Genomic DNA, 57671 nt, shown 5'->3' with positions numbered 1-57671 from the left:
CACGTTTGCGGTTCTCCTCCGCCTGCCTCATATCTTGTTCTGTAGCCTTGCGGATAACATTTTTCAAAGGCAGAACCAGCCTGCCTTCGTCTACTTCTCGGCGGCCGATAACCACTTCCCCAAACTCTATTCCCCTAGCCGTTTCTACTATTACCTTGTCTCCTACCTTGAGTTCCACGTCCTCTCCGTTAAAGTAGTATATCTTCCCCGCCGGTTTAAACCTAACTCCAACCACGACCGGCATCTCTACTCCTCCTTAACTGCCCGTCTAATTTGAAACAGAATATTCAAGTTTATCAACAAAGGATTGATATTGCGCCCGAGCAGGACGAGCAAACCGCTCATTTCCTGCAGAACCCTTTTTACCCGCTCAACCTTGACCGGTAACTCGGTAGCCAGGTTCATATTTTCGGGAAAGACCAGCATCCTCTGATCCTTTGTTTCGTGGTATACGGCGATATCTCTCAGCAATACCTCCATGATGCTGAAAAACAATACGCGTTTAATCTCGTCTTTTTCCAGTTCTTGCGCTTTTCTTAAAAGTATCAACTCCCCGCCACGAGCCATTTCTAATAAAAAGTCCCGTCCGTGGAACAAGGATTCCCCTAATTCGGGAAAGTCTGCGAAAAGGCGAGCTCTCTTCAGGCTGCCGCGAGCCAGACGAGCTGCCAAACCCGCTCTGACCAGGTCGGTTCCCTCCTGTAAAAGGGTTTGCTCCAGAAGAGGAACCGGCAAAGGATTAAACTTCACCTCTTGACAGCGAGATCTCACCGTCGGCAGTACGTCCGCTTCGTCGCTTATCAAAACGATAACCGCATAGGCCGGGGGTTCTTCCAAGGTTTTCAGCAGCGCGTTTGCGGCTTCCATGGACAGCAAATGCGCATCGGGAAAGAGCGCCACGCGGTAAGAGGATAGGTACGGGTGGTAAGCCAGCCATTCTTCTAGACGCCTTACCTCGGTAATGCTCACCTTAGAGCCAGTCTTTCCCGCCACAAACAGATCAGGATGGTTCTCTCTTTCCCAAGTTCTGCCGCCTGCAGCGGCACCAGCTTCCAGAAGAGAGCAGGCAAAGGCCGTCGCCGCTCGCGTCTTACCTATACCCGGAGGACCTACGAACAAGTAAGCGTGAACAGGTGAACCTTGCTGTAAAACAGTCTGCAAAAAAGACACCGCTTTTTGTTGCCCCACAATACCTGCGAATGCATCCATTCTTCCTAATGTCCCTCGAAACACACTTCTCTCTCAACCTAAGAGATCTACCAGAAGCCCCCGTATCTTGTCCAGAGTAGCGAGAATCTCATCCGGGGTTGTCTTGCGAGATACGAAACTTTTCAACAGTTCTTCTGTCTCGGTATCTACCGTGCGAACAGTCACCAAAAGCGAACTGCCTCCCCGCCGAGACATCCCCTTCTCTTCTCGCAGGAGGTAAGCCCGTTTGGTGGCTTCTTTTAAAAATTCCTTTACCATTTGCCGGTAACGCATCAGATTGGAAAGATCCAGGCTTTTGGCTAGCTTGTCAGCCATTTTATCAATTTCTTCCAGCAGTTCTTGCATCCTTTGATAGCAGTAAGACTCTTCTCTTTCCTTAAGGCTTTGCCCGAATTTGCTGTTAGCCCCTTCGACTCCCTTAGCAGAGACAGGTTCTCCGCTTCGGGTATAATCAGCCGTTTTTCGCCCGTGTCCCTCAATCCTAACCACCATATCATCCTTCTCAGTCTTTAGATTTCTCTTTCTCAACGTCGGTCGAGGCGGTGCAATTCGAACGACGCAAGCGTTCTAAAACCCGTTTCAGTATCTGCTCGTGAACATCTTCTACCTGAAGTCTGGCGTCCACGACCATTATCCGATCCGGTTCGGACCTGCTCAGAGTCAAGTAACCCTCTCTCACTGCCCTGTGAAAACCAATCCCTTCTCTCTCTAGGCGGTCGAGCGGCAGTTCCCCCCTTCGTGCTATACCCTCTTCTGGGGGAAGGTCGAGAAGTATTGTAAGGCACGGCATCAATCCCCCGGTAGCAAGAAGATTCAGCCGCTTCAAAAATTCTATGTCCATTCCCCGCCCGTACCCTTGATAAGCTATCGTAGAGTCCACGTAGCGGTCGGCTATGACTACCTTCCCCGCATCCAAAGCCGGTTTGATAATCTCGGCTACTAATTGGCTTCTGGCAGCCGCGTACAAAAAAGACTCTGCTGAGGAACTGATATCTTGGTTTCGCACGTCGAGCAGCAGCTCCCGGATTTTCTCCGACAAGGGAGTACTTCCTGGCTCCCTAACCGCTACGACTGAAAATCCGACATCCATCAGTTTCCTATATAAAAGTTCTACTTGGGTAGTCTTGCCTGCTCCGTCGATTCCTTCAAAGCTTATAAAACATTTTCTATGCATGATCGATTCCTTTCCGGGCCACAGACCTTCATGACTCTCATCCGAGTCACCACTAGAGAATGAAAATGAGACTTCTGAAGGTTAACGTTTGTCCAAGTCATCCACTACGTACAGGCAGTTAAGCTCTGGGTCTTCCGGCCCTTGAATGCGAGCCCCGCTGTTCTTGAGAAACACCAGGTAATCATAGGCCTCAGGCGTTACCTGTTCCCCTGGTACGAGACACGGTATACCAGGCGGATAACCGGCCACCATTTCAGCGGCGACTTCTCCCACCAGCTCGGACAGCTTAACCTTTCTCTTGCGCGCAAAAAATGCCTGCCGGGGCGTCAGTACAGGTTGAGAAACAGGAGGAACCGGTACCCGGGGTCTTTCCCCTTTGCCGTCCATCCTGTAATTCGCGCTGATACTCACAAGAGCTTTATACAGGTGTCTCCAATCATCCTCATCGTGAAACATCGAAAACATGGCCAGAATGTAGTCTCTACCTGCCATTTCCACTTGAATCCGAAACCGCTCCCGGAGTATCTCCTCTAGCTGGTATCCGGTCAAAGGGAACCGGTCTATAACGACTAAAACCTTTAACCCGTCGTAAGCTTTCACTCCCGGAACAGATAGAAACTCTTCCCCGGGGCAGTCCATTCCTGGTATGGATCTGATCGCCGCCCGGTATTTCTCTGCCCAGCCCAAGGCCCGCTCCAACGCATCTTGCCCCTGTTGTTCCATGAACAAACGGGCCAGGTCCAAAGAAGCGAGCAAAGGATAAGACGGGCTTGTAGTGGTCAAATAATCAAAAGCCTGTCTCAACTCCCGTCTTCGTGTATAGCCAGCTCCCAGATGCAAGGCTGCCCCCTGGGTCAAAGCAGGCAAAACCTTGTGCATGCCGTGCACTGCTGCCGCGCACCCCAAAGACAATGCAGGAGCCGGTAGCTTTGGATGAAAACGGAAGTGGGCTCCGTGAGCCTCGTCCACTAATACCATCTTATCATATGTACCTGCTATCTGTACGATAAGTCCTACATCGGTAACAGTACCGTAAAAGGTAGGCGCCACCACGAACACACCAGAAGCGTCGGGGTGGTTCTCTAGCAGGCGGGCTATCTCTTGTATCCGTGGTCCTACCTCGATCCCCCAGGGTTCCATGACCTCGGACTGGTAATAAACCGGCACTGCTCCGGACAAGACTAGTCCGGCCAGGAACGAACGGTGCCCGTTCCTAGGCACCAAAACCGGCTTTCCCTCTTCGCAGGTTGCAAGGAACAAAGCCTGAATACCGGAAGTCGCACCATTAACCAGAAAGAAACTTTCCTCCGCCCCAAAAGCTGAAGCTAAAAGCTCTCTTGCCTCTTTTATACAGCCAGTAGGTTCATGCAAATCGTCTAATCCAGGAATCTCCGTAAAGTCGAGAGAACCGATATCCTTGAATTCTTTCGACCAAAAGCCGCATCCCCCTGCATGTCCCGGCATGTGTAATAAAACGTTACGTTCTTGCCGGTACCGAACCAGGGCTTCATAGATGGGTGCACGGCCCTCCAACATAAGCCTTCCCTCCACCACTAACCGCAAAGTTGCATTTCCCTCCCGGTCCTTATTAAATATTACTCAACTGGCACGCACATGTAAAAAATTAGCGCAAACACCGTTGCGCTATTCCCAAAGTTTTTTTATGCGATTCAACATTTCCTCGTAATCCGGGGTCCCCACCTGCAATCTCATTATCACCGCCTCACATCCACGGCAGATGAATATCCCGTTTATCAAGTAGCCTCCTCGCAGCCCCTCTTCCGGTACCTCATCACAAAGCTTGCAACGAGGCAACACTTGCCCTTTCCTGGCACAATTTTTCGCGAATACCGATTTTGCCTGCATCTTTTCAACATCCTTACTCAAGGTTTTTTTTAGTGTAACCCCTCGTTTTCTTTAGCATACTTCAATCAGGCCGTATCCTACAATATGCCGTTCGGCCCCGAAATGTACACAGTCCTTTTTCTTCCCCTCGCAAATCAAAAACCCAGCATTAAAGCTGGGTTTTAGAAAATAGATCCTGGCAGCGACCTACTCTCCCGCGTTAGCAGTACCATCGGCGCTGGAGGGCTTAACTTCCGTGTTCGGTATGGGAACGGGTGTTTCCCCTCCGCTATGGCCACCAGGAATTTTTATTTCAATTTTCAGAGCCACAGATACACACTGATTAGCACTGATTTACACTGATTATCTTGAAAATTACGACTGACCCTTCTTCTAGCAGGCCAATCTTTATGTTCCACCAATCTCGACTCTGTGTAGACCGTCAGATTAACACTGATTAACACTGATATTTTTATTTGTATTTTTTATTTATCTGTGCTCATCTGTGTAAATCTGTGTTCATCTGTGGCTTATTCTAGGCTCTCTCAAAACTGCACAAGAGATTTTAAAGCGCTTAGGTCAAGCCCTCGACCTATTAGTACCGGTCGGCTCAACACATTGCTGTGCTTACACCCCCGGCCTATCTACCAGCTAGTCTTGCTGGGGTCTTACCCCGGCACTCAGTCAGATACCTGCTTCCTTTCGCCATTGCCCGTTTCTTCTCCTTCGTTTCCTAACTCTCTCTTAACAAGTACCTCACTGAGTGCCGGGTGGGAGAACTCATCTTGGGGTCGGCTTCGCGCTTAGATGCTTTCAGCGCTTATCCGTTCCAGACATAGCTACCCAGCTGTGCCCCTGGCGGAACAACTGGTACACCAGCGGTCTGTCCATCCCGGTCCTCTCGTACTAGGGACAGCTCCCCTCAATTCTCCTGCGCCTGCGACGGATAGGGACCGAACTGTCTCACGACGTTCTGAACCCAGCTCACGTACCGCTTTAATGGGCGAACAGCCCAACCCTTGGGACCTTCTCCAGCCCCAGGATGCGATGAGCCGACATCGAGGTGCCAAACCTCCCCGTCGATGTGGACTCTTGGGGGAGATAAGCCTGTTATCCCCGGGGTAGCTTTTGTCCGTTGAGCGACGGCCCTTCCACTCGGTACCGCCGGATCACTAAGCCCGACTTTCGTCCCTGCTCGAAGCGTCCCTCTCGCAGTCAAGCTCCCTTCTGCCTTTGCACTCTACGCGCGATTTCCATCCGCGCTGAGGAAACCTTTGGGCGCCTCCGTTACCCTTTAGGAGGCGACCGCCCCAGTCAAACTGCCCACCTGACACTGTCCCTCCCCCGGCTCACGGGGGCAGGTTAGAACTCCAGCAAGCCAAGAGTGGTATCCCACCAACGGCTCCACAGAACCTGGCGGCCCTGCTTCCCAGCCTCCCACCTATCCTGTACATGACCTGCCAAAATCCAATATCAGGCTACAGTAAAGCTCCACGGGGTCTTGCTGTCCTGTCGCAGGTAACCGGCATCTTCACCGGTATTACAATTTCACCGAGCCCCTCGTCGAGACAGCGCCCAGATCGTTACGCCTTTCGTGCGGGTCGGAACTTACCCGACAAGGAATTTCGCTACCTTAGGACCGTTATAGTTACGGCCGCCGTTCACCGGGGCTTCGGTTCAGAGCTTCTCCGGCACTCAATGGTCTCTACTTCACGCTCTCCCGTATGCGCTCCCTAAGCCATCTTCTGGCCTGTCCCGAACGCTTGAGATTCCTTTCCCTTCTCCTTGCGTCCGCATCGCTCGCATACGCTTCATAGTATGCTAATCTCCTTCTGTGCCCACGTGTCCACTTGTTCCTGCCTTCATTGTGCTCCTGTATCCGCCGCTTGAGGTCTGACGTGTATCCTAGATACGTCTTTCCCTCTTCGCTTACTAATACATACACGTAGTACACTTTATCTCCTCCTGGTAAAGACCATTGAGTGCCGGATAACCCTTCCCCTTAACCTTCCGGCACCGGGCAGGCGTCAGCCTCTATACTTCATCTTTCGATTTTGCAGAGACCTGTGTTTTTGGTAAACAGTCGCCTGGGCCTGGTCACTGCGACCCCCTCGTGCCACCATAAGTATATTACGGCTACACTATCGGGGTACCCCTTCTCCCGAAGTTACGGGGCCATTTTGCCGAGTTCCTTAACGAGGGTTCTCTCGCGCGCCTTAGGATTCTCTCCTCGCCTACCTGTGTCGGTTTGCGGTACGGGCACCCCAAACCTCGCTAGAGGCTTTTCTTGGCAGTTTGGGTTCAGCGACTTCGCTACTAATATTCGCTCCCCGTCACCCCTCAGGCTCTCCGCAAGGCGGATTTGCCTGCCTTGCACCCTACGGGCTTGGACGCACTTTTCCATCCGTGCGCTTCGCCTACCCTCCTGCGTCACCCCTTCGCTCAATCGGTCTGAAGGTGGCATCGGATTCTCAACCGATTCTCCATCACCTACGCCTTTCGGCCTCGGCTTAGGTCCCGGCTTACCCTGGGTGGACGAGCCTTCCCCAGGAAACCTTAGGCTTTCGGCGGACAGGATTCTCACCTGCCTTCTCGCTTACTCATGCCGGCATTCTCTCTTCTTACCAGTCCACCATTCCTTACGGTATGGCTTCTGCCCAGTAAGAACGCTCCCCTACCACATGGAAGTTGGAGGCCGGAAGTCGGAAGTCGGATCATTCATCTCTGTTCCAACTCTTTATCAAATGGTATAGTTTCTTCCCTAACAGAGCATACCCACTCCTTAGTTCCTCATGGGCCCTTCCATCTACATATCCCAGGTCCTTCATCATGTCTATATAAACCTGTACCTCGTTTACTGAACCCATAGCGTTCCTAAGAAAGTGCTTGAACTCTTTTGCAGAATCCTTGCGACCATATCCTTCCGCTATATTGGCCGGTACTGATATCGCCGCCTTCCGAATCTGTCGACCTAGTTCGTATCTCTCACTCGCTGGCATCTCCTGGCTCTTCCGATGTACCATCATTGCCAGTTGGTACCCAAGTTGGTATACCTCTAGGTCTTCATATCCTCTAATAGCCATATGCTCTGTCCTCCAGGTCTCTTTAGCCCCTCTTCCTACTTCCTACCTCTGGCCTCCAACCTCCATATCCGCAGCTTCGGTTCCAGACTTGAGCCCCGTTACATTTTCGGCGCAGGGTCACTTGACCAGTGAGCTATTACGCACTCTTTGAATGATGGCTGCTTCTAAGCCAACATCCTGGCTGTCTTCGCAACCCCACTTCCTTTCCCACTTAGCCTGGATTTGGGACCTTAACTGGCGGTCTGGGCTGTTTCCCTCTCGACTATGAACCTTATCACCCATAGTCTGACTCCCAGGGTTCACTTAACGGCATTCGCAGTTTGGGAAGGTTCGGTAACCGGGTAAGGCCCCTAGCCCAACCAGTGCTCTACCTCCGCTAAGAAACCCCTGAGGCTAGCCCTAAAGCTATTTCGGGGAGAACCAGCTATCTCCGGGTTCGATTGGCATTTCACCCCTACCCACACCTCATCCACTGGCTTTTCAACGCCATCTGGTTCGGGCCTCCACGATGCTTTACCACCGCTTCACCCTGGACATGGGTAGATCACCCGGTTTCGGGTCTACAGCAGCAAACTATTCGCCCTCTTCAGACTCGCTTTCGCTTCGGCTCCACCCTTAATCAGGCTTAACCTCGCTTGCTACCGTAACTCGCCGGCCCGTTCTACAAAAAGTACGCCATCATCCGGCACTCAACTCAATGCACACCTCACTCTTTTCCGTTACTCCCCCTCCCGGGTCAATAACTCCTTCTTAATCCATAAATGAGCACTGAGTTGAGTGCCGGACTCTGACTGCTTGTAGGCATACGGTTTCAGGTTCTATTTCACTCCCCTCCCGGGGTGCTTTTCACCTTTCCCTCACGGTACTATGCGCTATCGGTCGCTAGGTAGTATTTAGCCTTAGGAGGTGGTCCTCCCTGATTCCCACCGGATACCACGTGTCCAGCGGTACTCGGGGTATGCTCTAGAACCTACAACTGCTTTCCGAATACGGGACTTTCACCCTCTGCGGTCAGGCTTTCCAGCCTCGTTCTCCTAAACAGCCTTCGGCTCCGGTAAATCTGCAGCTCTACCTCGAACATCCCCTCTACCCCGTACAGGCAACGACTGCAGCCTTTAACACCTGCACGGTTTAGGCTCTTCCCCTTTCGCTCGCCGCTACTAAGGGAATCGCTCTTGCTTTCTTCTCCTCCGGCTACTAAGATGTTTCAGTTCGCCGGGTCTCGCCTCTCCTACCCTATGTGTTCAGGTAGGGATGATACCTGTTCCCAGGTACCGGGTTCCCCCATTCGGGTATCCACGGATCTTCGCTCGCTTGCAGCTCCCCGTGGCTTTTCGCAGCTTGCCACGCCCTTCTTCGCCTCTTGGCGCCTAGGCATCCACCGTACGCCCTTACTACGCTTGACCTAAAACGCGCTAATTCTCTCTTGTGCAGTTTTCAAAGAACCAACATCATTGTTGTTTTTATAAACCAAAACAGCGGAAGCCTAGCGATCGACCTAGGAGAATGGAAGTGGGAGGCGGGAAGTTGGAAGTTAGACAATTCTTTTGGAATTGTCTCCGACAATTCCCTCCACTTTCTTGCTCCTTAGAAAGGAGGTGATCCATCCGCACCTTCCGGTACGGATACCTTGTTACGACTTCACCCCAATCACCAGCCCCACCTTCGACGGCTGCCTCCCGGCACTCAACTGGCGAGAACTCGCTCCGAAGATGCTTCCTCTGTCCTTCAGCAACCATCTCCTAAAGTCTTTTCCCACCACTTGAGTGCCGGGTTGGCTCACCGGCTTCGGGTGTTGCCAGCTTTCGTGGTGTGACGGGCGGTGTGTACAAGGCCCGGGAACGCATTCACCGCGACGTTCTGATTCGCGATTACTAGCGATTCCGACTTCATGCAGGCGAGTTGCAGCCTGCAATCCGAACTGAGACCGGCTTTTGAGATTTGCTCCACCTCGCGGCTTCGCTTCTCTCTGTACCGGCCATTGTAGCACGTGTGTAGCCCAGGGCATAAAGGGCATGATGATTTGACGTCATCCCCACCTTCCTCCGGCTTGTCACCGGCAGTCCCGTTAGAGTGCTCGGCTTCACCCGTTAGCAACTAACAGCAAGGGTTGCGCTCGTTGCGGGACTTAACCCAACATCTCACGACACGAGCTGACGACAACCATGCACCACCTGTCTCTGCGTTCCTTAAGTTTCCCTAAGGCACCCCAGTGTTTCCACCAGGTCCGCAGGATGTCAAGCCCTGGTAAGGTTCTTCGCGTTGCATCGAATTAAACCACATGCTCCACCGCTTGTGCGGGCCCCCGTCAATTCCTTTGAGTTTCAGCCTTGCGACCGTACTCCCCAGGCGGGGCACTTATTGCGTTAGCTGCGGCACAGAAGGGGTCGATACCTCCTACACCTAGTGCCCATCGTTTACAGCGTGGACTACCAGGGTATCTAATCCTGTTTGCTCCCCACGCTTTCGCGTCTCAGCGTCAGGGCCAGTCCAGGAAGCCGCCTTCGCCACTGGTGTTCCTCCTGATATCTACGCATTTCACCGCTACACCAGGAATTCCACTTCCCTCTCCTGCCCTCAAGACTGCCAGTATCAGATGCCACCCCGCAGTTGAGCTGCGGTATTTCACACCTGACTTAACAGCCCGCCTACACGCTCTTTACGCCCAGTAATTCCGGACAACGCTCGCCCCCTACGTCTTACCGCGGCTGCTGGCACGTAGTTAGCCGGGGCTTATTCATTAGGTACCGTCATCCCCACACACTATTCGCATGCGGGATTTCGTCCCTAATAAAAGAGCTTTACAACCCGAAGGCCTTCGTCGCTCACGCGGCGTCGCTGCGTCAGGGTTCCCCCCATTGCGCAATATTCCCCACTGCTGCCTCCCGTAGGAGTCTGGGCCGTGTCTCAGTCCCAGTGTGGCCGTCCACCCTCTCAGGCCGGCTACTGATCGTCGCCTTGGTAGGCCGTTACCCCACCAACTAGCTAATCAGACGCGGGCTCATCCATAAGCGGTAGCTTGCTCCAGAGGCCACCTTTACTATCCAGTACATGCATACCGAATAGCTTATGCGGTATTAGCACCGGTTTCCCAGTGTTATCCCCCTCTTATGGGTAGATTACCCACGCGTTACTCACCCGTCCGCCGCTATCCGGCACTCAGCTCACTGCTCACTCATCCCCTAATTACCTGCTCCAATCGCCTCTCCCTCTACTTCCTACATCCCCCGAATGAGCACTGTGCTGAGTGCCGGACCGCTCGACTTGCATGTGTTAGGCACGCCGCCAGCGTTCGTCCTGAGCCAGGATCAAACTCTCCATCTAATCCTTGCTTATCTTTGCCCCAGAATTACTCTGGCCATCCTCGTATTCATAAGCACTAGGCTCCGCTGTTCAGTTTTCTAAGATCTCTTTCCCCGCGCGCCTTGCCGCGCGCAAGATTTATATTAGCATGCGGTACTCCACCCAGTCAAGTAACAAAATTATTTTTTTGTATTTTGTGTTCCTCTTTGCGTCCCCAACGCTTCAAGAGGCTTTTACCGCATTATGATTATACTTCTTGAACAGACAACCTTTCAATACAATTTTTCTGCAATCCACGCTCATCTATGCTCAAAACAAGGGTTCTGCAGGCTATTTCTTCTTAATATACAGGCTAGTTCGTGCCCTTCTTTTCTTTCTTCTTCCTATCTATTCTGATAGCACAGTCAGGACAGACCTGTTCGCAGATCATACAAGCGATGCAGCTCTCGATATCCTTGGGCTCAACTGCTGGCGTACCATACACTCCTAAGGTATCAGACCATACAATCGTACCAGTCGGGCATTTTTCCCGGCAGAGCCCGCACCCCTTGCACAGGGCTGGGAATAAATGAAACACCGCTTTTTCCATGTCCGTCGTAATGGGTTCAAGGCTAATTCCTTTAGGCATAGCGTACTTCCTCCCCTTTTGAAGCCTCTCTTGCTAACTCGATCCCGGCGTCGAGAGCGCGGTAATTCAGGTCTCTCAATCCGGGATCTTTTTGGAATTTGTAGCCTAACTGTTTTTCCAACGCTTCCTTAGCAGCTTCATACGAGACGATGTCAGTAAATCCTAGGACCGCCCCCATTACTACTATGTTAAACACCCGCGGGTGCAGTTCCTTGGCTTTTTCCAACGCTGGAATGCTGAGGATCCTACGCGCTTCAGGGGGAAGATCGTCGTGTTCTAGCTTGAACGACGAGTCATAAACATAAATCGTGTTCGGTCCAGAATACTGGTGCGTTCTGAGAACCGCCCGCCCGCTGAGAGCTACCACTACATCTCCTTTAGGAAACTTCGGTGCTCCGATGCGTTTATCTCCCACCTGGATAAAAGCTACCGACACGCCTCCCCGCTGTTCGAGCCCAAAGTTTGGAATATAGAGGGCCTGTTTGCCTTCGTTGTAAGCTGCCTCAGCCAGTATTTCCGCTACCGCCTGTACCCCCTGACCTCCTTCTCCGGCTAAAACTACTCTAGTGAGCGGTCTCATTTACTTTTCCCCCTTTCCAAACGGGCTTTTCAGTTCTCCGACCTTGAAATAAGCTTCCATCTCGTCCTCCAGAAAATCCCACGTCTGTCTAGCGTTTGTTCTCCAGTTGGTAGGGCAAGTCGAGAGACATTCCACAAACGAAAAGCCATTACCCTCCATCTGGTTCTGCACGGCCCGTTTAATGAAATTCTTCATCTGGCGGAACTTTGCCACTGTACCCCGGGCAATGTAAGCACCGTCTGTGGTAATGGCCGCCAGCATTTCCGGCCCCCGCGTGGGGTATCCTGTCTTGGCAACGTCCCGCCCGTAAGGAGTCGTTTCAGTTATTTGCCCAGGCAGGGTGGTGGGAGCTAACTGTCCTCCGGTCATGGCATAATTGGTGTTGTTCACCAGAATTAAAGTGACTTTTTCGTTGCGAACCGCTGAATTGAGAACGTGTTGGGAACCAATAGAATATCCTCCTCCATCCCCCATATAACCCACGCATATCAAGTCTGGATTAGCCCTTTTCATTCCAACCATTACCGGGGTAGTTCTTCCGTGATGGGTCTGGGTGCTGTCGACCGCAAAAAAGTTCCACGATAAGAGAGAGCAACCGATATCACACCCGAATACCACCCGGTTTTGGATATCCAGTTCATCGATCACTTCCCCTAAAGCCTTCAGCACGATGCCGTGCCCACAACCCGGGCAGAACTTGTGCGGTTTACTCGGCAAATACCACGATTTCGGCATTGCTGGTTGCACGCTTGCCATGCTGTACCTCCTCCCTATAGCAAACTCTTGGCCTTGGCCACGATATCCGAATCCACGATACCGAGCCCCGGCATCAAAAGCCCATGAATTTCTATGGTTTCACCGTAAATTTCTTGCCGGACCAACCTCATCAGCTGCCCATAAGAAGACTCGGCTATGAGCATCTTTTTAGCCCCGCTCCTTTTAATGGCTTCTCTCAGTTGCTTTTCTGGGAACGGCCTCAAAGTGATGGGCCTAAAATACCCGACCTTGATTCCCTCGTCCCTCAGGATACCGACCGCATCATATGCCGCCCGGGAAACTACTCCATGGGAGACAACAATGATTTCCGCATCATCGCACATCTTTTCATCCCATTCAACTATCTCGGGCGCCACCGCTTCATACGCCTGGGCCAGCTTCAGTACGACTTCATAAAGCTCTTCTTCCAGGCTGTATATGTTACAGAGATGGGCAGGCTCGCGCTCGTCCCCAATACTTCCAGGGAGTCCAACCAGCGGTTTCGCCGGCACCAGTTCTATTCCCTTTTCTTCTGGATCGTATATCTCCAACGGTTCTCTCATCTTCGCCTGGTATCCATCCCCCAGCACAAAAGTCGGGAAACGATATTTCCAGGCAGTGTTGAAAGCCTTGATAACGTAGTCAAACAACTCTTGATGCGTAGAAGTAGAGTACACTATGCGGTGGCCTTCTCCGTTTCCCCCATATGTAGTTAAAGTAACTTCTTGCTGCGAATACACGACCGTGCCCGACGAAGGCCCTCCTCTTTGCTGGATAATGGCTACTGTAGGCAAACGCATTCCCTCCGCCATTCCGAAAGGTTCTTGCATCAAGACATTGCCCGGCCCTGCCGTAGCAGTAAACGCTTTCTTACCAGCCTGTACCGCTCCACACACCGTAAAACCAGCGGAGATTTCGTCCTCTGTTTGTAGAAATTCCCGGTTGAACTTAGGAGCCAAGCGGGTCCAGTAGTGCATTATCTCGTTTTGCGGAGTGATAGGGTAGCCGAACATTATATCAGCTTTGGCCGCCAAAGCCGCCCAAGCAACCACTTCATTTCCAGTCATGAACGCTTTCTTAGTTCCGGTAATCGGTTTTTCCACCAATCAAGCACCTCCTGTCGATCATGTTTAGTTTGGTATTTTCCTAGCGATAAAATGCCTACCATATGGCACCAGGCATATATCTCTTGATATACCTAACCGGTACCCCTGCGAAGTCTATTTTGGCCACTTCTTCCCGCAGCCTCTCATCGACCGCGGCGCAAACCACCGGTATACCCAAGGACTCCGCGGCTTCGAGCACCACGCGATGACCCTGTTCCACGAACTCGACGGTGGTGTCATTCCCCAAATGGTTATTGCTGACTAACCCGTCCACCCGTCCCAAGTGTTTCACGTAATCGATGATGTCGCCCACAGTCGCGGTCATAGGCCGAGCGACGTTTACAACCGCCAATACCTTTAGATGTGGGTCATCATAAGCTCCTTCCACTAGGTTCAAGGTATGAGCCCCGTGAACCCCATAACCTATGTCCATTATGATGCACCCCGAACGTTTGAGCACCCACCTTACCGCTGGCTTTATCAGGCCTCCGGTCTCTCCCAATCCAAAGGTCTCTTTTGCTTCCCACCCCACGACCGTTATTCCTTTTTTCTCTAGCAGGGCCTTAAGCGGCCGAAGAGTATAAAACGGTTCCACTGTATCGAGGTCAACCAGGGTTACCTCCCAGCTTTGTTCCTTCAGTTCGAGAGCACGGTTGATGGCCACTTCGCTCTTGCCGCTGGCATATTCGCCTACATAAGCTTCGACTACTCTTTCCATAATAATATTGCTGGAACTCACACCCCCCAAAATGCCAAGCACGGATGCATTGTAGTTTTTGTATACAAAGTACATAAATGTTATTTCATGCTATTTGTTTAGTATAAGATAATCTCACATTGACGTCAATGATATATCTCATTTGCTAAATATTACGCATATTTATCCACCCAAAAGGTTTTCAGTCTATGCTTTCCCTTTCTGCGAGCTCTGGCCATAAAAAAATCGCCCTGCTGGCGATTGAGCTTCTGGTTGTGCTGTTTGTCTTCAAACTGGCTCGATTAAATGATAAGCTTAAAACAGGCTAAAAGAATAAGTCCTGGGATCCCCAAGAATCCGGCAATCAAAACAGTTATGATGTTAACCGGTATACTGAAATCGAAGTAGCCCCCAAAATAATTGAATGCCATTAACATCGCCAGACCAATAGCAGAATTCAGTAGAAGTTTCCATACCAGTTTGATAGGCTGTAAAAGAACTTGAGCCAGTATCAGTAAGATTACGGCCAGGAAAAAGGCCCCCATCACAATGTTTACCGTCTCCAAACCCGCTCACCTCCGTCAGCTAAAGGAAAAGACCTGCTTCAAAAGAGTTCGTGGGCTGTCTATGGTAAGCGCAATCGATATTGTATTCCTGTCTGGCTTTTTTCAACAGATAACAGTAGCGATGTTCTGCTGCTTTGAGGTTGTATATAGTAAAGTCAATCATGTCCGGATCCTGGTTCTCGTCAAAAAGCAACCGGGCCACAACCCAGTCTTGGTATGCCTGGGCCAACAAATCCTCTAAAGGTACGGGCTTATTCATTGCCAGCTCTTCCTCAGGAAAAAGAAAGACTTTGATGCGTTCCACAATGTATTTGAGATTTATCAATCTCCTTCGCCTCCGGGCCATCAAGCATGTCATCCCTGGTCCATGTTTATGCCCGGAATCTGACTTTCATACTCCCATATCCCGATCTTCTGTTTCGTTACCCCATCATGCAAGATAGGAACCGTCCCCATTTTTGCACATTTTGCATTTTGCACCCGATTTGCACGATTCACATTATATCTCTTGCCGGCCTTCCAAAGCCTTACGCAAGGTCAAAGCATCGCTGTACTCTATATCCCCTCCTACCGGCAGGCCGTGAGCAGGCCTGGTTATTTTTACCCCCTTGGCTTTTACCATGCCTGCTATGTAGCGGGCCACTAATTCTCCATCCACCGTAGGGTTAGTGGCAAGAATTATCTCCTTCACCCGCCCTTTGTCAACCATATCGAGTAGTCCTGCCAACTTAAGTTTTTCCAAAGCACCTTCTTCCATGAGGTGAGGCTCTTGGTTGAGAACATAGTAAAGCCCCCGGTAACCTGTTCGTTCAATCGACATCACGTCGCCCGCCTCTTCCACCACGCAGATCACGGATTCATCTCTTTTTTCATCTGCACACACCCAGCAGGGATCTTGGTCCGTCAGGTTACCACAACGCGAACAGGGAAACACCTTTTCCCTGGCTTCTATCATCGCCGCAGCCAAACGGCGCACTTCTGATGGCTCCATTTTTAAGATAAAAAGGGCTAGCCTCTGGGCGCTTTTAGGCCCTATTCCCGGCAGTTTTAAAAGTTCATCTATGAGCTTTTCCAAAGGTCTGGCCAGGCGCATTCTCTTTCCTCCGCGTTTTTAAAAACCACTGGCGTTCATCACATCTGCAGGTCCTCATGAGTGAGCCACAGATTAACACAGATGTTTAAGGATGCACACAGACAACTTAGAATTGAGATGAGTGTAAGCCGATGTGTTATAGGTACAGATGAAACTCTCGATGCTGACGCACTCCCTATTAGTGCATGCTCCAAGTCCTGATATGCCGCCAAAGCACAAGGACTCCCCCAATAAACAAGCGTCTGCGTCAATCTGCGTCTGATAAAAATATCAGTATTCATCAGTGTCAATTCGGCGTCCATCTGTGGCCTGGCGTCGGGCCGGGTCAGAACCCAGGAAGGGTAACCCCTCCTGTAATCTTAGCCATCTCAGATTTTGCCATTTCCCGAGCCTTATTCAATCCCTCGTTGACAGCTGCCAGAACAAGATCCTGTAACATCTCCACGTCGTCCGGATCTACTACCTCCGGCGCAATTGAAATCGAAACCAGTTCCTGACTGCCGGTTACTGTTACCTTGACCGCTCCGCCGCCTGCCGATGCTTCGACTGTCCTCTCCTTCAACTCTTCCTGCAGTTTCATCATCTCTTGCTGCATTTTTTGCGCTTGCTTCATCATCTTGTTCAGGTTCCCGAAACTACCAAAACCCATTTCCTTTCCTCCTCTAGTCTTTGATTTCCACCATTTCCTGACCGAACATTTCGATGGCCTTCCTTACCAAAGGGTCGTCTTCTGGGTTATCTCCCAGCATTACGAACTGAACTTCAACTTTTTGTTTCAGGGTTTCTTCCAATGCATTTGATAGTATATCTTTGTTTTCCTTTTGTTCCATCCTCTCCCGGTGAAACTTAAATCCCTTCTTAAAGCCTACCAGCACAAGCCCGTCCTTAAGACCAAGGCATCGAGCTTCTGCCAACAGAGCATAGGTAGTGACTTTCTTGCTTCTAACCCGCTCGAGAACTTTCGCCCATGGGACTTCTGTGCCCTTGGTCGATGCGATTTTCTCTTTTCCTTTGATTCTAGCCGAATCCTTTTTTACGGGTGCAATCGCCGAACTCGCCGACACCTTTTCTTTGTCTCTACTCCCCAGCAACCCGGCCAATTCCAAGAAAGTAACTTCCATTATAAAGCGTGGGCTTTCACTGAAGCGAAGCTCGCCCGCCAGTTGCATTACCCTTTTCAAGACCTCTAGAATAAGCCCCGTATCTAAGCTCTCAGCCTGGCGCCCGAGCTCCAACAGAGTCTCGTCACCTACCACGCGGCTGAGCTCAGCCCCAGGGCCTACTGCCTTGAGCACTAGCATATCCCGAAGGTAATCAGCTACCTCGCGAACAAACTGCAGGGCTTCTTTGCCCGCGGCCACGGCTTGGTCTATATAAGTCAAGACCAGGCCCGCATCTCCTTCCATTATGCTTCCGAAGAATTCACTGAGAAAACGGTCGTCCACCAGCCCCAGTACATTCAACACATCCTGGTAAGTGATTGAAGACAAACCATACGCCAGGCATTGATCCAGTATGCTGAGCCCGTCCCTCATGCTGCCGGTGGCCCGACGGGCAATGACCTCTAAAGCCTTTTCTTCTGACTCAATCCCCTGGGTCTGGGCCACCGTTTTCAGTCTCTCCAGTATCTCAGTCTGGGATAAGCGGCGAAAATTGTAACGCTGGCAACGGGATAGGATAGTGGCCGGTATTCTCTGAGGCTCCGTGGTAGCGAGAACAAATACGACCGATTCCGGAGGCTCCTCCAAGGTCTTCAAAAGAGCGTTAAACGCCTCCGTGGTTAGCATGTGTACCTCGTCGATTATGTACACCTTGGTCTTGCCCTGCGCTGGCATCATCCTTACTTTTTCCCTCAAGTCCCTGATCTCATCGATGCCGCGGTTGGAAGCAGCATCGATCTCGATTACGTCCATAAAGCTTCCACTCGCGATATCCACGCAGGAAGCACAACGGTTACAAGGCTCTCCATCGACCGGCTCGACACAGTTAACAGCCTTGGCCAGTATCTTAGCGACGCTGGTCTTACCTGTGCCCCGCGGCCCACAAAAGAGATAGGCATGGGAGACCCGGCCTTGTTGCACAGCATTTCTCAAGGCTCTCACCGTTTGCTCCTGTCCCACCACTTCATCGAACCTCTGCGGCCTTAGACTCCTGTACAGGGCTAACTGGGCCATAATCCCACCTCTCGCACAAACGACTTTCGATAAGAAAGTCACGTTTTCCTTCTCGATAGACTCGATGACGAAGAACCAAAGTCAAAACAAGAAAAGGTGAGTCTTGTATAGCCCACCTCGCTTTTTTCAATAATTAATGCCGCGCACCTGGCTTCGAACAGACCTTCCGGGCGTTACCCGGGCAGTTAACTCCATCCAGGCTCCCCTGCGGCACACAAGAAAAATCCCTTAGTGCTGCTTCCTCCCGGACCTGACACGGTTCAGGACCTCCTGTTGCGCAGGACCCAAACTTCTTCGCCACTTACCAAGGCCAGACCCCACAAGGTATGCCCTCAGCTCAGGAATTCAACCCTGCTACAGCGGGTTGCAGGTTACAGGGCACCGCTACCTCCCCGTCTAGCGCGGCATATCTAATTTCGGTACACAAAAAGCCTTTACCCCTACTTTTAAGGTAAAGGCCTCCGCTTACGTACTAGGTTGATTATACTCCAGTTTGTCTCTCTTTTCAATTTTCTTCAGCCATCACCTCTTTTTTAGTCCCACGACCTGTCCGAGCCCTGAGATGCTTCGATTCTTACTCGTCGACAATTCCACGCCAAATTCGATGTTCGCTGCCACCTCTCTTCTATCATCCCAACAGAAGTAATACGGCCTTAGGGTCTTAATATAACATTAAGTTATCAATATCATGCAGGGAAATTTCCATGTGTGACGAATTATGATGAAATGTGATTGTCGTTACAACTATAACAAGGAGGCGGTTTAAGGTTGCAGAGGGAAAAGTTGTTGTTTGCCGTGACCGGAGTTGTAATCGGTGGGCTGGCGGTGTTGTTGGTTTTGTCTGGAAATCCCGCCAACATGGGCATGTGTATCGCCTGTTTCCTGCGGGATATCACCGGCAGTCTGGGCCTGCACCGAGCAGGTGTAGTGCAGTACATGCGTCCGGAGATCCTGGGACTTTCGTTAGGGGCGTTCGTTACGGCTTTAGGAGCCCGCGAGTTTAGAAGCCGCGGGGGATCTGCTCCATTCGTCCGGTTTTTCCTGGGAATGTTCATGATGATCGGGGCACTCATGTTCCTCGGCTGCCCCTTGCGCGACATCCTGCGGATAAGCGGCGGGGATTTGAATGCAGTGGTCGGTTTGTTCGGCTTCGTATCGGGCGTGCTCTGGGGGGTATTCTTCCTGCGCCAAGGATTCAACCTGGGTGCCGCCAGGCTGGAACCAACTACCCAGGCCGGAGGATACCTCTTCGTTGCACTGGTAACGGTGATGCTGTTCCTACTCGTGGCCGGAATCAACTTCAACCCGGAAGCGGGTGGACCCCTATTCTTTAGTAAAGAAGGACCCGGCAGCATGCACGCCCCCATATGGATCGCGTTAGCCGCAGGTCTGGTTATAGGGTTCCTCGCTCAAAGGGCCAGGTTGTGCCTGAGCGGAGGCTTTCGAGATTTCTTCCTTATTAGAGAAACCGGAATGCTTCTCGCCTACGGCGGCATCCTAGTTACAGCTCTGATACTTAACATAGTATTTGGCAAGTTCAACCTCGGCTTCGCGAACCAACCGGTGGCCCATACCAACCACATCTTTAACTTTCTGGGCCTGTTTTTGCTGGGGCAATGCGCGGTGTTTCTGGGCGGATGTCCCCTGCGCCAGATCGTAATGGCCAGTGAAGGAGACATGGATGCCGCTGTCGCGGTAGCAGGCATGGTCGCAGGCGCGGCTGTCGCCCACAATTTCATGCTGGCAGCCAGCCCCAAAGGTCCTACCGGGTTCGGTGAAATAGCCGTCATCGCCGGTATTCTCATCGTAAGCCTTATCGGCTGGGCTTACCGGGAGGAGGTATAAGAAATGGAAATTCTCGATGTCAGGGGACTGAGTTGTCCTTTGCCGGTGTTGAAAGTCAAGAAAAGCCTGGACAAAGGAGCTACCGACTTGCGAGTCATAGGCTCAGCCCAAGTGGCCTTTGAAAACGTAACCAGGTTTGCACGCTCACAAGGTTTAGAAGTTAACGTTCTTTCGCACTCCCCACATGAATGGGAAATCGAGCTAAAGAGGACGGGCCGTTAAGCCCGTTCTCTTTACAGACACCGACTCTAGAGCGTTAGCCATTTAACACGGGCTCAGTCGGTTTAGCCGTTAGAAGGCGACCACACTTCGAGCATGTTTGCCTCTCACGAACTGGAGTCCTTGGCCATCTCCGTTTCAGGACCCTTCCGCACAAACACACACGCCCTTTTACTCGCGCCGGGTTGCCGAATACCAGGGCAAAGTCCGGCACATCCCTGGTTACGACAGATCCTGCCCCAACTACGGCATACTGCCCTATGGTCACGCCGCAGACGATTGTACAGTTGGCCCCAAGGGATGCACCCCGTCTTATTACTGTTGGAACGATTTCCCAGTCTGCGGAGAAAGCGCGTGGATAACGGTCATTGGCAAAAACGCAACCTGGACCTACAAATACGTCATCCTCAATAGTGACACCCCTATAAACCGACACTCCGTTTTGAATCTTTACCCGGTTGCCCACTCGAACCCCTTTATCGATGTAAACATCTTTGCCGATAATACAGTTTTCACCAATGACTGCGTCTTCTCGTATCTGAACTTGGTTCCAGATCAAGCTGCCCTCTCCTATTGTCGCCTGGGGAGACACCTCTGCCGAAGGATGTACTGATGCATTGCTCACTGACCGTCACTCCCTATAGCTGTTCACAGCCAGCACTATCCTTTCCAGTTCCTCTAAACCCAATCCGGGATAAACGGGAAGGGACACCACTTGCCTTGCCGCCTGCCTGGCGATGTCGGTTCCGGTATCTATATAACCTGCGCGTTGGAAGATCGGCTGCTCCGTTAGACAAGACGGGTAGTATATCCCGCAACCGATCCCGTTATTAACAAGATGCTGCACGAAGCGGTTTCTGTCGCCCATAACTCTAACCGTGTACTGGTGGTAAACATGATAGTACCCTTCAGGCTCTTTGGGAAGAAGCACAAGCGGGTTGTCAATGTGTCGGTTGAAATACGCGGCGTTCTCTCTGCGTTTTCGGTTGATGAAGTCGAGCTTTTTCACTTGTTCAAGACCTATTGCAGCATTAACATTGCTCATTCGGAAATTGTACCCTAAAACCTCGTAATGATACCGCTCTCTTTGCCCGTGATTGACGAACATGCGTACCTTCTCTGCCAGCAAGTCATCGTCGGTGACTACCATCCCTCCTTCTCCTGTAGTAATGTTTTTACTTCCGTAAAAGCTGAAAGCCCCAGCTTTGCCAAAGGTTCCCACATGCCTATCTTTTACGCGGGCACCGTGAGCTTGAGCGCAGTCTTCAATAACCAGCATACCTCTTTTTTCAGCCAATTCCGCGATAGTGTTGACATCTGCGGGCAACCCGTAAAGGTGAACGACCATCACGCCCTTCGCTTCCGGATACTCTTCCATTGCTTCAGCTAGTCTCTCAGGATCAAGGTTGTATGTTTCAGCATCTATATCGACAAATACCGGCACCAAGCCGCAGGCTACCAAAACACTCACCGTAGATATAAAGGTAAACGGAGTGGTAAATACCTTGTCACCCCGGACCAGCCCCACACTTTCCACGGCAGCTTGTAAAGCCGCTGTTCCCGACGAAGTTGCAACCGCATGTCTAATGCCTAAGTACTCGGCAAAGCTGTTTTCGAACTGTCTGGTCCAGTACCCAGAAGCAAGTTCACCCGAATCAAGAACTTCTAACACCCTCATTTTTTCTTCTTCCCCGATTAACGGCCTGGTTATCGGAATAATTGTATTCTCCTCCCTCCTTTTACTGTCCTAGCTAGAATTTGAAACTTGCTCCAGGCCTCCTATTCATCCGCACACACTCTTTTCTGTCGTTCGCTCGTTTCAGCTGCGGCATCATTCAATAAACAGCGAATATCCACACCTTGCCCACCCCGAACCAAAGAATAGCGAGCTCCGTCCATAACCGCCTGTACCATCAGAGGCAGTTCAGGGTTATAGGTTTTCCCTGAGTTTATGGCCTGAAGTACATCCAGACACTGCTCCTTCAAGGGCTCTTTCCAATCAACAAAAGGACATATTATGTTTCCACAAGAGTAATAAAACCTTCCGGGCTGTTTTTGAAAGTTCTGAGTTACTTCATAATCGTAGACCCTTACTTTGTGAGTGGGTTCCATGTCATCGAATACTGCCATTTTTTTGTTTCCTACGACCACACACTTGCGAACCTTCAGCGGTTCCAGCCAACTGAAGTACAGGTAGGCATACAACCCTGAACGAAACAACAGCATCATGATAACCGAATCGAGCCCCTTCTGGCCCACAACGCCCATCCCTTTAGCCCAAACCTCATCCGGACATTCTCCGGTCAAATCCAGCAACATGGACAAGTCATGAGGTCCTAAATCATCCAATATATCTACATCTTCTCTAACCACCCCTAGATGAGTTCGTTCAAATCGCAAGTAAGATAAGCACCCTAGATCTCCGGACACCACTACCTCTTTCAACTTCTTGTACGCAGGGTTGTGCAGCATAATATGACCAACTCTCAGGACCACTCCCCGCTCGGCGGCGATATCGAACAATTCTTTCGCTTCTTCGTAGTTGTTGGCAAAAGGTTTTTCCACCAGCACGTGCTTGCGGTTGAGCAAGGCCTCTCGAACCTGCGAGTAATGGAACCTCGCCGGGGTCGCAATAACTACCAAGCTAATTTGGGGATTGTGCCATATATCCCGCAAGCTATTCGATACCTTGACCTTTTTCCACTGACGCTCTAATTCACCTAACCTCATCCTGTTCAAATCGAAGCAGTGTATCTCTGTGACCTCGGGTATTTCCCCAAACACCCTGACATAATTAGCTCCCCAGGCTCCGATGCCTACTATTCCGACCTCCAAGTAATGTCCCTCCCAGGTCTAAGAACACTCGACCTGGTGTACATTACGTGCTGATAAGCAAAAGTGTTACCGCTACCCAACTCGTCATTCTGTAAATTGAAGACCGCCATGAAGAACGCCGCTCAATCGAGTTTATTCCTAGACCCAGCAGCCTTCACTTCACCGACCACAAGCAGACAGTAACAAAACGGTTCTCTACTCGGGTTAACAACTTCAATGTTTAGCGGAGCCCCTTTGCGAGTTAAGCGCAGAGGCGAATCAAGAGCAAACCTTATTTCACTTGCAGGGAACTCCAGCCGAATACAAACATTATCCTCGCCTATAGAAAACTCCAAGATAACTCTGCCCGTGCTTCTCAGGAATACCTCACCGAACTCTACGCTTTGGTCACCCGGATAAAAGGTAATACGTTCTTTTTTTCTCCCCCCAAGGCTAGTTAAGCATCTTCCCAACTCGATCCTTGGATTGCCCGTAATAGGCCGCTCAACCAATACAACAAAGCACTGGTCTTTGCCGCTATCAAATAACCCCTGGCCGCCGGCATGAATAGCATTACAGACATCCTGCTTCTCCCCCAGTTGCTCCGAGTCTGTCTCTTTCCTGACCTTGGCAACCCAGTCTATCCAAAGCGTGTTAGATTCCTCTATTCCAATCTCCAACAAACCCTGCACCGCCAAAGGAGGTACTGAGTATTCGTAACCGTAAACCTCCATGTGCTGGGAAACATCGAATTCCTCTCGTACCTGCGCCACCACATTTCCACTTTCACTGTAGAAATCTATTGCCATGTACACCTTCCCCGCAACTGCTAATCGAATTCGGGCTTCAACTCGCCATCTATCTCCGGGATTCACGGCAATCGTAACAGGAGGAACCTCTCGAACGCCGCACCTTCCCTCGTGCGTCGGATTTGAGATTACCAGGCAGTACCGTCCATCGGAAGACTGTTCGGCTACTCTCCTCCAAGAAGTATCAGCATTTCCTCCCACCGGTTCCCACCCCGGCGGCCAACGTCCTATGGAGTTCGGCGGGTGTTGGAAGTTATGGTTGTAAACGCAGTTCTGTCCGTTCATGGGTTTTCTCCTCAACCAAATCGAATTTGTGCCCATGGGCACTTCTCTCGATACTATTGTATGGCCGCAGCCCCGTAGGTGTCTTCCAAGAAGTCGTGCCTCGAGCAAGCCCCCTTATCACGTTACTAGCACACCTTGAATAAAATGGCAGTAACACGGAGAGGATGTCTCTCCAGGATTTCTTATTCAAGGGAGGTATTTCTCTATGCCCAACAACCTTGTATTCAATCGAGAACCGGACCAACTAAAAATTCAAATCTATGGAAGCGATACCAGTAACCCAATTTCAACTACCAACGGCCGTCTGAATATCGAGAGTATTTCCGATACCGTATCCGTTACTTTTACCGGTTCTGTATCAGTTACGGTTACCGACCTGGACATCCGCGATTTGGCTTATACCCAGGATACTGTCCGCATCTACGGCTCCGAAACCTATCCGATTTCTACTACCCAGGGGCGCCTCAACATCGAGAGCATCTCGGCTGAAGTCTCCATTACCTCGACTGACCTGGACATCCGCGACTTAGCCTATACTCAGGACACGGTCCGCATCTACGGTTCCGAAACTTATCCCTTGGCTACCACAACCGGGTGGCTGAATATCCTCAACCGGTCAAGGTATATGGCAGAAAGTTCTGCCCTCACAGTCACCGGGTCGTCGAGCGCATACAACGGTATACTTGCTTCTGATATTTCGGATAAATCGATGGTCTCGTTTGCTGTTCATAATAAAGGATCTTCCGAAGTCAGTATCCGGGTAGAGGTAAGTCCGGATAACACCCTTTGGATAACCGACTCTTCCGCTTTCACCCTAGCCGGCAATGCCGCCACTGTGTTCGTTCCCAAGTATTTTCTCAAGTATGCCCGTATCGCATACGCAGCCCTTATCGACGGCTCAGCCTTCACCTTTGACGCTTGGTACCAGGCACAGGTCTAAGTCCTCGGAGAACCGGGTCGCTCACTTGGACCAACGCAGACCTAGGAGGGCTGAGAATGACTGAAAAAGAAGTCTTGTTAGCAGAAGATACCCTAAATAAACGGCTCGAGCAAACGGAACTGGCTTTAGTACTGGCCAAGTGTTGTTTGGCTCGAGAGCAGGAACTTATCGATCTGGCTGTAAAGCGGTGGGGCAACCTGCCCGTGCTGGAAAGAAAAAAACATTCCATACAGGTCTGGTTTAAGCACCTTTCGGAGTTTGCCCAAAACCACTACAACCTTCGCTTGCCTTACAATGGGGGTGAATCCTCATATCCTCTGTAAGCTTGTCGGTGTGCATGATAGTTAAAAACGAAGCTAATAACCTGCCCCGTTGTCTTGAAAGCATTGCCGAAATCGCTCAACAAATAGTAGTTGTCGACACTGGTTCCATCGACGACACGGTGGATATCGCAGGCCGGCACGGGGCGGAAATCTTCTATTTTTCATGGAACGACAGTTTCAGCGATGCCAGAAATCACTCGCTCGCTTTCGCCCGCGGCCAGTGGATCCTTGTTATGGACGCAGACGACGAACTCGTCCAAGAAGATATTCCAAAATTGAAGGAGTTAATGAGTACGGAAACGGCCGAAGCATATTTCTTGCAGACTATTAACTCGAACGATCTTCACGGCTGCCATCGCGGAACCTGTCACCTGACCCTGCGGTTATTCCGCAATCGTCCCGAATACCGCTACATCGGGAGAATTCACGAATCTATAATTCCGTCCATTGTAGAACACGCAGGACAAAAAGCGATCAAGGTAGCACCCGAGGTCCGAATTATTCATTACGGTTATGCCAAGCAAGAAGTCGAGCAAAAGAATAAGATATGGCGCAACCTGAGTCTGCTGAACAAAGAGCTGGAGTCCCGACCCCCGGACAGCTTCTTATATTACAACCTGGGAGTAGAATACTTCCGGCTGGGAGATTATGCCAAGGCGCTTGAATACTTTGACCAGGCCGAAGCAGACATCCGTTGGGAAGCAGCCTTTGCTCCCTCTCTGGTCAGGAAGAAAGCAGATTGCCTCGCGTTTATGGACAGGAACCGAGAGGCCATTCAGTACCTGGAGAAAGCGCTCGACCTATATCCCGATTACACCGACCTGGTTTACCGACTGGGTTTAGTTTATATGGGAAACCATGATCTGCTGCGAGCAGTCCAATGTTTCCACAAATGCCTGAACATGGGGGAATCTCCCCCTCATTATCCACACGAAGAAGGGATAAACAGCTACCTTGCGTACCAGGCATTAGGCAACGCGTATGAAATGATGCTGGAAAGAGACCGGGCTGTCAGTGCCTTCAGGTGTCAGCTTATCTCTAAGCCGACCGACCTGCAACCTGTTGCCAACATTATTCGTTTGCTTCTCGTGGAAAAAGGTCTCGATGCTACTTTGAGCTACCTGGATACTTGGTTTGATTTTTCAACCCCGGCTGCCAATCTGGGGGTCAGTGACCTGTTCTTGCTTCATTATTGCCCTACCGCCGCCTTAAAGTTCCTGGACCGAGCCGTTAATCTGGGGACAACCGGGGATTACTGCCATGCCCTCAAAGGGGAAGCATTGTTGTTAGCCGGCCGCTACAAAGAAGCCCTGGCAGAATTGGAGGCAGTTGCCCCGGAAAGCCCCTACTATTCTCGAACTCTTCGCAATCGGTGCCTGCTGTTGTGGGCAAGCGGCTGCTATGATGAAGCAAGGTCCCTTATCGAACACCTGTGGTCACCTGAACCGGCCAGAGACGTTTACCTCGTAGCCCAGGGCGCGCTGGAGGGCTCTTCTCTGCCTCTCTCTTTGCCGGTCGGAGAATCAACGTTCAACCTAAGCCTGTACTTAAACCTACTTGAAAAGTGCATTTGCCTAAGAAACTGGGACCTGGTTAAGAAACTGTCGTCGGTGGCTGAAAACTTCCCCGAACTGAGTCCGGCGCTGGGCAAAGCTCTTTATCGTCAAGGCTGCCCGAACCAAGCGGCCGAATGGCTTGACCGCGGATACTCTTTTGCCCTGGCCAACCAGGATCAAGAAGCCTTGCTGATGCTTGCGCGTATACTTCGAAAGAAAGGAATGTTTTATCGGGCAAAACAAGTCCTTAAAGAAACGATAAATCAGATGCCAGCGGAACTCGAAGCCTTTATAGAACTAGCCGACGTGTATCACGAACAGGCACTACAGGCTGTTGGCAGAGTTCCGGGGACCGATGTTCTGGTCTCTTTGCTGAAAAAAGAGATACATCCCCGGCTGAGCGTATGTATGATTGTTAAAGATGAAGCCGAATTCTTACCTCGTTGTTTGGCGAGTATAAGGGAAATCGCCGACGAAATAGTCGTTGTTGATACTGGATCCACTGATAACACCCCCGAAATCGCCTTGATGAATGGAGCAAGGCTGTTTAAGATAAAGTGGCCAGAGGACTTCGCCGCTGCCCGTAACTTTGCCCTGGACCAGGCGACCGGGGACTGGATTCTCATCATCGACGCTGACGAAGAGCTGAATCCAAACGATAAAGCCAAGATACGAAAACTCCTGTATACGGAAGGGATCGAGGGGTTCTGCTTCCAAATCGTCAACTTCTATGGACAGGAAGCAGGACCCGATTTCATGACTGACATCGCCTGCCGGCTTTTCCGAAACCGGCCTTATTACCGGTTCAGACGGTCACTACACGAACAGGTAGTTGACGGAATAATCGCCCGTTCAGGGCCTTCTTCGGTAAAGATCGCAAATGTGAGAATTCTTCATTACGGCTATCTGAGCCCGGTTGCAGCCCGTAAGAAGAAGCTAGAGCGTAATCTGCCCATCGTTCAAAGGGCTCTTGCCCTGGACCCGGAGAACAGGTTTCTATACTACAGCCTGGGAGTAGAATTACTAAACGCCGGTCGTTATGAGGAAGCACTGCTCAACCTGGAACGATGTTACCAGCCCGGACTGAGCTACTCTTCTGATGTGGTGCTGAAGAAAATCGTGTGTCTTAAGGAAATGTCCCGGTTTGCGGAAGCGCTGGCTCTGATCGAGGAGTCTCTTGTTCATTACCCTCAGTTCACGGATCTCGTCTTTCTACAAGGGGAGATATCCTTTCAACTGGGCGAGTATGAGAAAGCTGCTAGCTGTTTTCGGCAGTGCCTGCAAATGGGTGATGCACCTGTTATCTACTGCGGAACCAATGGAGTGGGAACCTTCCGCGCCTGGGATTTCCTGGGGCAAACCCTGGAATCTCTAGGTCAAGACCTGGAAGCCGAACAAGCCTACCAGCAAGCCCTGATTGCCAACCCCAAGTACCATCAACCTCTTTACCGTTGGGCCCGCCTGCTCCGTCGCCGGCAAACTGCAACAGAGGTCGCCGACACCCTGAAGAATTATATTGACTTGTCTGATCCTTCGGCCCTACTGTTGCTGGCTGACGTTTTTATGAGTACCCTTGACTACCAAGAATCTCTCGACTTCGTTTATGCAGCCCGCCAAAAAATCACTAAAAACCCTGTTCTGGAACAACGTTGTCTTTATATGGAAGGGTTGTGCTTGGCTTATCTGAGACGTTTCTCCGAGTCCGCCGAACTCTTTAGAACAGTTCCCCCCCGCAGTCATTACTACGTTTCCTGCCTTGTCTGGCAATACATCCTGGCTTTGACTGTACAAGACCAGGACACCGCTCTTCTAATCCTGGATAAACTGATCCAAGCGAACAACACCCTAGGCCGCCGTTTTCTGGCTGCACATCAGGCAGCTTTCGGTCGTGAACACAAATCAGTTTATGCCCCGGACTTACTGGCTGTGATGGAGGAAATAGGAGACCGACTGAATTCCATAGGAGCCACCGAACTAGCCGGGCAGGTGCTGGCAGCCGCGCAGTCGCTCTCGAAAACTAACCCTGCCTTCCCTGCAACCAAAGCTTGATCCTGCCCTCGCCGGTTTCCCCTTCGGCTAGCCTGTACTTTACCCGACTGAAACGGGTAAAGTACTGGTTGACGAGCACCTCCATTTTCCCCGGAGCCAATTCTAATTCCGGTACCTCGTCGAAGAAAACGCTTCCATCCGGGCTGTCCTGCAACCTTACCCGCACCCCTTTGTCACCTATATTTTGCACTACAAAAGTCCATACGGAAAAACACCATACCTCCCTGGTACAACTGAACTGTTCGGTCAAGGTCACATTACATGTTTCGACGAAGCTACAAGCGTGACACCGTTCGTCCGTGTAAATATGCAACACGGGATGAAGCGACCAATTAAGATGATAAGGACTGGCAAAAACCCAGATGCCGTTCTGGGTGCCTCCGCGGTCAGGCAGCAAAGCCAATCCCCGGTTAGGTAAGATATTGGAATACCACATCTTTACTATATTCGTCACGTCAACCATGATCTGACTCGGCTGCCAGGGCATAGATACTTCTATGTTAGTGGAGCCGATCCCTTCCGGCCTAGACATGTAGGTGGTATAACAATCTTTAAAGTTGTCTGAAAGTGCCTGGACATTCAGCTTGCGGGGTGGGTTTCCGACAAAAGGGGTATTGTCGGGATTCAGAATCAGATGGGCGGCAATGATGTCGTAGTAGTCGGAGACTGGAGGAAGATGAAAAAACAAATAGGACATATACTCGCACCGACATCCCCTCTCGATTTCAAACCAAAGGCCGACCGGCAGCTTCCTAGAACGGCACGGAGCCAGTTCAGGCAGGTTGCTTTGAACATAGGTGCTAACGCATGATCGTACAGGCACAAGCCCCATGTCCTCAACCCTTTCTGTTTTTTGGTGCCATATACTAGGATATGTCAGGCCTTGACCTGGCGTTATCCTTTTCCTGTAACGTCTTTTTTTGGCACAAGTTATGCCAGACAAAGTAACTATTCTCTCTCCTTTGCCCTCCAAGGAAAAAAAACAAGGGGTTAAACCCCTTGAATAATCTCACATGGCGTAGAGGCTGAGATTCGAACCCATCGGTTTAAATATAATGTTTTTGATTTAAGTCTGACGAAACGGAATCCTTCCTTTTAAGGTTTCTGAACAACATTTCTTACAGGACTTCTAGTGATAGATCCCAACATCATTAAGGAACCTAAGATAAACGGCTGCTGCTCTCTGCTGTGCTACTATAGAACAAGGGCCGGCCATTCTCTCGAACGCTGGTTTTTGCTCTTTGGCTTTTAATTTGTCAAATTCCATTGTTCCAAGATAATATGACGATTTCTCAGTTATCGCAGCCCACCTGTGGGCCTCGCTGTCTAAATTGTTTGAGCAAATTTGTCTTAGTTCATCTTGGTTAATGCACGTGGCAACATAAAACCCTGCTCTTCCGTCGTAGTAAGACTCTAAGGTTGAATGGCATTTTATTGATTCTTTTACTCCATTACCCCCAAAGGGAAAATTCCATACATGGTGCGGCGCGTGTAGGTCACCTAAATAGTGTATGGCTCTTCCTAATTCCTGCCAAGCTTGTTCGTAACATCCCTTTCGGTATTGTGTTAATGCCTTGTTATAATGCTCGGTAAAGTTTGACCGTGCAGTAGGATACCGGTTACCTCTGTAATTAGTACCGAATGTGGGACTGTAAAAATGCCCTTCGTACCACCCGCTCGTTTCATCTTTATCAGGTTGAGTCGAGAAATCCATCAGTATCTGTGCCGGTGTCATGCTTACAATTCTACGATTCTTAACTACATTAAAGGGTTTGTATAAATCGCTCGCATAAGCTCTGATTCTAGGATCGTCACTGTTTCTGATAAGTACGATACCCTGACTGGCTATTTGCCTATGGGTGTAGTCGTTATAAGCCAACGCCGGGGCGCTCCCCAATACCGTCAGGAAGACCAGCGCCCCTAACATTACTCCTAGTACCCGCTTCATTGCCCTTCCTCCTAAGAGTTTGTTATTTGAATCTTTGTTGGTACTCTGCCCCCCTTCTTTAGCTTACTAACCAGTATTTTATATCCGTTCATAGAACAGTCAATGATAGCTAGATCACATCTTCATGACATCATGAACACTGGCCTTCCCCTATCACGGCAAACCACTGGTCAGTTTCGGCACACAAATGGCACACAAAACCGCCCAAAAATGTCGAGCGCCGTCTTTTTCGCCCCTTTCAAAAACAAAAAAGGGGCCCAACACCCCTTGATAATCCTTTATGGCGGAGAGAGAGGGATTCGAACCCTCGAGACGAGGTTGTGCCCCGTCTACTCGATTTCCAGTCGAGCGCTTTCGTCCACTCAGCCATCTCTCCTCAAAAGCATTGGCCAGTTAGGCGAGTCTTACTTCTTTGCTTTTTATCGGCTGCAGTTTATTTTACCTTCCCTCCACACCATTTGCAAGTAGAACTGACCTTATCTCCAATCAGCCCCTAGGGCTTGCCAACATCAAACGAGGCTTAGGTCCTTAGCAAACGGCACAATAACCACAACTTTCTCGATTGAGGCTCCATTCAAGTCTGGCCTGTAAGAACCAAGGGCCGATCGCGTATATCAGGTTAAGACAAAATAGGCCGCCCTTCGCTTGTCCTCCAGGAAAGCGTGAGCTTTCCTCAAGCCGGCCCGGGCAAAATCACAAATTGTGCTTTTGGTGTCGCTTCGATTCATGTTTAGGCCTTACATTGATATACTTCAAATAAACGGGCGCTTAAGCCGCTATTTAACTGAAAGAGGTGGTGCAGAGAATGAAGAAGGTCGGTCACAAGGTTCTGGTTCTTTTTCTCGTATTGCTGCTTGCTGGTCTTGCCGGCTGTGGCCAAAAAAGTGCGACCAATAAATCCCCCACACCTACTCCCCAGACGCCTAAGGAAAAAGAAGTAACCGTCGCCGTCTATTACCTCAAGTTCACTGCGCAAGATGCCTATCTGGTTCGAGAGGTCCATAAGATCCAGACCGAAAAAGACGCGCGCGTAGCTGCTGTCGAAGAATTGATTAACGGCGTGCCCACTACCCCTGGAGCCAGCACGGTTATACCTCTGGGCACCAAGGTGTTGGGCCTGAAAGTTGACAAAGGGCTGGCCACGGTTGACTTTTCGCGCGAGGTCTTGAAAGCCAACGTGGGCAGCGCCGGTGAAGCCCTGGGCATTCAGAGCATCGTTAACACCTTGACCGAATTTCCAGGAATTGATCGGGTGGCATTTACGGTGGAAGGCAAAGTGGACGAACAAGCCCGCGACTGGTGGGGGCACGTTGGGCTGTACGACCAGCCCTTCAAGCGGAACCTATCCGTGGTATGGGAACCGGTCATCTGGGTTACCTCGCCCCAACCTGGGGATAAGGTCTCTAGCCCCCTAAAAGTGACCGGCACCGCGCGCGTATTCGAGGCCACCGTGAACCTCCGGGTACTTGACAAAGATGGAAACAAGCTGGCTGAAACCCATACCATGGCCACCGCCGGTGCTCCTGAGCGGGGCCTGTTCGAAGCCACGATAGAGTTTCCCAAGCCGAGTTCAGCCCAGGGCTATGTAGAAGTTTTTTGGTACAGTCCCAAAGACGGTTCGGAACTGGACAAGGTAAGGGTGCCCGTGAAGTTCTGACTCGAAGTCAAGCACTAAGACACACCTGTCAACAGAGGAACCCCTGACACTTGAATGTTACTAGTAAACCAGATGGACCTCGCCTTGATTCCCCGAATTATTTGGCGGCCTGGGATAGCCGGGTCGCCCTTTTGTGCGTGTTTTGCTAATACAACAAACTGCATTCGGACTATACTCGAGTTATAATGGAGATTAGGGCTAACCAGTCCTGAGTAGAGCGGCGAAATTTTAGGTTTGACGAATGAGGTGTGCTCTCTGAGTGAAGAGTCTATTGTCCAGGCCTTGGATCTGGTTAAACGGTTTGGAAACTTGACTGCTGTGGCCGGAGTGTCGTTCTCCGTGCGCCGCGGGGAGTGCTTCGGGCTTCTCGGCCCTAACGGTGCCGGCAAAACTTCTATCGTTAAGATGATTTACGGGTTGTCCCCGATTACGTCGGGGCAACTTTGGGTTTCGGGCCTCGACGTCCATAAAAATGCTAGAGAAGTGCGGAAACGTATAGGTGTGGTTCCTCAAGAAGATGCCTTGGACCCAGAGCTCACGGTCATGGAAAACCTGCTGGTATACTCCTCCTATTTCCGCATTGCGCGGGAGGAAGCCCGCCACAGGGCAGCGGAGATCTTGGCTTTCCTCGAACTAGAAGACAAGAGCAACACCCCCGTTGAAAACCTTTCCGGCGGCATGAAAAGGCGGCTGACCATTGGGCGGGCACTGATAAACCGTCCGGAACTCCTCATCCTGGACGAACCTACTACTGGCCTTGACCCCTACGCCCGCCGCATCATTTGGCAGCGCCTCCGCCACCTGCAAGCCGAGGGTACTACGATACTGCTGACTACCCACTACCTGGAGGAAGCCAGCCAGTTGTGCGACCGCCTGGTAATACTGCACCGTGGACGGATTATCGAGGAGGGGGCCCCGCGTGAATTGGTAGCCAGACACGCCGGCAAGGAAGCACTGGAAATCGAGGCCGATATCCCTATTCACGAAAAGATCGTCGCAGCTGGCGGGGACTTGGTTAGAGACTGGCTATCCCTGGGTGATAGGCTGGTTTTGTTTACCGACCGGGGCAGAGAACTTTCGCGCCGCTTGAATAATGGAGACCCCGCTTTGGCTACCGAATGCGGTTGGCAGTGGCTTCGGCCCGCGAACCTGGAGGACGTTTTCCTCAAACTCACCGGGGTCAGGCTTGAGGAGCCAGAGACGGAGGAAGACAGAGACGCAGATTAACGCAGACCGACACAACACTTGACGACGTCAGTGCTGGGGAACGGCAGCTCATTGCGGTGACTGCTTCAGAATTCACGAGAGGCTGTCTTCGCCTCCACAGCGAATTCTTGATCCATTCTTAATTCTTAATTCTAAATTCTACCCGAAAACAGCGTTTTCTTGCTGTAGTGCCGGCACCTTCAAGTATCGGTGAATCCGTGGCTGTTTGGAAGATGGAGGTGACGAAATGCCGACGGCTAACTTTTTTGCCAAGCTATCATCTTTACTGAAAGGATTCTGGTCCCTTCCCGACCTTTCGTATTACCATATTAAGGCCATATTCTACCGTCACCTCCTGGTTTTCAAAAAGACCTGGCTGTCGAACATCATGTTCAACTTCATAGAACCTGTACTTTACCTGTGGGCCATGGGAATCGGTCTTGGGACCTATGTAGCCCTGGAAAACGGCATCCCTTATATCCAGTTCATAGGACCTGCTCTCACCGCATCTTCGGCCATGTTCGCCACCTGTTATGAAGCCACTTACGGTAGCTTCACCCGCATGGGTCCTCAGAAGGTTTTTCACAGCATGGCGGCCACGCCAGCCAGCGCGGAAGACGTAGTCATGGGAGAAATCGTATACGGGGTTTTTAAAGGAACGCTGTATGGCCTGGTTTTTCTGCTTGTAGTAGCAATGTTCGGCCTGGTGAAATCCCCCTGGGTTCTCATGGTACCTCTGCCGTTAATCCTGATGACCGGAGTTTTTGCCAATCTGTCTCTGGTATGGACCAGCCTGGCCCCTAACTACGACTCGTACAACTATTTTTTCACTCTTGTCATTTCTCCCATGTTCCTAGTCTGCGGGGTGTTTTTCCCTCTGGAGAGTTTGCCGCCCGTATTCCGCACCCTGGCCTGGTTTGCCCCGCTCTATCACGCGGTCGAAGTAGTCAGACCCCTGGTATTGGGATCCGTTAAGCCGTCGTGTTGGTATCATCTAGCCTGGATGTTTTTCTGTTTCGTGTTCACTCTGCGATTCCCCTTGATAATGCTCAAGAATCGCCTTGTAAACTAAAAGGTCGTCAGGTTTTTCAAACTCGACCGTATTCATTGATGCCGCATGTCTTCTTCGCCCAGGTTGTTGCAGTCGCGCAACAAAATTCTTACCGTTACGCATCATGCCGCGAACCATATCTTGTTTGGAGTGAGCCGCTCGCGCAGACAACCTACGTTGACCTGTTTTACTCTGGGCAATTGCAACGCTAGCCAGCGTCATAACTAATCACTCATAGGAAGGAATTCTAACTAGGGGCGTCTAAAGCGTATCCGGCCTGTGTATTAGGTCGGCATGTATCGTGCATAAAGATTTTATCAGTACCTGCCGTCAGCTAAGCTATAATGGAAATAGGACTTTCAGTAATTTGAAAGGAATGAGACGAGTGAAAGAACAGATAGCCAGTATCAAGAATCAGTTGTTAGGAGCCGGATATATATGCGACGACAAAACTGCTACTGTCGTATACCTGGCAGAATCCCTAAAGAAACCCTTGCTTATTGAGGGACCGGCTGGGGTCGGCAAGACAGGCCTGGCCCAGGCTGTCAGTAAGATGAAGAACCTGCCCTTGATCAGGCTCCAGTGTTACGAAGGCATCGATGAGGCAAAAGCACTTTATGAATGGAATTACAAGCGTCAACTCCTTCATATACAAACGGTGGTTCACCACGAGGTTGACCCTCATGAAGTCGAGCAGGATATTTTTTCCGAAACCTACCTGCTCCGCCGGCCTCTGCTGCAGGCCATAAGCTCGGAGCAGCCTTGCGTTCTTCTCATCGACGAGATAGACAAAGTCGATTTCGAGTTCGAAGCCATGCTGCTGGAACTCCTTTCCGAGTTTCAGATAACCATTCCGGAACTCGGTACGATTCGAGCTACTAATATTCCTTACGTCTTTCTAACCTCCAACGCCACCCGGGAGCTTTCTGAAGCTCTGAAGCGGCGCTGTCTCTATTTGTACCTGGATTTCCCCAGTGCGGAACTGGAAGAACGCATCTTGAAGCTGAAAGTCCCCGGTATATCCGACATGCTCGCTGCCAAGGTGGCTTCTGTCGTTCACCACATCCGCCAGGTGGATCTCAAGAAGCTACCGAGTATCGCCGAGAGCATCGACTGGGCCGCTGCCCTTTTAGAACTGGGAGTCGATGATCTGGATCCGGACGTGGCTGTAGAAACCCTAAATGTCATCATTAAGCACCGCGAGGACCTGGCAAAACTGGAGCGGATGGTGCGCTCGCGCAAAGACCTTACTTTCAGACAGACACCGCTGTCAGTTACTGGAAGATAAAGGCAGGGAATAACATGAGTTTCTTGGGAGCACTGCAATCATTTTTTGACGATCTCCGCCGTGAGGGTGTTCCGGTCACACCCGGGCAGGCCCAGGACTGTGTTGAAGCCCTGCTCTTGGTGGACTGGGAAGAGGAGAGCTTCTTCTACACCGCTCTGTTCAGCACCCTGGTAAAAGATCACGGGCACCAATCGGCGTTTAATGCGGTATACGAGCGTCACTTCCGTGGCAGCAAGGGGAGATCCCTTAAAGCCCGAAAGCCCTGGGGAACCCCCGACGAAGGCACGTCTCAGGAAGTGTCCACTGCGGTTTACGCAGCCGACGCGCTCCCCGTGCAGGGTATGCAGGCCCTGCGAGGCGGCCTCTCCCAGGAAAGGCGCTCTCCCTTAGACCAGCCTCTGGGCAAAGCCAACCTTCAAGACATACACAAAATCGAAGCGCTTTTCCCGGTTGTCGCCAAGCGGCTGGCAGCCCGCCTGAAAAAGAAGAACAAACAAGACCTTCGCTATGCCGTTAACTACCGTCAGACCCTGCGCAAAAGCATGGGGACCGGCGGGGTTCTCTTGGACATCATAACCATGAAGAAACAGCGGGAAAAACCGGTTATCGTTGCCATCTGCGATGTTTCCGGCTCAGTTATGAACTTCAGCTGCTTCGCTCTTGCTTTGCTGGCTTCCATGCAGAGATTCTTCCGGGAATTTCGATCTTTCGCCTTTATCGAAGATATCGCCGAAGTAACTTCCCTTTTGGCCTCGGGCGACCCCCTGGAGCTGCGCAACAAAGTATTAAAAAGGCACCGCGCTATTCTAGGAGCCAGGGGATACACGAACTACGGCGCCAGCCTCAAGCGGTTTGTGCAGCAGCACGGCCAGGTGCTTTCCCATAAAACCACGGTCCTTATCTTCGGCGATGCGCGGAATAACTGGTTTGCCGACGAGACCTGGGCTTTGGCCGGAATCAAGGAAAAAGCTGGAAAAGTCTACTGGTTCAACCCCGAGCCCAAGCGGATGTGGGGAAGGGGCGACAGCCGCATGCTGGAGTACGCACCTCACTGCGACCGGGTCTTCTCCTGCCCGAGTCTCTCAGAACTGGAGAAATCCTTGGAATGCCTGTAGCTATGACCCCCGGGCTGCTTGGCCCAGGTGGCCCCGTACGTCGCGGTGCAGGTGGCAAAGAAATATCTCGCAACCGTCACCTGCATTACCGGGACTGACGAATTGGTCTACGAGGTAATTAGAATTTACTAGCAGGAAAATGACTATCTTCGACCAAATATGCGGAACCAAGAATTCTTTTCCCGCTCAAACAATTATGGCAAAGCCCAGACTGGGAATCATTTCCCTGCGATTTTTAAGTCGGAATTCAGAATATGGTTGGATATCCACCCCACCACGAAATCAAGTATGTTAACCAGATAGCCCTCTGGGTCTTCGTCCACAGCTCTAAGGTTAATGTTGCTGACTTCCTTTATAAAATCGTCGTGTTCTACCTTGTGAGAAAGAAATCGAGGATACCTTGTTTCCTGCATGTACTGTTCTTCAGCCCGGAAGTGATAAACGGCATATTCTTGCAATTCTTCAATGACATTGACAACCTTATCGTACTTGTCGACCAGGAACGGGTCTCTTAATGTTCTGAACGCCTCATCCGCAATTTGAAACAACTTCTGATGCTGCTCGTCGATATGGGGAATGCCCAGCTCGTACTTGCTGTTCCACTTTATCACAGTTCTCCACCTCCACTTAATAATATCTTATTAAATAAATATAATATTATCGGATTACGCTCTTTGTCGGTGTATTAAACTTCACACTCTGCCCAGGATATCATTCCAATCAAACCCATTCGGGTAAATCCATTCCGGATCACTTGTCCCAAGCAATTCTTCGCCCACCTTCTTGGCCCTCGGTAATATTTTAACCGCGGCTCTTACTTTTCGGCATCAAACTGGCAACCACTTTCTTTCAACAGATACTCTGTTGCCTCTGCCACTGTCCACGCTCCGCGGTATGAACGCTTAGATGTCAAAGCATCGAAAACATCAGCCACCGCAGTGATTCTGCCCAAGAGTGGAATCTCTTCCCCTCGGAAACCCTTGTGATAACCCATGCCATCAAACCTTTCATGATGGGCTGCCGCCGATGCCGCCAAGCCCTTTAAAAATCTAGAGTTCTGCAGAACCTCCTCCGTCATCAAAGGATGTTTTTTCATTATTTGCCATTCCCGGGCAGTCAAGGGCCCTTTTTTTCCGATCACCCGTCCTGGCACCCCAACCTTTCCTGCATCATGTAGAAATGCAACTAAAGCCAAATCCTGCAAAAGGCCATGGCGAACGATACCGTATTGTCGGGCTACCGCGAGCGCATAAACCGCAACCCTCAACGAATGACCCAAAGTATACCGGTCCTTAAAGTCTATCACCTCGGCCATTACTAAAGAAATTCTATTGAGCAACTCACTATCTCCCTGAGCATCCTCGTCATCATTCACTCCTGGATTTAACAAACGAGACATACGCTCATTTTCTTGTTCCAGCCGCTCCATATTTATCAGAACCTGGTATCGCTCTTCGTTCAAGACTTCGTCAAAAAGCACTTGTACCAGAGCAGGCGAAACTTCCCGGCCTGAAACTGTCCGCCCCCACTCTTTCAAGAGCTCAAGGGACAACAAATTTGTCCCATGACTCCTAATAACCAGATCTAGAGAATCCGCTATCCTTATTATCTGGGCCTGTAAAGGCACATCTTCTTTGGCCAGTCCTAATGGGTAGCCCCGGCCATCATATCGTTCGTGGTGCAAGTAAACCCACTCTGCTACCTGGGCCCCTAACGGAATCTTGGTTAACAGCTTCATTCCCTTAAGGGGGTGTGCTCTTATTTCCGACTGTAACTCGGAAGGAGCTTGCCATGCATAATGGGTTATGTGATCTGGAAGTCCCACTGCTCCTATGTCGTGGAGCAAGCCAGAATAATACAGCCAACGCTGCTGCGGTACCATCCCCAAAGCCTCTGCTACCCACGCGCAGACAACCCCTACCCTCGTTCCGTGCACGAGTTTAGTATCCTCTTCTATGTCCAGTATCGTGGATAAGACTTTAACACTATCCATTATGATATCTGTTTTCACTTTGACAAACACCTCTTCACTAATCCGAGGTTACATGCATTGTTCAACTAAAAAAGCATCTAAGAGGTCATTGCTATGACAAATCAAAGAACATATCAGCCTCAGGACCGAATAGTCTCATCTCTCATCCGGATGTTGGAAAGCGGCCTAAATTGGTCAAACCCCAAGCTTGCGAACCTTTTTACTTACTCCAATCTAAGTCCTCGATACACCCAACGCGGCTTCGCAGGATCTGCTGTTATTCTTAATTGGCTCTCCTACGGACAAAATCCTGCTCCATACGGCGGCCGGTGTGGCTATTTTTGGGTAGCTCTCGTCTCCCATGGCACCCTGTACTCAATCCCGCCTAATCTTGCATATTTCCTTTCACGGCCGGCACGCCTTGCATGGTTGGTAGCCAGCTTCTATGGCTTCTTCTCTGGTGCTGAACCTCACACGGTTCTTCGGGCTTATCTCTTGCGCCCACAGGCAGTCGGGGTAGTGGAATTTCTTGGAGTTCGAGTTGCCGATGTATGCTGCCGCACTACTTCTCGTCTCGCCAGGTTCTGAATTAGAAGTACTCGAAGCTATGGCTGAACTCCAAAGACCTTTTGCTTGCTCCCGAGCCTCCCTCTCGAACTTTACGAAAAGGGCGGCGTATCTGACGTTGGGGGGAACGGTCATCACTTGGGCATAACCGTCTAGGAGCAACCCGGCGTTGTACATCTTGGCTCGGACTTCGGCTTCGTCGTCGTTTCCCGGCCTGTCCAGCCACAGGTAGGCTAAGAGCCGCCCCTACCTGTCCCGCTCTCCTACGTCCAGTTCCAGGAAGACCTGTCTGCCCTCCAGACGCTTCCGGGTATACTCAAAAGCCTCCTTACCGTAAGGCTCTTCTTTTGTCCTCAAACCCTGATGTGATATTTCGGGCGTGTTGACGCCGATCAGCCTCACTTTTTCTTCTCGAGTTCCTATCCTTACCCGCAGCGTGTCCCCGTCGACTACTCTGGTGACTTCAGCAGGTATCAGTTTAACGCGAGCTGGGTTCTGGTTATCCTTTTCTGGCTGCTCGCCGGCTTCTTGTCGGTTACTGGCTACCTCTTGGGACTCGACGGCCGTTTTCTGCCGAGTTGGGAAATCCTCCAGCTGGCCGCCACAACCAACCAGCACACAAACCAGGAACAAAAACAACAAGATTGCAGATATCAAACCCGGCATCCGGTTTTTCGCGCCCGTTTTCCACAGTAAGTACAACCGCCAACCCCTCCTTTTCGGCCCTTTCGTCCTCCTTTTGACAATAGGAACTAGGCCGCTACCTCTTGATATTCGTTGGCACCTCCACAGAGCCCCCTCATCATCTGCCACTCGGCGATCCTCTCGACAAACGACTTCAAAAACGGTCTCTTTGACACCTTCACATCACCTGAACATACAAATTAATTCACGAGGTAACCAAGCTGTGTTAAGCAAGACCGTGTGTACCCCGTGAAGCGGTGACAATCTGAGCGCTGACGCCGCTGACCATATGGAATTCTTGTATTGCCTTCGCTTACAGAATATGGTATACTACCCGCGAGGTGAGGTTTGATGGCTATTGAGCATTTGGTTGAGGAAATCAATAAATTAACCCCAACCGAAAAAGAAGAGCTGTTCCGTAGGTTGGGAATTGCTGCTCCTCCAGGCGGAGCCCAAGAATTGCGTGGTGGCTCTGATGATCCTCTGGCAAGGTTGATAGGTATGCTTAAAGGCCCGGGGGCTGGCTCTCGAAAGTATAAGGAGGATCTTTATGGGGGCCCAAGACCTCTATAGGCTGTTTATCGATACGGGAGCCTTTATTGCGCTTATAGACGAGCGTGACGCTTTCCATTATGCGTCTAAGTGCTTTTACGCCTCGCTTAGTAAACGTACAAACTTGATTACCAGCATAATGGTAGTCGCGGAAACCTATACTTGGTTACGTTATCACGCGAGATGTGATTTAGCCATCCGGTTTCTCGACATCATTAATCAGTCGGAGAAGGCCGGTGTCTTGGAAGTAATCCATCTTGGCCGCGAAATTACCGACAATGTTCCTGCCGTGCTTAAGAAGTACCGTGATCAGAACCTGTCTTACACCGATGCGGTCAGTTTTGTCATTTTAGAGACTATGAACATTGATGACGTGTTCGGTTTTGATTCTCATTTCTACGTCCTCAAACGAAACCTCTGGCCATCCGTTAAGTCTGCCGTCCCGTAGGCCTATATATCAATGCTGAAAGACATGACTGATTGGCCCCTGTGCCGCCGGGTGCCGCAAAATTTTGGCACCAAAAATGGCACACAGCGGCATCGAGCGCCGCCTGTGTGCTTCTTTTCACACCTTTTAAAAAATAAAAAAGGGGCCCAACACCCCTTGATATTCCTTATATCTGGCGGAGAGGGTGGGATTCGAACCCACGGGACCGCTCATCACAGCCCACTCGATTTCGAGTCGAGCGCCTTAGTCCACTCAGCCACCTCTCCGCAACCTCCGAAAGAATTCGGTCATAAGCTCAGTGCACTCGTCTTCCAGTACCCCTTCTATCACTTCTACCCGGTGATTAAGCCCGGGGAAATCGAGAACGTTTATTAATGACCCCCCTGCTCCCGCTTTCAAGTCGCGAGCTCCAAAAACTACCTTCTTGATGCGGGCCTGCACAATGGCTCCGGCACACATAGGGCAAGGTTCAATAGTCGAATACAAAGTCGTATCTTGCAATCGCCAGGTGCCAAGCGCCTGCGAGGCTCTCTGTATGGCCAGCATTTCGGCATGGGCGGTTGCATCCTGTCTTTTTTCCTTTTCGTTATGGGCCGAACTTATTATCTCGCCATTCTTGACCACTACCGCCCCTACTGGAACCTCTCCTTGATGAAAAGCTGCCCAACCTAGTTCTACCGCCCTACGCATGAAATCCTCATCGTGCAAAAAAAGGGTCACCTCTGTACTCGTTCTCACTCCCACAAACCAAAAACCTGCAGACGTTTGCCGCAGGAACCAGTATGCTATCCCGGTGACAGCATTGGTTTAAGTTTAGTCTTAGTCGCAGAGTAACGCGGGCGGTTGTTTAAACAACTAGCGCCGCCAGGTTTCATGAGAGTCTACAACCAATAACAATCAACATCTGTGTCTATCTGTGGCTCCAAAGAATGGTGCGCCCGGAGGGACTCGAACCCCCGACCAACGGTTTAGGAAACCGCTGCTCTATCCTTCTGAGCTACGGGCGCCTAACTTGCGTAGCTCATCAAATAAAAATGGCGCGCCCGGCAGGATTCGAACCTGCGACCTCCAGATTCGTAGTCTGTTACTCTATCCAGCTGAGCTACGGGCGCGTACCGTATTATACTATCTAATGGCGGAGAGAGAGGGATTCGAACCCTCGATACGGGTTTTAGCCCGTATAATCGCTTAGCAGGCGACCGCCTTCGACCTACTCGGCCATCTCTCCGCAAAGGTGCTCTCTGGCGGAGGAGGTGGGATTCGAACCCACGGAACCCTCACGGGTTCAACGGTTTTCAAGACCGCCTCCTTAAACCGCTCGGACACCCCTCCAAAAGGCTTAACTCGTTCCCGGATAAGGCATTAGCAGTATATCACAGCTTTCTTTTCATTGTCAACTTTCCGAGCCCACTTTGCCTTCGAACGCTCCGATGGCTACAGCGGACAACTCCTGTTTTTACTTTACTTCAGCTATACAGTGCACTCATGTATGAACGAGGGCGCAGGGCATTTCTTAATCCGTCCGTTTTAAGGATTATGGTGACGCGTACCTGAACCGCGTCGAATCCTCCCCCAGGCCCTCCAAATGCCTTTTGCTCCCTATCTAATAACCGCAATCCCGCCCATGTACGGCCTTAGTATCTCTGGTACCACTACCGAGCTGTCAGCTTGCTGGTAATTCTCTAGTATCGCGGCCACTGTCCTGCCGACCGCCACCCCCGAACCGTTCAAGGTGTGGACGAACTGGGGCCGAGCGTTGGGCTCGGGGCGGTAACGGATATTAGCCCTGCGGGCTTGAAAATCCCCACAGTTGGAGCAGGACGATATTTCCTTATACTCCCCGTAGCTCGGCAGCCAGACCTCTAGGTCATAGGTTTTGGCTGAGGAAAAGCCCATGTCTCCTGTGCAGAGGAGCATTACGCGGTAGGGAAGCCCCAAAAGTTGCAGTACCTCCTCCGCATCCCGGGTCAGCTTCTCCAGCTCTTCATAAGATGTCTCGGGCGAGGTTATCTTTACGAGCTCTACCTTGTTGAACTGGTGTTGGCGGATAATCCCCCTGGTGTCGCGACCGTGAGAACCGGCTTCTGCTCGAAAACATGCGGTGTAAGCAGTTAAATACATGGGCAGTTGTTCTGCAGCCAGTATTTCCTCGCGATAAAGGTTGGTTAACGGCACTTCGGCTGTCGGAACCATGTAAAGCTCGCGTCCCTCAACCTTGAACATGTCTTCAGCAAATTTGGGTAGCTGGCCGGTTCCCACCATGCAGTCAGCGGTCACCATAAACGGGGGAAACACTTCCCGGTATCCGTGTTTATCCACGTGCAAGTCCAGCATGAAGCTGATCAGCGCCCTCTCCAGGCGCGCTCCCAATCCCTTGTAAACGGTAAACCTAGCCCCCGACAGTTTCGCTGCCCGCTCAAAGTCAAGTATATCCAGCGCTACCCCGATATCCCAGTGAGCCTGTGGTTCAAAATCGAACTTTCGGGGTTCCCCCCACCTTCTCACCTCGACGTTGTCAGCATCCCCAGCACCTAAAGGCACCGATTCATGCGGGAGATTCGGAATATTAAGCAGTATTTCGGTAAGTTGCTCGTCAATCTCCCGCATCCGGTCGTCCAGGCCCTTTATCTCCTGTCCTACTTCCCGGATCCTGGCTTGCAGTTCGTTCGTGTCTTTTCCTTCCTTCTTCAGGCGCCCAACCTCAACTGATGCCTGGTTCCGGAAATTCTTGAGCTCGTCCGCTCTAACCTGACAGGCCCTTCTTTCCTTATCAAGCTTCAGGAACTGGTCTAGTCCCCCTTGAATTCCCCGAGCCGAAAGCGCTTTTTCAACCATTTCGGGGTTTGCCCTAACCAGTCTAGGGTCCAGCATATCATCTATCCCTCCAACCTGCAGAGGTCGCTTTCTTTTTCTACTTGAACCTGAGAACCCTTACCTTTCGCACCCCGCTGACAGATCGCAGACGGGCGAGAGTTGCGTCATCCACGTTGCTGTCGACGCTGACGGCCATCATATTCACCCCGTCTTTGCTCGATACCCTCATCATTGATATATTGATACCGGCTTCGCCTAGGGCAGTGGTAAACGGGCCTATCACTCCCGGCCTGTCGTCATTCTCCGCGAGGACTACTATCCCCCGCGGGTAAAGGTCAGTGTCGAACCCGTTAATTTCGACGATGTATGGCCTGCCTCCTCCCGTCAGGGTACCTGCGATCTCTAGGTTATGCTCGTGATTGAAGATACGGGCAGTAATCAGATTGACATATCCTTTCAGCTTCTTGTCTTCTTTCTTTTCGAAGACCTTTATCCCTCTTTCTTCGGCTTTGATTCTGGCGTTTACGTAGTTGATCTTTTCTGACATCACTCCGGAAAGGAGTCCTGTCAAAAAAGCAATCGTCAAGAGTCCTGTCTCCTGGTTGGCTATTTCTCCGCTGAAACCCAGTTCCACCCGGTCAACCGGAGCTTTTTCCATCTGATAATACATGCTGCCCATAGCCCTTGCCAAGTCGATGTACGGGCGCAACGTCTCAAGCTCTTCTCTCAAGACCGTAGGGAGATTAACCACGTTAGGAACTAGTTCTCCCTTCAAACCCATGATTACCTGCTCGGCGATGTTAACACCTACCCGTCTCTGTGCTTCAACAGTGTCGGCTCCTAGATGAGGAGTTACCACTACGTTCTTGAACTCAAACAACGGGTTGTTATAAGCAGGTTCTTCATCAAAAACGTCCAGCCCAGCGCTAGCGACTTTCCCGGATCTTAGTGCATCCACCAAAGCTTTTTCGTTGATGATGCCACCCCGAGCGCAATTCACTACCCGGACCCCGTCTTTGCACATAGCCAGTTCTCGTTCCCCTATCATCCCATAAGTTTCCTCGTTCTTAGGAGTATGAACCGTGATGATATCGGCTTCTCGCAAAAGCTCTTCTAAGGTATTCTTCTTTTCTGCCCCAAACCGCTCAAACCGTTCGTCCGATATATACGGGTCGTACGCGATGATACGGCACCCGAATGACCTTAACCTGGTAGCCACCATAGAACCGATGCGGCCGAGTCCCACTATTCCTACCGTTTTGCCGTAGAGTTCGACGCCGCGAAAAGGTTTGCGGTCCCAGTTTCCACCTTTTAGAAAGGCGTTCGCCTCAGCCGTATGCCGGACAGAAGACAAAAGTAAAGCGATGGTCTGTTCGGCGGCCGAAATGGTATTGGAATCCGGCGTGTTGGCTACAATGATGCCGCGACGGGTGCAGGCGTCCACATCGATATTATCTATGCCATTTCCTGCCCGGCCCACCATCTTGAGACGAGTGCCTCGCGACACCAATTCCTCGTTAACTTTGGTAACGCTCCTCACGATAAGCGCATCGTATTCCCCGATAATATCCAAAAGCTCGGCCCGGCTAATTCCGTCCCGGTAGTCTACATCCAGCTCGGCCCTCAGCAACTCCAATCCTTCTTCAGCTATACGTTCGGTTACAATGACACGGCGGTTTTTCACCTGTTATACCCCTTTCTGCATAAGAATTTCTTGGGCCTTGGTAACCCCTCGCCCTAACTCGATATCCACTCCCAGCTCAACCAAAACCATCTCCAGGGCGGCTAGTACAGCCAGGAGGTCAAGATAAAGAACATTGCCTAAATGCCCGATTCGGAAAATGACGTCGTCTAGCTTTTGCTGGCCGCCGGCTATGACGACATTGAATCTCTCCAATAGTCTCCTGCGTATGCGGTTGGCCCCTAGGCCCTCGGGCGCGATTACCGAGGTCAAGGACGACGAAGCCACTCTGTCATCGGCCAACAGTTTAAGTCCCATCGCCTTCACCCCTGCTCGAACCATGTCCCTATAAACCGCGTGCCTGGCTATGATATTGTCAATCCCCTCTTTCTCCATCATCTCCAGGGCTTCTCTCAGCCCGTAGAATAAGGATAAAGCCGGAGTATACGGGGTTTGCCCTTTTTCCAGATACTTAAGGGCGCTGTTTATGTCCCAGTAATAACGCCGGTTGGAACAGTTCTTGGCCACCCGCAGAGCCCGCGGGCTTATGGCAAGAAAAGCCAGCCCAGGCGGAATCATAAAAGCTTTCTGGGAACCACTGACCACGACATCCAGGTTCCATTTATCCGTTTCCAGGTTCATGGCCCCCAAGCCGCTCACCGCGTCAACTATGAATAATGCCGGGTGGTCACCCACCGCTTCTCTTATCGATTTTATGTCATTGACTACCCCGGTTGAGGTTTCGTTGTGAGTAACAACAACCGCTTTGATCTCCCGCAGGCGATCCTGCGCTATTCTTTCCCTAATTACCTCCGGGTCTGCCGCTTGTCCCCACGGAAAGTCGATCTTTTCGACCTCGGCCCCGAATTCCTCTGCTATCTTGGCGAAACGATCCCCGAAAACCCCTATGGAAACAGCCAAAACCTTGTCTCCCGGAGAAATAAAATTCACTACCGCTGCTTCCATAGCTCCGGTCCCGGCAGCTGGGAATATAACTACCTCGTTCTTGGTTTTGTATACCTTTTTTACTCCTTCGGTCACTTCGGCTATAAGTTCTTTGAATTCTGGCCCTCGGTGGTTGATCATTGGCTTGGCCATTGACCTCAGCACATTGGTAGGAACCGGAGTCGGTCCTGGCAATAACAAGTACTGTTCTTCCCGAAAATTCATCCCTCTTCCTCCTCAACCAGAAATGCAAAAACCCCTCATCCATCTATTCCCAGGGACGAGAGGTGTTTCCCGCGTTGCCACCCTACTTGACTACGAGACCGTAGCCCACTCATTCAACAAGCGATAACGGCGCTCTACCGGAACTGCTCGACGCAGCCTGCTTCCGAGGTGGATTCAGTTGAAGCCTGGACCGGTTTACACCCTACCACCGGCTCTCTTAACCTCGACTTCCACTTACTACTCCCCTTCATCGCGTTTAAGGGTATGAAATTATGAGTTATTATATTATACCCTTTTCGCTTTTGACAACCTATTTCCTACGCCATTCGCACGAAATATTCATGTATCACCAGGTCATCCGTCAATTCGGGATGAAACGCCGTGGCCAGAAGCTTTCCCTGGCGTACCATAACGATCTTTCCATCCAGCTCTGCCAAAACTTCCGCTCCTCCCCATACTTTTTCCACGTAAGGAGCGCGGATAAACACTCCCTTGACCTGGCGTTCAAACCCCTTAATGTCGAGCCACTCCTCGAAGCTCTCTACTTGTCGACCAAAAGCATTGCGCCGAACCGCCATGTCCATCAATCCCAGGCGAAACTGCTCGCTTCCAATAATTTCTTTAGCCAATACGATCATCCCGGCGCAGGTTCCAAACACTGGCATGCCTTCTTCGGCCGCCTGCCGTATTGTATCCGCTAGATTAAAATCGACGAGCAACCTTCCGATGGTAGTGCTTTCACCCCCGGGGATTATCAACCCATCCACTGACCTTATGTCCCCCTGCGATCGCACTCTTGTCGCCTCACAGCCTAAACGGTGCAGTACCTCCTGGTGTTCAGCGAAGGCTCCTTGTAAGGCTAATACTCCTATTCTTTTCTTACCAGCCACGTTCTTGCATCCTTTCTTCAGGTGCTATGTTCCTGATCTCGATACCAGGCATCGCCTCTCCCAGATCCTTTGACACTTCTGCCAGTACGTACGGATCATCATAGTAAGTGGTCGCTGCCACTATAGCCCGGGCTCTCTTCATCGGATCTTTCGATTTGAAGATGCCCGATCCTACAAAATTACCATCCGCTCCTAGCTGCATCATGAGCGCGGCATCTGCAGGAGTCGCTATCCCCCCTGCCGCAAAGTTCACCACCGGCAAGCGCCCGGTCTCTGCTACCTCTACTACTAATTCGTAAGGTGCCTGCAGATCCTTGGCTGCGGTCATCAGCTCTTCCTTGGGGAGTCCCTTCAACCAACGAATCTGATCCATAACCCTACGCATATGGCGCACGGCCTCAACCACGTTTCCTGTTCCCGGTTCGCCTTTGGTTCGGATCATGGCTGCTCCTTCCCCTATCCGGCGCAGGGCTTCTCCCAGATCCCTTGCCCCGCACACGAACGGCACCTTAAAAAGGTGCTTGTTGACGTGAAATTTTTCATCGGCCGGGGTCAAGACCTCGCTTTCATCAATGTAGTCAATCCCCAACGCTTCAAGAATCTGGGCCTCAACAAAATGCCCGATCCGGCACTTGGCCATCACCGGAATAGTAACTGCTTCCATTATTCTCAGAATGACCGTAGGATCTGCCATCCTGGCCACACCGCCTGCAGCCCTGATATCTGCCGGTACTCTTTCCAGGGCCATAACCGCACACGCTCCGGCTTCTTCCGCGATCTTCGCTTGCTCCGGAGTAGTAACATCCATAATTACTCCGCCTTTCAACATCTGGGCCAAGCCTTTTTTTACCGTGAAGGTCCCTTTTTCTGCCATCCTTTATCCCTCCGTTCGCAATATAGGTACATGCCATAAATTATTCTTCTTCGTCCTCTGACTTAAAGCGAGCGATCGACACTATATGGTCGTTATCTTCGCATCTCATGACGACCACCCCGCGCGAATAGCGTTTCTGGCGCGGAACGTCATCCACTTTGAGCCTGATCACAAATCCGGCACCGGTCAAAGCTACAAACTCTTCCTTGGGAAAAACGGCTTTGCCTCCCACTAGTTCCCCTGTTTTCTCCGATATCTGAATGGTTTTCAGCCCTTTTCCACCTCTTTTTTGTAGGCGCAATTCCTGAAGACTAGTGCGCTTGCCATACCCTCGTTCTGTGACCAACAACATGTCGGCCCCTTCCTTGTATTTGTCTATGTCGATTACCTTGTCGCCCTGCTCAAGGGAGATCCCCCTCACCCCAGCAGCCCCGCGTCCCATAACTCTGACATCCCCTTCATCAAACACGATAGAGTACCCCCGGCCCGTCACCAAGACCAAACGGTCGCCTTTGTAAATCTTTTGTACGCCAACTAACTCATCCTGGTTGCGCAGATTGATGGCGATGATGCCACTACGTCTAATTTGCCGAAACTCGTCGATGGGGACTTTTTTCACCATACCGGTACGGGTAGCCATTACCAAGTGTTGACCAGCGTCGAACCTGTTTACCGATATGACGGTGTTCACTTTTTCGCCGGGATTTAAGCGGAGAAAGTTAATAACCGGGGTTCCCCTCGACTGTCTCGAGGCCTCTGGAACCTGGTACGCTTTCAAGGAGTAGACCCGTCCATGGTTAGTAAAGAACAACAAGGTAGACAGGGTAGTCGTCACAAAGATGTCGGTAGCAAAGTCCTCGGAGCGAATCGCTGTTCCGGTTACGCCTTTCCCTCCACGCCGTTGGCTGCGATAAGTACTTAAGGGTTGTCTCTTGATATAACCGCGATTACTTAGAGTAACGACTATGCTTTCTTCCTCGATGAGATCTTCGGCTTCAAAGCTGGCATCCTCTTCCCTTATTTCCGTCCGTCGCTTGTCCCCAAACCGCGTTTTGATGTCGATGAGATCCTCTTTAATTATGGCCTGAACGCGTTCTGGACGTCTCAGGATATCCTCGAGGTCTGATATCCGGCCTACCAGTTCTCGGTATTCTTCCTCCAACTTGTTTCTCTCCAGCCCGGTTAGCTGGCGCAGGCGCATTTCAACAATAGCCTCAGCCTGCATCTCCGTCAAATCAAACCTCGACATCAAGTTGTTTCTGGCTGTCTTCACATCAGGCGAATTTCTAATTATGTCGACTACCTCGTCCAAGTTATCCAGCGCTATCTTCAATCCTTCTACTATGTGCAGCCTATCTCTGGCTACCTTGAGATCGAATTCTGTGCGCCGCCTTATTACCTCCCGCCGGTGGTTAAGGTACTGGTTGAGCATCTCCTTAAGATTCAATACCTGAGGCTCGCCATCCACCAGAGCCAGCAAGGTAATGCCAAAATTATCTTGTAACTGGGTGTTCCTATACAGCTTATTCAATATGACTGAGGGCGAGATGTCCCTCCTGATATCCATTACTATCCTGATTCCCCTGCGGTCCGACTCGTCCCTAAGATCGGTTATGCCATCGATCTTTTTCTCCTTAACGAGTTCAGCTATCCGTTCCACCAGCTTCGCCTTGTTCACCATGTAAGGTATCTCTGTTACAACAATGCTGGTCCTGCCGCCTTTCTTTTCTTCTATTTCACACCTACCCCTGACGGTCACGCTTCCTCTTCCGGTGCGGTAGGCCTGTCTCATCCCTCTGGTGCCCATTATCAATCCGGCAGTTGGAAAATCAGGCCCTTTGATGTACCGCATCAATTCATCCACGGTAGCTTCCGGGTTTTCCAACAAGTGGATTAGACCCTCCACTACCTCGGTCAGGTTGTGTGGGGGTATGCTGGTCGCCATCCCCACTGCGATACCGGTAGATCCGTTGATTAGTAGGTTCGGCAGCCTTGCTGGTAGTACTACCGGTTCCTGGCGCGTATCATCATAGTTGGGCCTAAAATCTACTGTGTCTTTCTCAATGTCCCTCAGCATCTCCACTGCCAGGGCTGTTAACCGGGCTTCGGTGTACCGCATCGCGGCAGGAGAATCTCCGTCTACGGAACCGAAGTTACCATGACCATCCACAAGGCAGTAACGCATCGAGAAGTCCTGGGCCATTCTGACCATCGCATCGTAGACAGCCGCATCCCCGTGCGGATGGTATTGTCCTAGTACTAAACCCACCAGGTTAGCCGACTTCCGGTGGGGTTTCTCCGGCGTCATACCCTGTTCGTAGAACGCATACAGAATTCGACGATGAACCGGTTTTAGCCCGTCCCTTACATCGGGCAGTGCTCGAGACACGATGACGCTCATTGAGTAGTCGAGAAATGATCTCTTTACTTCTTTCTCTATGTCGATTGGCAACACTTTTGTCTGACTGGCCTGCAACTTCCTCGTCCCTTCTTCCTAACTTCCTAGTCCTTGGTTCAGAATGGGTTATCCATAAACCATTTCCTTCCTGGGAAAGCAGTTGGTTCATCAATTGACTATCCTATGATAATTATAACGTCTGCCTAATGGCAAGCAAATGCTGGCCGTGCTTTCAAGGTAACACAAAAACAGACCAAGAGGGTATTTCTCCTGGCCTGGTTTTTCTCGCCGGCGATTGAACCTGGGCTCTCAAATATCTAGATTCGTAACTAAACGCGCGTTTTCCTGGATGAATTCACGCCGGGGCTCGACTTTTTCGCCCATCAGGCTGGAGAATATGACGTCGGCAGCTATGGCGTCTTCGATTCGTACCTGGAGCAGCGTTCGGTTTTCCGGATTCATCGTGGTTTCCCATAATTGTTCCGGGTTCATCTCTCCCAGTCCTTTATAACGTTTCACCCCGTACTTCTTGTTCCCTTGCTGTTCCAAAAACCGCTGGAGTTCTCTGTCATTGTAAATGTAGTGGACTTCTTTCCCCCTTTTCAGCTCGTAGAGAGGCGGCTGGGCAACGTAAACGTAGCCGGCCTCGATGAGTGGTCTCATATAGCGGTAGAAGAACGTTAGCAACAATACTCTTATATGGGACCCATCGACATCGGCGTCAGTCATGATAATAAGCCGGTGGTAGCGAGCTTTATTTATATCGAAGTCTTCCCCTATTCCAGTCCCGATCGCGGTTATGAGGGCTCGAATCTCTTCGTTAGAAAGCACCTTGTCCAATCGGGCCTTTTCTACATTCAAAATCTTCCCTCTCAAAGGTAAAATAGCCTGGAAGTTGCGGTCACGTCCTTGTTTAGCCGAACCGCCGGCGGAGTCCCCTTCTACCAGGTACAGCTCGGAAAGGGCCGGGTCTTTTTCACTACAGTCCGCTAGTTTACCCGGGAGTGATGTGGAATCCAGGAGATTCTTTCTGCGAGTTAGTTCTCGAGCCTTGCGAGCTGCTTCCCGGGCCCGCCGCGCCGCAATGGCTTTTTCCACGATTTTTTTGGCCAGTGAGGGGTTCTCGTCAAAAAAAGCCCCTACGAAATCGCTTACTGCCCCTTCAACCAGGCTACGGATGAAGGCGTTCCCTAGCTTGGTTTTGGTTTGGCCCTCGAACTGGGGATCCTGCACCAGAACAGAGATAACTGCCGTCATCCCTTCGCGTATGTCCTCTCCGAGAAGGTTTCCTTCATTCTCCTTGAGCATCCCCTGTTTCTTAGCGTATTCGTTGACCACCCGGGTCAAGCCGTTTTTGAACCCTAGCTCGTGAGTCCCTCCTTCCTGAGTATGGATATTGTTGGCATAGGATAGGAGGGTTTCGGTGTAACCGGTATTATACTGTATAGCTACTTCCACTACCGTTCCTTCTTTTCCTATCCTGAAATATATCGGCTCTGGGCTCAATGGTTCCCTGTTCTTGCTCAAGTATTTTACAAAGTCCCTTATTCCTCCGGTATGGTAATACTCCACGTCCCGCCCCGTCCTTTTATCGCAAAGCACGATACGGGTTCCTTGATTCAGGTATGAAAGTTCCCTTAGCCTTTGCCCTATTATTTCCGCTGAAAAACATATTTCCTCGAAAATTTCCGGGTCCGGGCTAAAGGTTATTTTGGTTCCCGTTGTTTGGCAGGCCCCGGTAACGGCAAGAGGGGTTACCGGTTTACCCCGCTCATAACGCTGATGATAAAGCTGGCCGTCGCGGGCTACTTCTACCTCCAACCATCTTGAAAGGGCGTTCACCACGGACAACCCAACCCCATGTAAACCGCCAGAGATGGTATACCCGCTCCCCCCGAACTTGGCTCCGGAGTGGAGTGTCGTCAGTATCACTTCTAGAGCCGGGATGCCCATTTTCGGATGCATGTCAACAGGTATTCCGCGGCCATTATCGGTGACGGTAACGGTAGAGTCATCCAAAATAATAACCTTGATTTCATCACAATACCCCGCGACGGCTTCGTCAATGCTGTTGTCAACTATCTCGAAGACCAGGTGGTGCAAGCCGCGCGAGTCTGTAGAGCCTATATACATGCCGGGTCTCTTTCTTACCGCTTCCAATCCTTCTAATACTTGTATATCAAGAGCGGTGTATTCGTTCTTAGATCCGTTTATGTTCAAACCAGAAGACCTCCTCCTAGAAAGCTGTGCCCCCTCTTGAACAGGGTAAGGGAAGAAATGGGGGATAAGTAAACATACTGCTCGGTTATTATGAGTGATTTTTCCTTGCCCTTTTCTCCTATGCGGCAAAGTTTTTTTTCGGCCTGGGCCAGATCTATTATATCCTTGACGCTCCTGTCAATCAGACCATCGATATTCACGATGGCTATTACCTCGTTTAGAAAAACAGTATAATCGTCCCCCAGGTGCATGTACATTTTTTATCCGACCTCCTCAGTTATCCTGCCGTCTTCGACTGCGAAGACCTTACCCGCGACAGCTACTACATCTTCTCTTTCCACCGAAGAGATGAAGGTTTGAAATTCTGCCTGCTGCAGATACTCCAGAAGTAGAGTCCTCCGATTCTTATCGAGCTCTGCCAGTACTTCATCTAAAAGCAACACCGGGAAATAGCCTTTTATATTTTTATAGGTCGCGAGCTCTCCCAGTTTTAGGCTTACGGCGAGATTCCTCTGTTGCCCTTGGGAAGCGTATGTCCGCGCGTTATGTCCCCTGAGGTAGAGATTAAAGTCATCGCGGTGCGGACCTACCAGTGTAATTCCTTGCTTCAGCTCTTTATCCTTGCTTACCTCTAAAGCTTTATCCAGTGAAGCGGCTAGTAAATCGGGAGTAAGTTTGCCTGTTTCCAGAGGAAAAGACAATACATACCTCATACAAACATCTTCTGCTTCACCGCTTAGCAGTTGATAAAGCTTTGACACTTCCTTTTCTAGTATAGCAGCAAGGTTAAGCCTGGCACAAATTAAGGGAACTGCAGCTTCGATAAACATACCCTGTAGTACCCTCATACCCTGGCCGAAGCTACGGCTCTGTTTTAGGTACGCGTTGCGTCGACCCAGTATTTTTTTATAGCTTTCCAGGGTGCGTTCATATTCGGGTCTTAATTGGCATAAAATACCATCCAAAAAGTTCCGCCGTCTTTCAGGCTCTCCTTTAATTAGGTACAGGTCTTCTGGAGTAAAAACGACGCTTTTGAGGCGATGCTGGGTTTTAGAAGCAGCGGGCTTGTTGTTCAGACGTAGAACCTTGTTTTTACTCTCTGAGTAACGCTGCTCAAAAATAATGATTCGTTCATCAAGCGCGTAAGTAACCTTTAAGCGGTATCCTTCCCGGCGGCCGTGCGTTACTAAATCTTTATCCCGGGCCCCGCGAAAGGATCTGTTGTGACCTACAACGTAAATCGCTTCGAGAAGGTTTGTTTTTCCCTGCGCGTTCTTTCCTAAAATTACGTTAATTCTGCTACAGGGCTCAATGACACACGACACCAGGTTACGAAAAAATCTTGTTTCTAATTTCAGTATTTTCAAACCGAATACACGCTCGCTTTAATGCGTAATTAGCGGTACTAAAACATAAAGGTAATCGTCTTTACACGGATCCTGAATCAAGGCAGGACTTAAGGAACCCGTGAATTTCAGACTTATAGTCGTGCATTCTCCTTGTAATACCTTGATTACATCGAGGAGGTAACGGGTGTTGAAAGAAATCTGGATGTTGCTTTCTCCTTCGACGGAGATATCTTCGAGCACTTCTTGTAATTCTCCCATTTTCTGGGAGTAAGCGGATACCCTCAGTTCTCTATCCTTCAATTCTAGAGTTACGTGCCGGATCGGCTGTTTGGAACTCTGTTTATCGGTTGGCATTAATACAGCCCTTTCCAGTGCGTTGGCCAGAGGCCCGGGCTCTAGTTTTACAGTGGACACGAAGTTACCCGGTATTACCGGAAGATAATTCGGATACTGACCTTCCAGCAACCTCGATGTAAGCTGGAAGCCGGGCTCTTCACAGGTGAACACAATATTGTTCCCTGCCAATCCACAGGAAACCTCTTTTTCTGAGTCTTCTAGGATGCGGATTAGCTCAGCTACGGTTCGGGAGGGGATGACCAACTGTCTTGGTTCTGTATGAGTAGAAGACATCGCGAGTGACATCATAGCCAGACGGTGAGTGTCAGAAGCTACTACCCTTAGTTGGTCAGGAGTAAAGTCAAACAACACCCCTGTAAAGACCTGTTTAAAGTGGTTAACTGCAGCGGCAAAGGAGGTTTTGCGCAAAAGTTCTTTCAACGTTTTTTGCGGTACGGATAACAAAGGAGTAGGCTCTTGACGACCAGTTTCCGGAAACTCCTGGGGATTATACAGGTGTAGGTGGGTCTGAGAGCGACCGTAGTTTACGGTTAAGCGAGAATTTTCGTCGTCCGTAAGTACTTGTATCTCGATGTTGGGTAGATACCGAACCAGGTCGGCAAAGTACCGAGCATTGACTAGAGCTGTTCCTTCTTCTATCACGTTCGCCTCTAACGTGTGGGCGCTCAAAGCGATTTCTAGGTCTGTGCAGGTCATGGAAAGGCCAGTAGTGGCTGAGGCTTTAAGGAGAAGGCCAGAAAGAACGGGAACTGTTTCGCGGGTGGATGCCGCTCTCTGCACTAGTGCAGCAACTCGTGCTAGTTCAGGCTGGTTAATAGAGAATTTCACGGTTACACCTCCAGGAAGTTAGTCTTCTTGTTGTTCTTACTTAAGAAACGTAGTAGTAGAAGCGGTGAATATGTGGATAACGCTCAAAAAACCCGGTTGTAAACAGTACCTGTCTGTGTAAAAACTTCCTCTAAACACGGGGAACGTAGTTGGGATCTAATTTCTTAGCAATCTCTGTAACTATCTTTAATAAAGATCGGTCATGTTGAATATCAGAAGATATTTTTTCGTAAGCGTGGAGCGCAGTGGTGTGATCTCGACCTCCGAATTCCTCTCCAATCTGAGGAAAGGATGATGGAGTCATCTCCCGACATAGAAACATGGCTATCTGTCTAGGGAAAACAAGGTGCCGGGTCCGCCGTTTAGAAATTAATTCTTCTTCTTTCAATCCGAAATATTCAGCGACTGTTTCTTTTATGGCTTGCATGGTTATGATTCGCGTATTGCCAAGGGCGAGAACGTCCTTAAGGGTCTGTTCCGCCAGTTCAAGAGTTACTGGTTGGTTGGATATATTGGCATAGGCAACAATACGGATAAGGGCTCCTTCTAGTTCTCTGATGTTGGACTGTATATAATCGGCTATGTATGACATCACATCATTCGGTACGTTGAAGTTTTCCAATTGGGCTTTTTTTCTGAGAATAGCCAAGCGGGTTTCGAAATCCGGGGGCTGAATATCGGTAATAAGTCCCCACTCGAAGCGAGAACGTAACCGATCCTCGAGAGTAGGTATATCTCGGGGCGGACGGTCGCTAGAGATAACCAGCTGTTTGTTAGCCTCGTACAGGGCATTAAATGTGTGAAAAAATTCTTCTTGGGTCTGCTCCTTTCCGGCTACAAATTGGATGTCGTCTACAAGCAAAAGGTCGACACTTCGGTATTTGTTACGGAATTCTGCTGTCTTACGGTCTCTGATAGAGTCGATTAAATCGTTAGTAAATTGTTCAGAGGATACGTACACTATCTTATAAGAAGGATCTTTGCGGAGAATATGGTGACCTATAGCTTGCATTAGATGAGTCTTACCCAATCCGACGCCGCCGTAAATAAAAAGCGGATTATAGGAGTCAGACGGGGCTTCGGCCACTGCGTAGCAAGCAGCATGTGCAAAGCGGTTGCTGTTACCTACTACGAAAGTGTCAAAGGTATACTTGCGGTTGAGGACCAGGGCACCCGGTTCTACTGCTTCAGGGGAACGAAGTACCAACCTTACAAATATAGGCTCGCGGTGGAGCTCACTTAAAACCCTTTCAAGGATGTGAAGATATCGAGATTCTATCCATTCCTTGTATAATGGATTGGGAACGTGGATAAGGTATCTGTTGTCGACAAAGTCGTGATAAGTCACGGGGGAAAACCATATTTCAAAACTTGTGGGACCAATCTCTTGTCGAACGGTGTCTAAAGCCGTCTCCCAGATAATCGAGTAGTCTTTAGACATGGCTTAAATCCTCCTGCTGTGAAGATGTGGAAAAGCGCAGTAAATATTCTGAGAATCCCTGTGGATAACTGCAGTTACACAGTCATGATAACAAAACAGCTGCAAAA

Annotated in this window: 48 protein-coding genes, 6 tRNA genes, 3 rRNA genes, 1 other RNA gene, 2 pseudogenes and 1 other annotated feature (1 of these 61 running past the window's edge); of the genes and pseudogenes, 12 read left to right on the top strand and 48 right to left on the bottom strand. The window is 50.5% G+C overall.

The window, feature by feature from the left end; translation table 11 throughout:
• From SLIP_RS00290 to ffs, 20 genes and pseudogenes are all read right to left on the bottom strand, one after another.
• Positions 1-244, bottom strand: a pseudogene (locus tag SLIP_RS00290) (PSP1 domain-containing protein) (its annotated part extends 395 nt beyond the left edge of the window); the annotation flags it as partial.
• 2 nt (positions 245-246) lie between these two features.
• Positions 247-1209 carry a DNA polymerase III subunit gene (locus SLIP_RS11875; RefSeq protein WP_013174259.1) on the bottom strand — a complete coding sequence of 321 codons (963 nt, stop codon included), beginning with the start codon at positions 1207-1209 and terminating at the stop codon, positions 247-249.
• 33 nt (positions 1210-1242) lie between these two features.
• On the bottom strand, positions 1243-1698 hold the full coding sequence (locus SLIP_RS00280; protein WP_207635740.1) for a YaaR family protein: 456 nt from the start codon (positions 1696-1698) through the stop codon (positions 1243-1245).
• A 13-nt stretch (positions 1699-1711) separates the two neighbouring features.
• Positions 1712-2383: a dTMP kinase gene (gene tmk, locus SLIP_RS00275; protein WP_013174257.1), complete on the bottom strand. Its 672-nt coding sequence runs from the start codon at positions 2381-2383 to the stop codon at positions 1712-1714.
• 81 nt (positions 2384-2464) lie between these two features.
• Positions 2465-3919: an aminotransferase class I/II-fold pyridoxal phosphate-dependent enzyme gene (locus tag SLIP_RS00270; RefSeq protein WP_013174256.1), complete on the bottom strand. Its 1455-nt coding sequence runs from the start codon at positions 3917-3919 to the stop codon at positions 2465-2467.
• A 108-nt stretch (positions 3920-4027) separates the two neighbouring features.
• Complete coding sequence (locus SLIP_RS00265; RefSeq protein WP_013174255.1) at positions 4028-4249, bottom strand: sigma factor G inhibitor Gin; 222 nt, start codon at positions 4247-4249, stop codon at positions 4028-4030.
• A gap of 173 nt (positions 4250-4422) precedes the next feature.
• Positions 4423-4531: ribosomal RNA gene (gene rrf, locus SLIP_RS00260) — 5S ribosomal RNA — on the bottom strand.
• Positions 4532-4803: 272 nt separating this feature from the next.
• Positions 4804-8717 (bottom strand): 23S ribosomal RNA (locus SLIP_RS00255).
• A gap of 185 nt (positions 8718-8902) precedes the next feature.
• Positions 8903-10635: ribosomal RNA gene (locus SLIP_RS00250) — 16S ribosomal RNA — on the bottom strand.
• Together the 16S, 23S and 5S rRNA genes form the textbook arrangement of a ribosomal RNA operon.
• 331 nt (positions 10636-10966) lie before the next feature.
• Positions 10967-11242 carry a 4Fe-4S dicluster domain-containing protein gene (locus tag SLIP_RS00245; RefSeq protein ID WP_013174254.1) on the bottom strand — a complete coding sequence of 92 codons (276 nt, stop codon included), beginning with the start codon at positions 11240-11242 and terminating at the stop codon, positions 10967-10969.
• A complete protein-coding gene (locus SLIP_RS00240; RefSeq protein ID WP_013174253.1) occupies positions 11235-11822 on the bottom strand; it encodes a 2-oxoacid:acceptor oxidoreductase family protein in 588 nt (195 codons plus the stop codon). The genes SLIP_RS00245 and SLIP_RS00240 overlap by 8 nt, the downstream gene beginning before the upstream one ends.
• On the bottom strand, positions 11823-12578 hold the full coding sequence (locus SLIP_RS00235) for a thiamine pyrophosphate-dependent enzyme (protein ID WP_013174252.1): 756 nt from the start codon (positions 12576-12578) through the stop codon (positions 11823-11825).
• A gap of 14 nt (positions 12579-12592) precedes the next feature.
• Positions 12593-13684 carry a ferredoxin oxidoreductase gene (locus SLIP_RS00230; RefSeq protein ID WP_041432450.1) on the bottom strand — a complete coding sequence of 364 codons (1092 nt, stop codon included), beginning with the start codon at positions 13682-13684 and terminating at the stop codon, positions 12593-12595.
• Positions 13685-13739: 55 nt separating this feature from the next.
• Complete coding sequence (locus tag SLIP_RS00225; protein WP_013174250.1) at positions 13740-14477, bottom strand: ATP synthase; 738 nt, start codon at positions 14475-14477, stop codon at positions 13740-13742.
• Between the two features lie 206 nt (positions 14478-14683).
• Positions 14684-14947 (bottom strand): pro-sigmaK processing inhibitor BofA family protein, encoded by a 264-nt coding sequence (locus SLIP_RS00220; protein WP_013174249.1) that lies wholly within the window; start codon positions 14945-14947, stop codon positions 14684-14686.
• A gap of 19 nt (positions 14948-14966) precedes the next feature.
• Complete coding sequence (locus SLIP_RS00215; protein ID WP_013174248.1) at positions 14967-15272, bottom strand: DUF2508 family protein; 306 nt, start codon at positions 15270-15272, stop codon at positions 14967-14969.
• Positions 15273-15446: 174 nt separating this feature from the next.
• Positions 15447-16040, bottom strand: coding sequence for a recombination mediator RecR (gene recR / locus SLIP_RS00210; RefSeq protein WP_013174247.1), 594 nt, complete (start codon positions 16038-16040; stop codon positions 15447-15449).
• Between the two features lie 325 nt (positions 16041-16365).
• Positions 16366-16689 (bottom strand): YbaB/EbfC family nucleoid-associated protein, encoded by a 324-nt coding sequence (locus SLIP_RS00205; protein ID WP_013174246.1) that lies wholly within the window; start codon positions 16687-16689, stop codon positions 16366-16368.
• 13 nt (positions 16690-16702) lie between these two features.
• Complete coding sequence (gene dnaX, locus SLIP_RS00200) at positions 16703-18214, bottom strand: DNA polymerase III subunit gamma/tau (RefSeq protein WP_041432447.1); 1512 nt, start codon at positions 18212-18214, stop codon at positions 16703-16705.
• A gap of 139 nt (positions 18215-18353) precedes the next feature.
• Positions 18354-18619, bottom strand: an RNA gene (gene ffs / locus SLIP_RS12225) — signal recognition particle sRNA large type.
• Positions 18620-18982: 363 nt separating this feature from the next.
• On the opposite strand from ffs, the gene yedE reads away from it, so the two are divergent.
• Positions 18983-20059, top strand: a complete 1077-nt coding sequence (gene yedE / locus SLIP_RS00195) for a YedE family putative selenium transporter (protein ID WP_013174244.1) — start codon at positions 18983-18985, stop codon at positions 20057-20059.
• Positions 20060-20062: 3 nt separating this feature from the next.
• Positions 20063-20281, top strand: a complete 219-nt coding sequence (locus SLIP_RS00190) for a sulfurtransferase TusA family protein (RefSeq protein WP_013174243.1) — start codon at positions 20063-20065, stop codon at positions 20279-20281.
• 34 nt (positions 20282-20315) lie between these two features.
• Here SLIP_RS00190 and SLIP_RS00185 read toward each other — a convergent pair whose 3' ends face one another.
• The 4 genes from SLIP_RS00185 to SLIP_RS00170 all read right to left on the bottom strand — a co-directional run bounded on the left by SLIP_RS00185 (position 20316) and on the right by SLIP_RS00170 (position 24186).
• Positions 20316-20903 (bottom strand): acyltransferase, encoded by a 588-nt coding sequence (locus SLIP_RS00185; protein ID WP_013174242.1) that lies wholly within the window; start codon positions 20901-20903, stop codon positions 20316-20318.
• Positions 20904-20909: 6 nt separating this feature from the next.
• Complete coding sequence (locus SLIP_RS00180; RefSeq protein WP_278078296.1) at positions 20910-21974, bottom strand: DegT/DnrJ/EryC1/StrS family aminotransferase; 1065 nt, start codon at positions 21972-21974, stop codon at positions 20910-20912.
• An 83-nt stretch (positions 21975-22057) separates the two neighbouring features.
• Positions 22058-23113, bottom strand: a complete 1056-nt coding sequence (locus SLIP_RS00175) for a Gfo/Idh/MocA family protein (RefSeq protein WP_013174240.1) — start codon at positions 23111-23113, stop codon at positions 22058-22060.
• A gap of 122 nt (positions 23114-23235) precedes the next feature.
• Positions 23236-24186, bottom strand: a complete 951-nt coding sequence (locus SLIP_RS00170; RefSeq protein WP_013174239.1) for a hypothetical protein — start codon at positions 24184-24186, stop codon at positions 23236-23238.
• Positions 24187-24391: 205 nt separating this feature from the next.
• Between SLIP_RS00170 and SLIP_RS00165 the strand changes: the two genes are divergently transcribed.
• From SLIP_RS00165 to SLIP_RS00155, 3 genes are read left to right on the top strand one after another with little or no spacing between them, the layout of a single operon-like run.
• The gene (locus SLIP_RS00165) at positions 24392-25126 is read left to right on the top strand and encodes a DUF6385 domain-containing protein (protein WP_013174238.1); all 735 of its coding nucleotides are present in this window, start codon (positions 24392-24394) and stop codon (positions 25124-25126) included.
• A 56-nt stretch (positions 25127-25182) separates the two neighbouring features.
• Positions 25183-25449 carry a hypothetical protein gene (locus tag SLIP_RS00160; RefSeq protein WP_013174237.1) on the top strand — a complete coding sequence of 89 codons (267 nt, stop codon included), beginning with the start codon at positions 25183-25185 and terminating at the stop codon, positions 25447-25449.
• A 14-nt stretch (positions 25450-25463) separates the two neighbouring features.
• Positions 25464-29054, top strand: a complete 3591-nt coding sequence (locus SLIP_RS00155; protein WP_013174236.1) for a glycosyltransferase — start codon at positions 25464-25466, stop codon at positions 29052-29054.
• Here SLIP_RS00155 and SLIP_RS00150 read toward each other — a convergent pair.
• The 3 genes from SLIP_RS00150 to SLIP_RS00140 form a co-directional block, all read right to left on the bottom strand.
• Positions 29023-29877 carry a DUF6385 domain-containing protein gene (locus SLIP_RS00150; protein WP_013174235.1) on the bottom strand — a complete coding sequence of 285 codons (855 nt, stop codon included), beginning with the start codon at positions 29875-29877 and terminating at the stop codon, positions 29023-29025. The two genes, SLIP_RS00155 and SLIP_RS00150, sit on opposite strands and share 32 nt — an antisense overlap.
• A gap of 306 nt (positions 29878-30183) precedes the next feature.
• The gene (locus SLIP_RS11870; RefSeq protein WP_013174234.1) at positions 30184-31002 is read right to left on the bottom strand and encodes a phospholipase C/P1 nuclease family protein; all 819 of its coding nucleotides are present in this window, start codon (positions 31000-31002) and stop codon (positions 30184-30186) included.
• A gap of 281 nt (positions 31003-31283) precedes the next feature.
• Positions 31284-31378: transfer RNA gene (locus SLIP_RS00140), tRNA-Ser, on the bottom strand.
• Positions 31379-31807: 429 nt separating this feature from the next.
• Between SLIP_RS00140 and SLIP_RS00135 the strand changes: the two genes are divergently transcribed.
• From SLIP_RS00135 to SLIP_RS11865, 5 genes are all read left to right on the top strand, one after another.
• The gene (locus SLIP_RS00135; RefSeq protein ID WP_013174233.1) at positions 31808-32659 is read left to right on the top strand and encodes a Gmad2 immunoglobulin-like domain-containing protein; all 852 of its coding nucleotides are present in this window, start codon (positions 31808-31810) and stop codon (positions 32657-32659) included.
• A 234-nt stretch (positions 32660-32893) separates the two neighbouring features.
• Positions 32894-33886 carry an ABC transporter ATP-binding protein gene (locus tag SLIP_RS00130; RefSeq protein WP_242649109.1) on the top strand — a complete coding sequence of 331 codons (993 nt, stop codon included), beginning with the start codon at positions 32894-32896 and terminating at the stop codon, positions 33884-33886.
• Between the two features lie 226 nt (positions 33887-34112).
• Positions 34113-34937 (top strand): ABC transporter permease, encoded by an 825-nt coding sequence (locus SLIP_RS00125; RefSeq protein ID WP_013174231.1) that lies wholly within the window; start codon positions 34113-34115, stop codon positions 34935-34937.
• A gap of 364 nt (positions 34938-35301) precedes the next feature.
• Entirely contained in the window at positions 35302-36204 is a 903-nt protein-coding gene (locus SLIP_RS00120; protein ID WP_013174230.1) for an AAA family ATPase, read from the top strand.
• Between the two features lie 14 nt (positions 36205-36218).
• Entirely contained in the window at positions 36219-37319 is a 1101-nt protein-coding gene (locus tag SLIP_RS11865; RefSeq protein WP_013174229.1) for a VWA domain-containing protein, read from the top strand.
• A 218-nt stretch (positions 37320-37537) separates the two neighbouring features.
• Here the strand turns inward: SLIP_RS11865 and SLIP_RS00110 are convergent, their stop codons facing one another.
• The 4 genes and pseudogenes from SLIP_RS00110 to SLIP_RS11855 all read right to left on the bottom strand — a co-directional run.
• The gene (locus SLIP_RS00110) at positions 37538-37930 is read right to left on the bottom strand and encodes a bacteriohemerythrin (RefSeq protein WP_013174228.1); all 393 of its coding nucleotides are present in this window, start codon (positions 37928-37930) and stop codon (positions 37538-37540) included.
• A gap of 203 nt (positions 37931-38133) precedes the next feature.
• Positions 38134-39330, bottom strand: coding sequence for an HD-GYP domain-containing protein (locus tag SLIP_RS00105; RefSeq protein WP_013174227.1), 1197 nt, complete (start codon positions 39328-39330; stop codon positions 38134-38136).
• Between the two features lie 366 nt (positions 39331-39696).
• Positions 39697-39900 (bottom strand): Ada metal-binding domain-containing protein, encoded by a 204-nt coding sequence (locus SLIP_RS11860; RefSeq protein WP_273698795.1) that lies wholly within the window; start codon positions 39898-39900, stop codon positions 39697-39699.
• Between the two features lie 15 nt (positions 39901-39915).
• Positions 39916-40524: pseudogene (locus tag SLIP_RS11855) on the bottom strand (thermonuclease family protein); the annotation flags it as partial.
• Positions 40525-40893: 369 nt separating this feature from the next.
• Between SLIP_RS11855 and SLIP_RS00095 the strand changes: the two are divergent.
• The gene (locus SLIP_RS00095) at positions 40894-41115 is read left to right on the top strand and encodes a hypothetical protein (RefSeq protein ID WP_013174226.1); all 222 of its coding nucleotides are present in this window, start codon (positions 40894-40896) and stop codon (positions 41113-41115) included.
• Positions 41093-41542 carry a type II toxin-antitoxin system VapC family toxin gene (locus SLIP_RS00090; RefSeq protein ID WP_013174225.1) on the top strand — a complete coding sequence of 150 codons (450 nt, stop codon included), beginning with the start codon at positions 41093-41095 and terminating at the stop codon, positions 41540-41542. Before SLIP_RS00095 ends, SLIP_RS00090 begins: the two co-directional genes overlap by 23 nt.
• A 173-nt stretch (positions 41543-41715) precedes the next feature.
• On the opposite strand, the gene SLIP_RS00085 is transcribed toward SLIP_RS00090, so the two are convergent.
• The 17 genes from SLIP_RS00085 to dnaA form a co-directional block, all read right to left on the bottom strand.
• Positions 41716-41808 (bottom strand) — tRNA-Ser (locus tag SLIP_RS00085).
• A complete protein-coding gene (tadA, locus tag SLIP_RS00080) occupies positions 41795-42286 on the bottom strand; it encodes a tRNA adenosine(34) deaminase TadA (RefSeq protein WP_423218570.1) in 492 nt (163 codons plus the stop codon). The genes SLIP_RS00085 and tadA overlap by 14 nt, the downstream gene beginning before the upstream one ends.
• Before the next feature lie 186 nt (positions 42287-42472).
• Positions 42473-42549, bottom strand: a tRNA-Arg gene (locus SLIP_RS00075).
• A gap of 28 nt (positions 42550-42577) precedes the next feature.
• Positions 42578-42654 (bottom strand) — tRNA-Arg (locus tag SLIP_RS00070).
• 21 nt (positions 42655-42675) lie between these two features.
• Positions 42676-42770 (bottom strand) — tRNA-Ser (locus tag SLIP_RS00065).
• A 14-nt stretch (positions 42771-42784) separates the two neighbouring features.
• Positions 42785-42874 (bottom strand) — tRNA-Ser (locus SLIP_RS00060).
• 267 nt (positions 42875-43141) lie between these two features.
• On the bottom strand, positions 43142-44413 hold the full coding sequence (gene serS / locus SLIP_RS00055) for a serine--tRNA ligase (protein WP_013174223.1): 1272 nt from the start codon (positions 44411-44413) through the stop codon (positions 43142-43144).
• Between the two features lie 40 nt (positions 44414-44453).
• The gene (gene serA / locus SLIP_RS00050; RefSeq protein WP_013174222.1) at positions 44454-46040 is read right to left on the bottom strand and encodes a phosphoglycerate dehydrogenase; all 1587 of its coding nucleotides are present in this window, start codon (positions 46038-46040) and stop codon (positions 44454-44456) included.
• A 3-nt stretch (positions 46041-46043) separates the two neighbouring features.
• A complete protein-coding gene (locus tag SLIP_RS00045) occupies positions 46044-47207 on the bottom strand; it encodes a pyridoxal-phosphate-dependent aminotransferase family protein (protein ID WP_013174221.1) in 1164 nt (387 codons plus the stop codon).
• 48 nt (positions 47208-47255) lie between these two features.
• Positions 47256-47467, bottom strand: a binding site (T-box leader).
• A gap of 57 nt (positions 47468-47524) precedes the next feature.
• Entirely contained in the window at positions 47525-48097 is a 573-nt protein-coding gene (gene pdxT, locus SLIP_RS00040) for a pyridoxal 5'-phosphate synthase glutaminase subunit PdxT (protein WP_013174220.1), read from the bottom strand.
• Positions 48087-48971 (bottom strand): pyridoxal 5'-phosphate synthase lyase subunit PdxS, encoded by an 885-nt coding sequence (gene pdxS, locus SLIP_RS00035; RefSeq protein ID WP_013174219.1) that lies wholly within the window; start codon positions 48969-48971, stop codon positions 48087-48089. The genes pdxT and pdxS overlap by 11 nt, the downstream gene beginning before the upstream one ends.
• A gap of 40 nt (positions 48972-49011) precedes the next feature.
• Positions 49012-51447: a DNA gyrase subunit A gene (gene gyrA, locus SLIP_RS00030; protein ID WP_013174218.1), complete on the bottom strand. Its 2436-nt coding sequence runs from the start codon at positions 51445-51447 to the stop codon at positions 49012-49014.
• A 231-nt stretch (positions 51448-51678) separates the two neighbouring features.
• Entirely contained in the window at positions 51679-53589 is a 1911-nt protein-coding gene (gene gyrB, locus SLIP_RS00025) for a DNA topoisomerase (ATP-hydrolyzing) subunit B (RefSeq protein WP_013174217.1), read from the bottom strand.
• Positions 53586-53846, bottom strand: a complete 261-nt coding sequence (remB, locus tag SLIP_RS00020; protein ID WP_013174216.1) for an extracellular matrix regulator RemB — start codon at positions 53844-53846, stop codon at positions 53586-53588. The genes gyrB and remB overlap by 4 nt, the downstream gene beginning before the upstream one ends.
• 3 nt (positions 53847-53849) lie before the next feature.
• Positions 53850-54956, bottom strand: a complete 1107-nt coding sequence (gene recF / locus SLIP_RS00015; RefSeq protein WP_013174215.1) for a DNA replication/repair protein RecF — start codon at positions 54954-54956, stop codon at positions 53850-53852.
• An 18-nt stretch (positions 54957-54974) separates the two neighbouring features.
• Positions 54975-56123 carry a DNA polymerase III subunit beta gene (gene dnaN / locus SLIP_RS00010; RefSeq protein WP_013174214.1) on the bottom strand — a complete coding sequence of 383 codons (1149 nt, stop codon included), beginning with the start codon at positions 56121-56123 and terminating at the stop codon, positions 54975-54977.
• 130 nt (positions 56124-56253) lie between these two features.
• Positions 56254-57564, bottom strand: coding sequence for a chromosomal replication initiator protein DnaA (dnaA, locus tag SLIP_RS00005; protein ID WP_013174213.1), 1311 nt, complete (start codon positions 57562-57564; stop codon positions 56254-56256).
• Between the last annotated feature and the right edge of the window lie 107 nt (positions 57565-57671).

The sequence above is a fragment of the Syntrophothermus lipocalidus DSM 12680 genome, assembly GCF_000092405.1.
Taxonomy (GTDB): Bacteria; Bacillota; Syntrophomonadia; order Syntrophomonadales; family Syntrophothermaceae; genus Syntrophothermus; species Syntrophothermus lipocalidus.
This window is presented reverse-complemented; position numbering and strand designations above follow the sequence as displayed.

Coding starts and splice junctions, on each gene's coding strand:
- SLIP_RS11875 (WP_013174259.1), bottom strand. CDS start 1,209: ATGGATGCATTCGCAGGTATTGTGGGGCAACAAAAAGCGGTGTCTTTT.
- tmk (WP_013174257.1), bottom strand. CDS start 2,383: ATGCATAGAAAATGTTTTATAAGCTTTGAAGGAATCGACGGAGCAGGC.
- SLIP_RS00270 (WP_013174256.1), bottom strand. CDS start 3,919: ATGTTGGAGGGCCGTGCACCCATCTATGAAGCCCTGGTTCGGTACCGG.
- SLIP_RS00265 (WP_013174255.1), bottom strand. CDS start 4,249: ATGCAGGCAAAATCGGTATTCGCGAAAAATTGTGCCAGGAAAGGGCAA.
- SLIP_RS00245 (WP_013174254.1), bottom strand. CDS start 11,242: ATGCCTAAAGGAATTAGCCTTGAACCCATTACGACGGACATGGAAAAA.
- SLIP_RS00240 (WP_013174253.1), bottom strand. CDS start 11,822: ATGAGACCGCTCACTAGAGTAGTTTTAGCCGGAGAAGGAGGTCAGGGG.
- SLIP_RS00235 (WP_013174252.1), bottom strand. CDS start 12,578: ATGGCAAGCGTGCAACCAGCAATGCCGAAATCGTGGTATTTGCCGAGT.
- SLIP_RS00225 (WP_013174250.1), bottom strand. CDS start 14,477: ATGTACTTTGTATACAAAAACTACAATGCATCCGTGCTTGGCATTTTG.
- recR (WP_013174247.1), bottom strand. CDS start 16,040: ATGCGCCTGGCCAGACCTTTGGAAAAGCTCATAGATGAACTTTTAAAA.
- SLIP_RS00205 (WP_013174246.1), bottom strand. CDS start 16,689: ATGGGTTTTGGTAGTTTCGGGAACCTGAACAAGATGATGAAGCAAGCG.
- dnaX (WP_041432447.1), bottom strand. CDS start 18,214: ATGGCCCAGTTAGCCCTGTACAGGAGTCTAAGGCCGCAGAGGTTCGAT.
- SLIP_RS00190 (WP_013174243.1), top strand. CDS start 20,063: ATGGAAATTCTCGATGTCAGGGGACTGAGTTGTCCTTTGCCGGTGTTG.
- SLIP_RS00170 (WP_013174239.1), bottom strand. CDS start 24,186: ATGAACGGACAGAACTGCGTTTACAACCATAACTTCCAACACCCGCCG.
- SLIP_RS00165 (WP_013174238.1), top strand. CDS start 24,392: ATGCCCAACAACCTTGTATTCAATCGAGAACCGGACCAACTAAAAATT.
- SLIP_RS00160 (WP_013174237.1), top strand. CDS start 25,183: ATGACTGAAAAAGAAGTCTTGTTAGCAGAAGATACCCTAAATAAACGG.
- SLIP_RS00155 (WP_013174236.1), top strand. CDS start 25,464: ATGATAGTTAAAAACGAAGCTAATAACCTGCCCCGTTGTCTTGAAAGC.
- SLIP_RS11870 (WP_013174234.1), bottom strand. CDS start 31,002: ATGAAGCGGGTACTAGGAGTAATGTTAGGGGCGCTGGTCTTCCTGACG.
- SLIP_RS00135 (WP_013174233.1), top strand. CDS start 31,808: ATGAAGAAGGTCGGTCACAAGGTTCTGGTTCTTTTTCTCGTATTGCTG.
- SLIP_RS00125 (WP_013174231.1), top strand. CDS start 34,113: ATGCCGACGGCTAACTTTTTTGCCAAGCTATCATCTTTACTGAAAGGA.
- SLIP_RS11865 (WP_013174229.1), top strand. CDS start 36,219: ATGAGTTTCTTGGGAGCACTGCAATCATTTTTTGACGATCTCCGCCGT.
- SLIP_RS00095 (WP_013174226.1), top strand. CDS start 40,894: ATGGCTATTGAGCATTTGGTTGAGGAAATCAATAAATTAACCCCAACC.
- SLIP_RS00090 (WP_013174225.1), top strand. CDS start 41,093: ATGGGGGCCCAAGACCTCTATAGGCTGTTTATCGATACGGGAGCCTTT.
- serS (WP_013174223.1), bottom strand. CDS start 44,413: ATGCTGGACCCTAGACTGGTTAGGGCAAACCCCGAAATGGTTGAAAAA.
- SLIP_RS00045 (WP_013174221.1), bottom strand. CDS start 47,207: ATGAATTTTCGGGAAGAACAGTACTTGTTATTGCCAGGACCGACTCCG.
- pdxS (WP_013174219.1), bottom strand. CDS start 48,971: ATGGCAGAAAAAGGGACCTTCACGGTAAAAAAAGGCTTGGCCCAGATG.
- remB (WP_013174216.1), bottom strand. CDS start 53,846: ATGTACATGCACCTGGGGGACGATTATACTGTTTTTCTAAACGAGGTA.
- dnaA (WP_013174213.1), bottom strand. CDS start 57,564: ATGTCTAAAGACTACTCGATTATCTGGGAGACGGCTTTAGACACCGTT.